The organism is Neisseria gonorrhoeae, from assembly GCF_003315235.1.
Lineage (GTDB): Bacteria > Pseudomonadota > Gammaproteobacteria > Burkholderiales > Neisseriaceae > Neisseria > Neisseria gonorrhoeae.
Genome location: NZ_QNRU01000007.1, coordinates 1 through 57,671, shown reverse-complemented (window position 1 = coordinate 57,671; position 57,671 = coordinate 1). Strand labels below are relative to the sequence as shown.

53 protein-coding genes, 1 tRNA gene, 1 other RNA gene and 1 pseudogene (1 of these 56 running past the window's edge) are annotated in these 57,671 nt (G+C 52.6%); 24 read left to right on the top strand and 32 right to left on the bottom strand.

The features are described from left to right. The 3 genes in view from DFR77_RS04980 to sstT are tightly spaced (at most 8 nt apart) and all read right to left on the bottom strand, a layout consistent with a single transcriptional unit that may run on beyond the window. Positions 1-886, bottom strand: partial view of a transferrin-binding protein-like solute binding protein gene (locus tag DFR77_RS04980; protein WP_003699266.1) — the 5' portion only. It extends 395 nt beyond the left edge of the window; 886 of the gene's 1,281 nt are visible here — the first part of the coding sequence; the start codon lies at positions 884-886; its stop codon lies beyond the left edge, outside the window. Continuing rightward, complete coding sequence (locus DFR77_RS13305) at positions 879-1,028, bottom strand: hypothetical protein (protein WP_003697759.1); 150 nt, start codon at positions 1,026-1,028, stop codon at positions 879-881. The genes DFR77_RS04980 and DFR77_RS13305 overlap by 8 nt, the downstream gene beginning before the upstream one ends. Before the next feature lie 8 nt (positions 1,029-1,036). Beyond that, positions 1,037-2,266, bottom strand: coding sequence for a serine/threonine transporter SstT (gene sstT / locus DFR77_RS04975; RefSeq protein ID WP_033910109.1), 1,230 nt, complete (start codon positions 2,264-2,266; stop codon positions 1,037-1,039). A gap of 371 nt (positions 2,267-2,637) precedes the next feature. Between sstT and DFR77_RS04960 the strand changes: the two genes are divergently transcribed. The 3 genes from DFR77_RS04960 to DFR77_RS04950 all read left to right on the top strand — a co-directional run bounded on the left by DFR77_RS04960 (position 2,638) and on the right by DFR77_RS04950 (position 10,948). Further along, positions 2,638-4,485 (top strand): autotransporter assembly complex protein TamA, encoded by a 1,848-nt coding sequence (locus DFR77_RS04960; RefSeq protein ID WP_003699262.1) that lies wholly within the window; start codon positions 2,638-2,640, stop codon positions 4,483-4,485. A 54-nt stretch (positions 4,486-4,539) separates the two neighbouring features. Next, positions 4,540-8,709, top strand: a complete 4,170-nt coding sequence (locus DFR77_RS04955; RefSeq protein ID WP_003699260.1) for a translocation/assembly module TamB domain-containing protein — start codon at positions 4,540-4,542, stop codon at positions 8,707-8,709. A gap of 781 nt (positions 8,710-9,490) precedes the next feature. Continuing rightward, complete coding sequence (locus DFR77_RS04950) at positions 9,491-10,948, top strand: MFS transporter (RefSeq protein ID WP_003688130.1); 1,458 nt, start codon at positions 9,491-9,493, stop codon at positions 10,946-10,948. A 329-nt stretch (positions 10,949-11,277) separates the two neighbouring features. Here DFR77_RS04950 and rnpB read toward each other — a convergent pair. From rnpB to DFR77_RS04930, 3 genes are all read right to left on the bottom strand, one after another. Then, positions 11,278-11,637: RNase P RNA component class A (gene rnpB / locus DFR77_RS04940), an RNA gene on the bottom strand. A gap of 78 nt (positions 11,638-11,715) precedes the next feature. Then, positions 11,716-12,819, bottom strand: coding sequence for a peptide chain release factor 2 (gene prfB, locus DFR77_RS04935; RefSeq protein ID WP_003688127.1), 1,104 nt, complete (start codon positions 12,817-12,819; stop codon positions 11,716-11,718). A gap of 102 nt (positions 12,820-12,921) precedes the next feature. Then, positions 12,922-13,815 carry a patatin-like phospholipase family protein gene (locus DFR77_RS04930; protein ID WP_010355679.1) on the bottom strand — a complete coding sequence of 298 codons (894 nt, stop codon included), beginning with the start codon at positions 13,813-13,815 and terminating at the stop codon, positions 12,922-12,924. A gap of 348 nt (positions 13,816-14,163) precedes the next feature. On the opposite strand from DFR77_RS04930, the gene DFR77_RS04925 reads away from it, so the two are divergent. From DFR77_RS04925 to DFR77_RS04890, 7 genes are all read left to right on the top strand, one after another. Beyond that, positions 14,164-14,613 carry an HvfX family Cu-binding RiPP maturation protein gene (locus tag DFR77_RS04925; RefSeq protein ID WP_003694477.1) on the top strand — a complete coding sequence of 150 codons (450 nt, stop codon included), beginning with the start codon at positions 14,164-14,166 and terminating at the stop codon, positions 14,611-14,613. Between the two features lie 73 nt (positions 14,614-14,686). Then, positions 14,687-14,995 (top strand): HvfA family oxazolone/thioamide-modified RiPP metallophore, encoded by a 309-nt coding sequence (locus DFR77_RS04920; RefSeq protein WP_003688122.1) that lies wholly within the window; start codon positions 14,687-14,689, stop codon positions 14,993-14,995. A gap of 117 nt (positions 14,996-15,112) precedes the next feature. Then, positions 15,113-15,955 carry an HvfB family MNIO-type RiPP peptide maturase gene (locus tag DFR77_RS04915; protein WP_025456140.1) on the top strand — a complete coding sequence of 281 codons (843 nt, stop codon included), beginning with the start codon at positions 15,113-15,115 and terminating at the stop codon, positions 15,953-15,955. Beyond that, positions 15,945-16,691 (top strand): HvfC family RiPP maturation protein, encoded by a 747-nt coding sequence (locus DFR77_RS04910; protein ID WP_003705168.1) that lies wholly within the window; start codon positions 15,945-15,947, stop codon positions 16,689-16,691. Before DFR77_RS04915 ends, DFR77_RS04910 begins: the two co-directional genes overlap by 11 nt. Before the next feature lie 21 nt (positions 16,692-16,712). After that, positions 16,713-17,300: a sigma-70 family RNA polymerase sigma factor gene (locus tag DFR77_RS04905; RefSeq protein WP_003688115.1), complete on the top strand. Its 588-nt coding sequence runs from the start codon at positions 16,713-16,715 to the stop codon at positions 17,298-17,300. Between the two features lie 5 nt (positions 17,301-17,305). Further along, entirely contained in the window at positions 17,306-17,485 is a 180-nt protein-coding gene (locus DFR77_RS04900) for a zf-HC2 domain-containing protein (RefSeq protein WP_003692066.1), read from the top strand. Positions 17,486-17,716: 231 nt separating this feature from the next. Continuing rightward, positions 17,717-18,157, top strand: coding sequence for a surface-adhesin E family protein (locus tag DFR77_RS04890; protein ID WP_003688111.1), 441 nt, complete (start codon positions 17,717-17,719; stop codon positions 18,155-18,157). A gap of 151 nt (positions 18,158-18,308) precedes the next feature. Here DFR77_RS04890 and DFR77_RS04885 read toward each other — a convergent pair whose 3' ends face one another. Genes DFR77_RS04885 through purD form a run of 3 tightly spaced genes read right to left on the bottom strand, consistent with a single transcriptional unit; the run spans position 18,309 to position 20,746 of the window. Beyond that, a complete protein-coding gene (locus DFR77_RS04885; protein WP_003688109.1) occupies positions 18,309-18,824 on the bottom strand; it encodes a hypothetical protein in 516 nt (171 codons plus the stop codon). Between the two features lie 14 nt (positions 18,825-18,838). Continuing rightward, complete coding sequence (locus tag DFR77_RS04880; protein ID WP_003688107.1) at positions 18,839-19,441, bottom strand: L-threonylcarbamoyladenylate synthase; 603 nt, start codon at positions 19,439-19,441, stop codon at positions 18,839-18,841. A 33-nt stretch (positions 19,442-19,474) separates the two neighbouring features. Continuing rightward, positions 19,475-20,746, bottom strand: a complete 1,272-nt coding sequence (purD, locus tag DFR77_RS04875; protein ID WP_003688105.1) for a phosphoribosylamine--glycine ligase — start codon at positions 20,744-20,746, stop codon at positions 19,475-19,477. Between the two features lie 169 nt (positions 20,747-20,915). On the opposite strand from purD, the gene DFR77_RS04870 reads away from it, so the two are divergent. Continuing rightward, complete coding sequence (locus DFR77_RS04870) at positions 20,916-21,221, top strand: DUF4298 domain-containing protein (RefSeq protein WP_029670075.1); 306 nt, start codon at positions 20,916-20,918, stop codon at positions 21,219-21,221. Positions 21,222-21,272: 51 nt separating this feature from the next. Here DFR77_RS04870 and DFR77_RS04865 read toward each other — a convergent pair whose 3' ends face one another. The 5 genes from DFR77_RS04865 to DFR77_RS04845 all read right to left on the bottom strand — a co-directional run bounded on the left by DFR77_RS04865 (position 21,273) and on the right by DFR77_RS04845 (position 25,508). After that, positions 21,273-21,884 carry an IMPACT family protein gene (locus tag DFR77_RS04865; RefSeq protein ID WP_113852052.1) on the bottom strand — a complete coding sequence of 204 codons (612 nt, stop codon included), beginning with the start codon at positions 21,882-21,884 and terminating at the stop codon, positions 21,273-21,275. 62 nt (positions 21,885-21,946) lie between these two features. Beyond that, positions 21,947-22,882, bottom strand: a complete 936-nt coding sequence (locus DFR77_RS04860; RefSeq protein ID WP_003688098.1) for an electron transfer flavoprotein subunit alpha/FixB family protein — start codon at positions 22,880-22,882, stop codon at positions 21,947-21,949. 10 nt (positions 22,883-22,892) lie between these two features. Further along, positions 22,893-23,642, bottom strand: coding sequence for an electron transfer flavoprotein subunit beta/FixA family protein (locus DFR77_RS04855; RefSeq protein WP_003688096.1), 750 nt, complete (start codon positions 23,640-23,642; stop codon positions 22,893-22,895). 225 nt (positions 23,643-23,867) lie between these two features. After that, positions 23,868-24,836 (bottom strand): lipopolysaccharide heptosyltransferase I, encoded by a 969-nt coding sequence (gene waaC / locus DFR77_RS04850; RefSeq protein ID WP_003688094.1) that lies wholly within the window; start codon positions 24,834-24,836, stop codon positions 23,868-23,870. Between the two features lie 36 nt (positions 24,837-24,872). Continuing rightward, positions 24,873-25,508 carry a nicotinamidase gene (locus DFR77_RS04845; RefSeq protein WP_003694486.1) on the bottom strand — a complete coding sequence of 212 codons (636 nt, stop codon included), beginning with the start codon at positions 25,506-25,508 and terminating at the stop codon, positions 24,873-24,875. A gap of 459 nt (positions 25,509-25,967) precedes the next feature. Here DFR77_RS04845 and tsaA point away from each other — a divergent pair, with 459 nt between their 5' ends. After that, complete coding sequence (tsaA, locus tag DFR77_RS04840; RefSeq protein WP_003688090.1) at positions 25,968-26,648, top strand: tRNA (N6-threonylcarbamoyladenosine(37)-N6)-methyltransferase TrmO; 681 nt, start codon at positions 25,968-25,970, stop codon at positions 26,646-26,648. A 151-nt stretch (positions 26,649-26,799) separates the two neighbouring features. On the opposite strand, the gene gap is transcribed toward tsaA, so the two are convergent. Beyond that, positions 26,800-27,804, bottom strand: coding sequence for a type I glyceraldehyde-3-phosphate dehydrogenase (gene gap, locus DFR77_RS04835; protein WP_003688087.1), 1,005 nt, complete (start codon positions 27,802-27,804; stop codon positions 26,800-26,802). Positions 27,805-28,234: 430 nt separating this feature from the next. Here gap and mutS point away from each other — a divergent pair, with 430 nt between their 5' ends. Next, positions 28,235-30,829 (top strand): DNA mismatch repair protein MutS, encoded by a 2,595-nt coding sequence (gene mutS, locus DFR77_RS04830; RefSeq protein ID WP_003688085.1) that lies wholly within the window; start codon positions 28,235-28,237, stop codon positions 30,827-30,829. A gap of 275 nt (positions 30,830-31,104) precedes the next feature. On the opposite strand, the gene DFR77_RS04820 is transcribed toward mutS, so the two are convergent. The 5 genes from DFR77_RS04820 to arsC all read right to left on the bottom strand — a co-directional run bounded on the left by DFR77_RS04820 (position 31,105) and on the right by arsC (position 34,532). After that, on the bottom strand, positions 31,105-31,596 hold the full coding sequence (locus tag DFR77_RS04820; RefSeq protein WP_003688081.1) for a GNAT family N-acetyltransferase: 492 nt from the start codon (positions 31,594-31,596) through the stop codon (positions 31,105-31,107). A 3-nt stretch (positions 31,597-31,599) separates the two neighbouring features. Further along, positions 31,600-31,995 (bottom strand): hypothetical protein, encoded by a 396-nt coding sequence (locus DFR77_RS04815; RefSeq protein ID WP_003688080.1) that lies wholly within the window; start codon positions 31,993-31,995, stop codon positions 31,600-31,602. Between the two features lie 20 nt (positions 31,996-32,015). Beyond that, positions 32,016-33,410, bottom strand: a complete 1,395-nt coding sequence (gltX, locus tag DFR77_RS04810) for a glutamate--tRNA ligase (protein ID WP_003692075.1) — start codon at positions 33,408-33,410, stop codon at positions 32,016-32,018. Positions 33,411-33,525: 115 nt separating this feature from the next. Further along, the gene (locus DFR77_RS04805) at positions 33,526-34,182 is read right to left on the bottom strand and encodes a YdcF family protein (protein WP_002237424.1); all 657 of its coding nucleotides are present in this window, start codon (positions 34,180-34,182) and stop codon (positions 33,526-33,528) included. Then, positions 34,179-34,532, bottom strand: coding sequence for an arsenate reductase (glutaredoxin) (arsC, locus tag DFR77_RS04800; RefSeq protein WP_003694491.1), 354 nt, complete (start codon positions 34,530-34,532; stop codon positions 34,179-34,181). The genes DFR77_RS04805 and arsC overlap by 4 nt, the downstream gene beginning before the upstream one ends. 123 nt (positions 34,533-34,655) lie before the next feature. Here arsC and DFR77_RS04795 point away from each other — a divergent pair, with 123 nt between their 5' ends. The 4 genes from DFR77_RS04795 (at position 34,656) to DFR77_RS04775 (ending at position 37,237) form a co-directional block, all read left to right on the top strand. Continuing rightward, positions 34,656-35,138, top strand: coding sequence for a TlpA disulfide reductase family protein (locus DFR77_RS04795; RefSeq protein WP_003688077.1), 483 nt, complete (start codon positions 34,656-34,658; stop codon positions 35,136-35,138). 193 nt (positions 35,139-35,331) lie between these two features. After that, positions 35,332-35,982, top strand: a complete 651-nt coding sequence (locus DFR77_RS04785) for a cell division ATP-binding protein FtsE (RefSeq protein ID WP_017146947.1) — start codon at positions 35,332-35,334, stop codon at positions 35,980-35,982. Further along, positions 35,979-36,896 (top strand): permease-like cell division protein FtsX, encoded by a 918-nt coding sequence (ftsX, locus tag DFR77_RS04780; RefSeq protein WP_003688074.1) that lies wholly within the window; start codon positions 35,979-35,981, stop codon positions 36,894-36,896. The genes DFR77_RS04785 and ftsX overlap by 4 nt, the downstream gene beginning before the upstream one ends. 92 nt (positions 36,897-36,988) lie before the next feature. Then, a complete protein-coding gene (locus tag DFR77_RS04775) occupies positions 36,989-37,237 on the top strand; it encodes a BolA family protein (protein ID WP_002247180.1) in 249 nt (82 codons plus the stop codon). A gap of 51 nt (positions 37,238-37,288) precedes the next feature. Here the strand turns inward: DFR77_RS04775 and DFR77_RS04770 are convergent, their stop codons facing one another. The 8 genes from DFR77_RS04770 to DFR77_RS04735 form a co-directional block, all read right to left on the bottom strand. After that, positions 37,289-38,482 carry a phosphoglycerate kinase gene (locus tag DFR77_RS04770; protein WP_003699253.1) on the bottom strand — a complete coding sequence of 398 codons (1,194 nt, stop codon included), beginning with the start codon at positions 38,480-38,482 and terminating at the stop codon, positions 37,289-37,291. Between the two features lie 80 nt (positions 38,483-38,562). Beyond that, positions 38,563-39,816, bottom strand: a complete 1,254-nt coding sequence (gene murA, locus DFR77_RS04765) for a UDP-N-acetylglucosamine 1-carboxyvinyltransferase (RefSeq protein ID WP_003688069.1) — start codon at positions 39,814-39,816, stop codon at positions 38,563-38,565. 221 nt (positions 39,817-40,037) lie between these two features. Beyond that, a tRNA-Lys gene (locus DFR77_RS04760) sits at positions 40,038-40,113 on the bottom strand. Between the two features lie 68 nt (positions 40,114-40,181). Beyond that, on the bottom strand, positions 40,182-41,156 hold the full coding sequence (locus tag DFR77_RS04755; protein WP_003688067.1) for a TerC family protein: 975 nt from the start codon (positions 41,154-41,156) through the stop codon (positions 40,182-40,184). A gap of 32 nt (positions 41,157-41,188) precedes the next feature. Next, positions 41,189-41,638 carry a CopD family copper resistance protein gene (locus DFR77_RS04750; protein WP_003688065.1) on the bottom strand — a complete coding sequence of 150 codons (450 nt, stop codon included), beginning with the start codon at positions 41,636-41,638 and terminating at the stop codon, positions 41,189-41,191. A 40-nt stretch (positions 41,639-41,678) separates the two neighbouring features. Beyond that, positions 41,679-42,950, bottom strand: coding sequence for a lipid IV(A) 3-deoxy-D-manno-octulosonic acid transferase (gene waaA / locus DFR77_RS04745; protein ID WP_010355587.1), 1,272 nt, complete (start codon positions 42,948-42,950; stop codon positions 41,679-41,681). Between the two features lie 62 nt (positions 42,951-43,012). After that, on the bottom strand, positions 43,013-44,461 hold the full coding sequence (gene gnd / locus DFR77_RS04740; RefSeq protein ID WP_003705185.1) for a decarboxylating NADP(+)-dependent phosphogluconate dehydrogenase: 1,449 nt from the start codon (positions 44,459-44,461) through the stop codon (positions 43,013-43,015). A gap of 79 nt (positions 44,462-44,540) precedes the next feature. Next, a complete protein-coding gene (locus DFR77_RS04735) occupies positions 44,541-44,804 on the bottom strand; it encodes a hypothetical protein (RefSeq protein ID WP_017147189.1) in 264 nt (87 codons plus the stop codon). A 687-nt stretch (positions 44,805-45,491) separates the two neighbouring features. On the opposite strand from DFR77_RS04735, the gene DFR77_RS14510 reads away from it, so the two are divergent. The 3 genes and pseudogenes from DFR77_RS14510 (at position 45,492) to DFR77_RS04715 (ending at position 49,541) form a co-directional block, all read left to right on the top strand. Further along, positions 45,492-45,614: a hypothetical protein gene (locus DFR77_RS14510; RefSeq protein ID WP_346223243.1), complete on the top strand. Its 123-nt coding sequence runs from the start codon at positions 45,492-45,494 to the stop codon at positions 45,612-45,614. Continuing rightward, positions 45,593-48,604, top strand: a pseudogene (gene pilC / locus DFR77_RS04730) (PilC family type IV pilus tip adhesin); the annotation flags it as partial. The gene DFR77_RS14510 and the pseudogene pilC, both read left to right, overlap by 22 nt. Before the next feature lie 652 nt (positions 48,605-49,256). Next, complete coding sequence (locus DFR77_RS04715; protein ID WP_003692093.1) at positions 49,257-49,541, top strand: GIY-YIG nuclease family protein; 285 nt, start codon at positions 49,257-49,259, stop codon at positions 49,539-49,541. A 482-nt stretch (positions 49,542-50,023) separates the two neighbouring features. Here DFR77_RS04715 and yccS read toward each other — a convergent pair whose 3' ends face one another. From yccS to pilT, 3 genes are all read right to left on the bottom strand, one after another. Beyond that, the gene (gene yccS, locus DFR77_RS04705) at positions 50,024-52,174 is read right to left on the bottom strand and encodes a YccS family putative transporter (RefSeq protein WP_003692098.1); all 2,151 of its coding nucleotides are present in this window, start codon (positions 52,172-52,174) and stop codon (positions 50,024-50,026) included. Between the two features lie 116 nt (positions 52,175-52,290). Further along, entirely contained in the window at positions 52,291-53,517 is a 1,227-nt protein-coding gene (locus DFR77_RS04700; protein ID WP_003692100.1) for a PilT/PilU family type 4a pilus ATPase, read from the bottom strand. A gap of 163 nt (positions 53,518-53,680) precedes the next feature. Beyond that, the gene (gene pilT, locus DFR77_RS04695) at positions 53,681-54,724 is read right to left on the bottom strand and encodes a type IV pilus twitching motility protein PilT (RefSeq protein WP_003690200.1); all 1,044 of its coding nucleotides are present in this window, start codon (positions 54,722-54,724) and stop codon (positions 53,681-53,683) included. Positions 54,725-54,843: 119 nt separating this feature from the next. Here pilT and DFR77_RS04690 point away from each other — a divergent pair, with 119 nt between their 5' ends. The 4 genes from DFR77_RS04690 (at position 54,844) to dksA (ending at position 57,342) form a co-directional block, all read left to right on the top strand. Continuing rightward, a complete protein-coding gene (locus tag DFR77_RS04690; RefSeq protein ID WP_003699139.1) occupies positions 54,844-55,530 on the top strand; it encodes a YggS family pyridoxal phosphate-dependent enzyme in 687 nt (228 codons plus the stop codon). Continuing rightward, the gene (locus DFR77_RS04685) at positions 55,530-55,937 is read left to right on the top strand and encodes a hypothetical protein (RefSeq protein WP_003690202.1); all 408 of its coding nucleotides are present in this window, start codon (positions 55,530-55,532) and stop codon (positions 55,935-55,937) included. The genes DFR77_RS04690 and DFR77_RS04685 overlap by 1 nt, the downstream gene beginning before the upstream one ends. Positions 55,938-55,967: 30 nt before the next feature. Further along, positions 55,968-56,777, top strand: coding sequence for a pyrroline-5-carboxylate reductase (gene proC, locus DFR77_RS04680; protein WP_228369781.1), 810 nt, complete (start codon positions 55,968-55,970; stop codon positions 56,775-56,777). A gap of 148 nt (positions 56,778-56,925) precedes the next feature. Beyond that, positions 56,926-57,342, top strand: coding sequence for an RNA polymerase-binding protein DksA (gene dksA / locus DFR77_RS04675; protein WP_003692108.1), 417 nt, complete (start codon positions 56,926-56,928; stop codon positions 57,340-57,342). Between the two features lie 128 nt (positions 57,343-57,470). Here dksA and DFR77_RS13695 read toward each other — a convergent pair. Beyond that, positions 57,471-57,671, bottom strand: a 201-nt coding sequence (locus DFR77_RS13695; RefSeq protein ID WP_211305720.1) for a hypothetical protein, incomplete at its 5' end; no start/stop codon positions are given.

Sequence of the window (57,671 nt, the reverse complement as noted above, 5' to 3'; positions counted from 1 at the left end):
CGCCGGGCAATTTTTCCGCCCCGTAAGTCAGATACCGGTAATTCCCTTCGGGCGCGAAGATATTGCCGGAATGCCCCGTCAGGCTGACCGCTTCCCCATCCACAATCAGCGTATCGGCCTGATTGACGGGAATCAGCGGAATCTCGGCCGGAAGCGACCTCCTCGACCGTGCAGAACGAGTAGGCTGAGCTTGATAAATAATGGTATATTTATTCAACCCATTATTTTCAACTTTTATAGCAACCAAACCAGTAAACTTTTCTCCATCTTTTTTATATTTCTTAATTTTCTCTTCATCACTTAACGATTCAAATTCTGATTTTGGCGGTGCTTCTTCATCCAATAAATTATCACCATTACAAGGATCGCCTTTACAGTGGGTCAACGTTATATTTTGCGACGGTCCGTCAATCACAACAGAATTGCCCACGTTCGTCCTTCCAAAATCGCTACCGCCATTCGCAGGGGCAGGGTTTGACGCGGGGGCGGAATCTGAAGAACCGGCGGGTTGGTTGTTCCCTGTTTGATTTGCGGATTCGGCGGCATTTTGCGGCATATCATTTTGCGCCCCCGCGTCTTCATTTTTGGGGTTGTCCGTTGTTGCCGCACCGCCATTGCCTGTATTTTCTGCCGAAACTGCCGCCATATCTTGGCTGCCTTCTCCGGCGGTTGCGTCCTGCGTATCGGCTTGCGGCGCACCGCCCGCTGCCTCCTCATCTTTCTTTTCTTTCGGCAGCACCCCTTCCCCGGCATTTTCAGCAACAACGGGGGCGGCCGGTTTTGACGGCGTGTCCGCCGACTTGACATCGGGCGATCCGCCACCGCCGCCCCCACAGGCTGAAAGGGGAAAAATACAAGCCATTGCAATCACACTGCGTTTAAACATCATCATCTCCTTCATAGGGCGACGCTTTATGTATCGACCTGTGTGTTGAAACATATTCAAGGCAGCCGGTATTGTTTCCGCCATATGCCCATAAAATTGTAAAAATATGCCGTCTGAACGCCAAACGGGCTTCAGACGGCATAGCTTGGTTTATTCCGCACGGTTTCTCTGTCGGCCCAAATCGGCGGCAGCGGTAAACAAAACGTCGGTTGAAGAATTCAACGCCGTTTCCGCCGAATCCTGAATCACGCCGATGATGAAGCCGACGGCGACCACCTGCATGGCGACATCGTTGCTGATGCCGAACAGGCTGCACGCCAGCGGAATCAGCAGCAGCGAACCGCCGGCCACGCCGGACGCGCCGCACGCGCTGACCGTCGCCACCAGGCTCAACAGCAGCGCGGTGGCAAAATCAACCTGTATGCCTTGGGTGTGCGCCGCCGCCATAGCCAAAACGGTAATCGTAATCGCCGCGCCGCCCATATTGACGGTCGCCCCCAACGGGATGGAAATCGAATAAGTGTCTTCGTGCAGCCCCAGCTTTTTCGCCAAAGCCATATTCACGGGGATATTGGCGGCGGAAGAACGGGTAAAGAAGGCATACACGCCGCTTTCGCGCAGGCAGGTAAACACCAGCGGATAAGGGTTGCGGCGGATTTTCCACCACACGATGGCGGGATTGACCGCCAGCGCGATAAACGCCATACAGCCCAACAGCACCGCAAGCAGCTTCGCATAACCCGCCAGCGCGCCGAAACCCGTCTCCGCGATTGTGGACGACACCAGCCCGAAAATACCCAAAGGGGCAAAACGGATAATCCATTTCACGACGGTGGAAACCGCTTCCGCCAAATCGGCAACGACCTGCCGCGTAACGTCCGAACCGTGATTCCGCAACGCCGCGCCCAAAACCAAAGCCCAAGCCAAAATGCCGATATAGTTGGCATTGGCAATCGCGTTAATCGGGTTGGCGACCAGGTTCATCAGCAGCGATTTCAACACTTCCACAATGCCGGAAGGCGGCGCGGCGGACACATCGCCCGCGCCCGCCAAAACAATGTGCGTCGGGAAAACCATACCGGCGATGACGGCGGTCAGGGCTGCGGAAAACGTGCCGATGAGGTAAAGGACGATAATCGGCCTGATATGCACCTTGTTGCCTTTTTGGTGCTGCGCGATTGTGGCCGCCACCAAAATAAATACCAAAACCGGCGCGACCGCTTTGAGCGCGCCGACAAACAGGCTGCCGAACAAGCCTGCCGCCAAGCCCAGTTGCGGTGAAACCGAACCGATTACGATGCCCAACGCCAAACCGGCGGCAATCTGCCTGACCAGGCTGACGCGGCCGATCGCATGAAATAAGGATTTGCCGAACGCCATAATTCTTCCTTATGTTGTGATATGTTAAAAAATGTTGTATTTTAAAAGAAAACCCATTCTCTGTGTTTTTTTTATTTTTCAAGCTGTGTTTTGAGGTGCGTTGATTTGCCCTATGCAGGGACAGGCTTTGTTTTATCATTCGGCGCAACGGTTTAATTTATTGAACGAGAATAAATTTATTTAATCCTGCCTATTTTTCGACACTATTCCGAAACGCAGCCTGTTTTCCATATGCGGATTGGAAACAAAATGCCTTAAAACAAGCAGATACATTTCCGGCGGGCCGCAACCTCCGAAATACCGTCGGCAGTATGCCGTCTGAAGCGTCCCGCCCCGTCCGAACAGTGTTAGAATCGAAATCCGCCACACCGATGCACGACACCCGTACCATGATGATCAAACCGACCGCCCTGCTCCTGCCGGCTTTATTTTTCTTTCCGCACGCATACGCGCCTGCCGCCGACCTTTCCGAAAACAAGGCGGCGGGTTTCGCATTGTTCAAAAGCAAAAGCCCCGACACCGAATCAGTCAAATTAAAACCCAAATTCCCCGTCCGCATCGACACGCAGGACAGTGAAATCAAAGATATGGTCGAAGAACACCTGCCGCTCATCACGCAGCAGCAGGAAGAGGTTTTGGATAAGGAACAGACGGGATTCCTTGCCGAAGAAGCACCGGACAACGTTAAAACAATGCTCCGCAGCAAAGGCTATTTCAGCAGCAAGGTCAGCCTGACGGAAAAAGACGGAGCTTATACGGTGCACATCACACCGGGCCCGCGCACCAAAATCGCCAACGTCGGCGTCGCCATCCTCGGCGACATCCTTTCAGACGGCAACCTCGCCGAATACTACCGCAACGCGCTGGAAAACTGGCAGCAGCCGGTAGGCAGCGATTTCGATCAGGACAGTTGGGAAAACAGCAAAACTTCCGTCCTCGGCGCGGTAACGCGCAAAGGCTACCCGCTTGCCAAGCTCGGCAACACCCGGGCGGCCGTCAACCCCGATACCGCCACCGCCGATTTGAACGTCGTCGTGGACAGCGGCCGCCCCATTGCCTTCGGCGACTTTGAAATCACCGGCACACAGCGTTACCCCGAACAAACCGTCTCCGGCCTGGCGCGCTTCCAACCGGGCACGCCCTACGACCTCGACCTGCTGCTCGACTTCCAACAGGCGCTCGAACAAAACGGGCATTATTCCGGCGCGTCCGTACAAGCCGACTTCGACCGCCTCCAAGGCGACCGCGTCCCCGTCAAAGTCAGCGTAACCGAGGTCAAACGCCACAAACTCGAAACCGGCATCCGCCTCGATTCGGAATACGGTTTGGGCGGCAAAATCGCCTACGACTATTACAACCTCTTCAACAAAGGCTATATCGGCTCGGTCGTCTGGGATATGGACAAATACGAAACCACGCTTGCCGCCGGCATCAGCCAGCCGCGCAACTATCGGGGCAACTACTGGACAAGCAACGTTTCCTACAACCGTTCGACCACCCAAAACCTTGAAAAACGCGCCTTCTCCGGCGGCATCTGGTATGTGCGCGACCGCGCGGGCATCGATGCCAGGCTGGGGGCGGAATTTCTCGCAGAAGGCCGGAAAATCCCCGGCTCGGATGTCGATTTGGGCAACAGCCACGCCACGATGCTGACCGCCTCTTGGAAACGCCAGCTGCTCAACAACGTGCTGCACCCCGAAAACGGCCATTACCTCGACGGCAAAATCGGGACGACTTTGGGCACATTCCTGTCCTCCACCGCGCTAATCCGCACCTCTGCCCGCGCAGGTTATTTCTTCACGCCCGAAAACAAAAAACTCGGCACGTTCATCATACGCGGACAAGCGGGTTACACCGTTGCACGCGACAATGCCGATGTCCCCTCGGGGCTGATGTTCCGCAGCGGCGGCGCGTCTTCCGTGCGCGGTTACGAACTTGACAGCATCGGGCTTGCCGGTCCGAACGGATCGGTCCTGCCCGAACGCGCCCTCTTGGTGGGCAGCTTGGAATACCAACTGCCGTTTACGCGCACCCTGTCCGGCGCGGTATTCCACGATATGGGCGATGCCGCCGCCAATTTCAAACGTATGAAGCTGAAACACGGTTCGGGACTGGGCGTGCGCTGGTTCAGCCCGCTCGCGCCGTTTTCCTTCGACATCGCCTACGGACACAGCGACAAAAAAATCCGCTGGCACATCAGCTTGGGAACGCGTTTCTAAACCGATACGGCCGCTTCAGACGGCATTGCAGCAAACCATTTTGAAACAGACATTATGACCGATACCGCACCGACAGATACCGATCCGACCGAAAACGGCACGCGCAAAATGCCGTCTGAACACCGCCCCGCCCCGCCGGCAAAAAAACGCCGCCCGCTGCTGAAGCTGTCGGCGGCACTGCTGTCTGTCCTGATTTTGGCAGTATGTTTCCTCGGCTGGATCGCCGGTACGGAAGCAGGTTTGCGCTTCGGGCTGTACCAAATCCCGTCCTGGTTCGGCGTAAACATTTCCTCCCAAAACCTCAAAGGCACACTGCTCGACGGCTTCGACGGCGACAACTGGTCGATAGAAACCGAGGGGGCAGACCTTAAAATCAGCCGCTTCCGCTTCGCGTGGAAACCGTCCGAACTGATGCGCCGCAGCCTGCACATCACCGACATCTCCGCCGGCGACATCGCCATCGTAACCAAACCGACTCCGCCTAAAGAAGAACGCCCGCCTCAAGGCCTGCCCGACAGCATAGACCTGCCCGCCGCCGTCTATCTCGACCGCTTCGAGACGGGCAAAATCAGCATGGGCAAAACCTTTGACAAACAAACTGTCTATCTCGAACGCCTCAACGCGGCATACCGTTACGACCGTAAAGGGCACCGCCTCGACCTGAAGGCCGCCGACACGCCGTGGAGCAGTTCGTCGGGGTCAGCCTCGGTCGGCTTGAAAAAACCGTTTGCCCTCGATACCGCCATTTACACCAAAGGCGGATTCGAAGGCGAAACCATACACAGTACGGCGCGGCTGAGCGGCAGCCTGAAGGATGTGCGCGCCGAACTGACGATCGACGGCGGCAATATCCGCCTCTCGGGAAAATCCGTCATCCACCCGTTTGCCGAATCATTGGATAAAACATTGGAAGAAGTACTGGTCAAAGGATTCAACATCAATCCGTCCGCCTTCGTGCCTTCCCTGCCCGATGCCGGGCTGAATTTCGACCTGACCGCCATCCCGTCGTTTTCAGACGGCATCGCGCTGGAAGGCTCGCTCGATTTGGAAAACACCAAAGCCGGCTTTGCCGACCGCAACGGCATCCCCGTCCGTCAGGTTTTGGGCGGCTTTGTCATCCGGCAGGACGGCACGGTGCATATCGGCAATACGTCCGCCGCCCTGCTCGGACGGGGCGGCATCAGGCTGTCGGGCAAAATCGACACCGAAAAAGACATCCTTGATTTAAATATAGGCATCAACTCCGTCGGCGCGGAAGACGTGCTGCAAACCGCGTTCAAAGGCAGGTTGGACGGCAGCATCGGCATCGGCGGCACGACCGCCTCGCCCAAAATCTCTTGGCAACTCGGCACCGGCACGGCACGCACGGACGGCAGCCTCGCCATCGCAAGCGACCCCGCAAACGAACAGCGGAAACTGGTGTTCGACACCGTCAACATCTCCGCCGGGGAAGGCAGCCTGACCGCGCAAGGCTATCTCGAGCTGTTTAAAGACCGCCTGCTCAAGCTGGACATCCGTTCCCGCGCATTCGACCCTTCGCGCATCGATCCGCAATTTCCGGCAGGCAATATCAACGGTTCGATTCATCTTGCCGGTGAACTGGCAAAAGAGAAATTTACGGGCAAAATGCGTTTTTTGCCCGGTACGTTCAACGGCGTGCCGATTGCCGGCAGTGCCGACATTGTTTACGAGTCCCGCCACCTTCCGCGTGCCGCCGTCGATTTGCGGTTGGGGCGGAACATCGTCAAAACAGACGGCGGCTTCGGCAAAAAAGGCGACCGGCTTAACCTCAATATCACCGCACCCGATTTATCCCGTTTCGGTTTCGGACTCGCGGGGTCTTTAAATGTACGCGGACACCTTTCCGGCGATTTGGACGGCGGCATCCGAACCTTTGAAACCGACCTTTCCGGCACGGCGCGCAACTTACACATCGGCAAAGCGGCAGACATCCGTTCGCTCGATTTTACCCTCAAAGGCTCACCCGGCACAAGCCGCCCGATGCGCGCCGATATCAAGGGCGGCCGCCTTTCCCTGTCGGGCGGCGCGGCGGTTGTCGATACCGCCGGCCTGACGCTGGAAGGTACGGGCGCGCAGCACCGCATCCGCACACACGCCGCCATGACGCTGGACGGCAAACCGTTCAAACTCGATTTGGACGCTTCAGGCGGCATCAACAGGGAACTTACCCGATGGAAAGGCAGCATCGGCATCCTCGACATCGGCGGCGCATTCAACCTCAAGCTGCAAAACCGTATGACGCTCGAAGCCGGTGCGGAACGCTTGGCGGCAAGTGCGGCAAATTGGCAGGCAATGGGCGGCAGCCTCAACCTGCAACACTTTTCTTGGGACAGGAAAACCGGCATATCGGCAAAAGGCGGCGCACGCGGCCTGCACATCGCCGAGTTGCACAATTTCTTCAAACCGCCCTTCGAACACAATCTGGTTTTAAACGGCGACTGGGATGTCGCCTACGGGCACAACGCGCGCGGCTACCTCAATATCAGCCGGCAAAGCGGCGATGCCGTATTGCCCGGCGGGCAGGCTTTGGGTTTGAACGCATTTTCCCTGAAAACGCGCTTTCAAAACGACCGCATCGGAATCCTGCTTGACGGCGGCGCGCGTTTCGGACGGATTAACGCCGATTTGGGCATCGGCAACGCCTTCGGCGGCAATATGGCAAATACACCGCTCGGCGGCAGGATTACAGCCTCCCTTCCCGACTTGGGCGCATTGAAGCCCTTTCTGCCCGCCGCCGCGCAAAACATTACCGGCAGCCTGAATGCCTCCGCGCAAATCGGCGGACGGGTAGGCTCTCCGTCCGTCAATGCCGCCGTCAACGGTAGCAGCAACTACGGGAAAATCAACGGCAATATCACCGTCGGGCAAAGCCGCTCCTTCGATACCGCGCCTTTGGGCGGCAGGCTCAACCTGACCGTTGCCGATGCCGAAGTATTCCGCAACTTCCTACCGGTCGGACAAACCGTCAAAGGCAGCCTGAATGCCGCCGTAACCCTCGGCGGCAGCATCGCCGACCCGCACTTGGGCGGCAGTATCAACGGCGACAAGCTCTATTACCGCAACCAAACCCAAGGCATCATCTTGGACAACGGCTCGCTGCGTTCGCATATTGCAGGCAGGAAATGGGTAATCGACAGCCTGAAATTCCGGCACGAAGGGACGGCGGAACTCTCCGGCACGGTCAGCATGGAAAACAGCGTGCCCGATGTCGATATCGGCGCGGTGTTCGACAAATACCGCATCCTGTCCCGCCCCAACCGCCGCCTGACGGTTTCCGGCAACACCCGCCTGCGCTATTCGCCGCAAAAAGGCATATCCGTTACCGGTATGATTAAAACTGATCAGGGGCTGTTCGGTTCGCAAAAATCCTCGATGCCGTCCGTCGGCGACGATGTCGTCGTATTGGGCGAAGTCAAGAAAGAGGCGGCGGCATCGCTCCCCGTCAATATGAACCTGACTTTAGACCTCAATGACGGCATCCGCTTCTCCGGCTACGGCGCGGACGTTACCATAGGCGGCAAACTGACCCTGACCGCGCAACCGGGCGGAAATGTGCGTGGGGTGGGCACGGTCCGCGTCATCAAAGGGCGTTACAAAGCATACGGGCAGGATTTAGACATTACCAAAGGCACAGTCTCCTTTGTCGGCCCGCTCAACGACCCCAACCTCAACATCCGCGCCGAACGCCGCCTTTCCCCCGTCGGTGCGGGCGTGGAAATATTGGGCAGCCTCAACAGCCCGCGCATTACGCTGACGGCAAACGAACCGATGAGTGAAAAAGACAAGCTCTCCTGGCTCATCCTCAACCGCGCCGGCAGCGGCAGCAGCGGCGACAATGCCGCCCTGTCCGCAGCCGCAGGCGCGCTGCTTGCCGGGCAAATCAACGACCGCATCGGGCTGGTGGATGATTTGGGCTTTACCAGCAAGCGCAGCCGCAACGCGCAAACCGGCGAACTCAACCCCGCCGAACAGGTGCTGACCGTCGGCAAACAACTGACCGGCAAACTCTACATCGGCTACGAATACGGCATCTCCAGCGCGGAACAGTCCGTCAAACTGATTTACCGGCTGACCCGCGCCATACAGGCGGTTGCCCGTATCGGCAGCCGTTCGTCGGGCGGCGAGCTGACATACACCATACGTTTCGACCGCCTCTTCGGTTCGGACAAAAAAGACTCCGCCGGAAACGGCAAAGGGAAATAAACGGTTTTCAGACGGCGCGGCACGCTCCGCCGCCATGCCGTCTGAAAGACGCGCCGCCAAACCGGACATTTGAAAACCCGCCTTTCGCCATCCGCCGCTGCCGTCCGCCTGCAAGGGAACAGGATCGATATGTTCAAAAACCTTATACAGGCTTCCGATATGCCTTTATAAAAGGCTGATGCGCCCCACCGCTTCCAAACCGGCAAAAACGCGGAACACAACAATCTGTTTTTAAAATTCTACAATAAAAACAATAGAATATTGCATTTCCCACTGATATAAAAAAACCTTCGCACGGCTGTTGGAAGGGATGGTTAAGAAAAATATAGCGGATTAACAAAAATCAGGACAAGGCGGCGGGCCGCAGGCAGTACAAATGGTACGGAACCGGTTCGCTTGGTGCTTGGGCGCCTTAGGGAACCGTTCCCTTTGAGCCGGGGCGGGGCAACGCCGTACCGGTTTAAAGTTAATCCACCATAATGCGCCCTTCGGCGTGGCGGATATATAAGGAAGTGATTTTCCATCTAAGTAAAAACCGCCCTATCGGATAAGCCATTGACAGAAAAGGATTTACCCGCGCCGTATCGGAACACGTCCTCTAAAATACAATCCATTGAATTGAAACAAATATAAAAACATCCGCCCGCGAAAAACGGCAGCGCGTCGTTTGACAAAGAATGAAAATATCGGTTAAAAACCGATATTTTCATACAAAAAAACACCGCCGCCGTCCGCATCCGTTTCAGACGGTATTGAGAGAAAATCTTTTAGGAGAACCTTTATGTCCCGGCATCCCGCCCGCACCGGAGAAAAAACATTTTTCGGCCACCCCTTCCAGCTTTCCACCCTCTTCCATATCGAATTGTGGGAACGTTTTTCATTTTACGGAATGCAGGGCATCCTGCTGATTTACCTCTACTACACCGCCGACAAAGGCGGCTTGGGCATAGACAAAACCCTCGCAGGCGGCATTGTCGGCGCATACAGCGGCAGCGTGTACCTGTCCACCATTTTGGGCGCGTGGTTTGCCGACCGCGTATGGGGTGCGGAAAAAACCCTCTTCCTCTCGGGCATCGTCGTAATGCTCGGGCACATCGTCCTTGCCGCCGCACCGGGCCTGTACGGCCTTCTAATCGGGCTGATATTCATCGCATTGGGCAGCGGCGGCGTGAAATCTACGGCCAGTTCTATGGTGGGCGCATTATACGAACAGGACGAAATGCGCCCGCTGCGCGATGCGGGATTTTCCATTTTCTACATCGCCATCAATATCGGCGGCTTCTTAGGCCCCTTATTGACCGGACTGCTTCAAGAAAACATCGGTTTCCATTATGGTTTCGGCGCGGCGGCGGTCGGTATGGCATTCGGCTTGTGGCGTTATTCCTTGGGACGTAAAAACCTGCCCCACCCCACCGTCCCCCATCCGCTTTCAAAAGGACAGGGCAAAACTGCGGCCGCCGTCGGCATCACCCTCATCGCCGCACTTGCAACCGCCATCAAAACCGGGCTTGTCAACCTCGACAATTTCTCCGGCATCCTCTTATCTACCGTCATCCTTGCCGTCATCGCCTATTTCGCCCGCCTGCTGACCAACCCCCGCGTCAGTTCCGACAACAAACGGCACATCATCGCCTACATCCCGCTTTTCCTGACCATCTGTATGTTTTGGGCCGTCTGGTTTCAGATTTACACCGTGGCAACCGTCTATTTCGACGAAACCGTCAACCGCACCATCGGTTCGTTTACTGTACCCGTCGCCTGGAAAGATTCTATGCAAAGCCTGTGGGTCATCCTGTTTTCCGGACTCATGGCGGCAATGTGGACAAAAATGGGGCGCAAACAACCCAAAACCCCGCTGAAATTCGCTATGGCGGTATTTGTTACCGGCGCGTCGTTTTTGGGATTCGTTCCCTTTATTTCCTCCGGAACGCCGATGCCTATTGCGGTTTTCGCACTGATCGTCCTCGCCATCACGATAGGCGAACTGATGATTTCCCCGATTGCGCTGTCCATCTCCACCAAAATCGCACCGCCTTTATTCAAAACCCAAATGGTCGCCCTTAATTTCCTTGCCTTTTCATTAGGCTTCACTTTGGGCGGCGTATTGTTTGAAAAAGGCTATCAGGCGGGCGACGAAATCGGCTTCTACCGGCTGCTGTTCTACATCGGCGCAGCCACAGGCTTCCTGCTGCTCCTGCTCGTCCCCAAATTGAACAAAATGCTCGAAGGCACAGACTAAGTCCTGCCCCGATGCGCCGATGCCGTCTGAACCCTTCAGACGGCATTTTTCCGCATAATGAAACCAAACCGTTTCCACCCGACAGGACAGGCTTTCCCCCCCCAACCGGAAGGCAGCCTGCTGATTGTCATTTAAATACCCGCCTGATTCCGTCTGTTTGCAAGGGAAATAGCCGTTTATTTCCGCTTGGGCGGAAACCGGTCCTATTGAGTAAAAGGCATTTTGTCCGACTCATCAGGGCTGCATCAACGGAATATAAAAACACAGCCTAAATAAAAATGCCGTCCGAACCGTATTTCAGGTTTCAGACGGCATTTGCGTGTCGGATGCACACCGGACAGGCGGTAAGCCGGGTTCTGTCTCGGACAGTCATTCCTCTAGGCATACCGTTGCCGGTATGCTCAAGCAACCTACCCGAACGCTCGGCGGGCAGCGTCATTGCGTTCTGTTTGGTCTTGCTCCGAATGGGGTTTGGCCTGCCGCATATTGTTACCAAATGCGCGGTGCGCCCTTACCGCACCTTTTCACCCTTGCCTGTGCTGCCAAAGCAGCCATCGGCGGTTTTGCTTTCTGTTCCACTTTCCGTCGCGTTACCGCGCCCGGCCGTTAACCGGCATTCTACCCTGCGGAGCCCGGACTTTCCTCCCCGTATGCCTTACGCGATACGCGGCGACTGTCTGCCCGTCCCGTGTGCGGCGCGGATTATAACACGAAACGCAAAAATGCCGTCTGAAGCGGCACAGGCTTCAGACGGCATACGTCTCAAACTACACACCCTGTTTCAGGCTGGCTTCGATAAAGCCGTCCAAGTCGCCGTCCAATACGGCTTTGGTGTTGCCGACTTCGTAGCCTGTACGCAAGTCTTTGATGCGTGAGGAATCCAAAACATACGAACGGATTTGGCTGCCCCAACCCACATCGGATTTACCTTCTTCCAATGCCTGTTTCTCTTCGTTGCGTTTGCGCATTTCCAATTCATACAGTTTGGATTTCAACATTTCCATCGCGGCGGCTTTGTTGGCGTGTTGAGAACGGTCGTTTTGACATTGCACCACAATCCCCGTCGGCTCGTGGGTAATACGCACGGCGGAGTCGGTTTTGTTGATGTGCTGACCGCCCGCACCCGATGCGCGATAGGTGTCGATGCGCAAATCGGCGGGGTTGATTTCGATTTCGATGGAATCGTCGATTTCAGGGTAAACGAACACGGAGGCAAACGAGGTATGGCGTTTGTTGTTCGAATCAAACGGCGAGTAGCGCACCAGACGGTGAACGCCGGTTTCGGTACGCAGCAAACCATAAGCGTATTCGCCTTCCACTCGGATGGTGGCGCGGTTGATGCCTGCGATTTCGCCGTCGTCTTCCTCAAGGATTTCGATTTTGAAGCCTTTGCGCTCGGCATAGCGGCTGTACATACGGAACAGCATCCCCGCCCAGTCTTCCGCTTCGGTACCGCCCGCGCCGGCGGTGATGTCGATAAAGCAGTTGTTCGGGTCGGCGGGCTGGTTGAACATCCGTTTGAACTCCAAATCCGCCATCTGTTTTTCCAGCCCCGCCACGTCTTCCTTCACGGCGGCAAAACCTTCTTCGTCGTTTTCTTCGACGGCCATTTCAATCAGCATACGGTTGTCTTCGATACCCGAAGCGATGTTGTCGAGCGTCAGCACGATGCCTTCAAGGATTTTGCTCTCTTTGCCGATTTCTTGGGCACGTTTCGGGTCGTTCCAAAGCTCGGGGTCTTCGGAAAGCCCGATGACTTCTTCCAATCGGTCTTTCTTGCCCTGATAATCCATATAAACGCGGATGTCTTCGCTACGCTTCTCCAAATCATTCAGGGTGTTGTTGAGCTGGTTGATTACTTCGGCTTCCATGATTCTTTCGTTCTTTCAAAATTTTAGGGGCGTATTGTACGGGATTCGGGTATTTTTTTCTATGGATGAAGCCTTCTGGAAATACGTTCAGACGGCATAGCGTCAATAACGGTATGCCGCCAGTTTGCGTTTGATTTCAGGCAATGCGGCACGTGCTGCCTCCTCGCCCAACCGGATGGCGCGCTTTTTCTGATCAAATCCGCCGACTGCACCCAAATCCAAAACCTGCGGTTTGATAACCACATCCGCCTGCCCCAACTCGTTTTGCAACACGGAAACGCTCATCACGTTCAGCGTCTGATCGAGATAAGAGAAGAAACCTTGACCGACATTTTTGCTCGGACGTGCGGAAATATCGACGGCAATCACGAAATTCGCCCCCTGCCGCCGAGCGGCACTGACGGGCACGGGCTGCGACAGACCGCCGTCAACATATTTGTGCCTGCCGATGATGACTGGCTGGAACACATTGGGAATGGCGGCGGAAGCACGAACCGCCTGCCCGGCATTCCCTTGATTGAAAGCGACGGCCTTGCCGGTTTCAAAATCAGTGGCAACGGCGGCAAATTTGATGGGAAACTGCTGAATCTGCCTGCCGCCGACTTTTCGGTTGATGTAATTTTGCAGCTTTTCGCCTTTGATAAAACCACTGGTGGACAAGGTTAAATCGACTAAATCGGTTTTACCTAAAATCTCGGCTTCCAATTCGAGGCGGTCGGGCGACATACCCGATGCCAAAAGGCTGCCGACTATCGAACCTGCCGATGTGCCGGTAACCACCTTCACAGGAATACCGTTTTCTTTCAAAACCTTAACAATTCCTATATGGGCAAATCCTTTAGATGCGCCGCCACCGAGTGCCAAAGCGACCACTGCGGCGGGTTTGGCGGTTTGCACCGGCTTGCGGGCGGCATTGTTTCCCGCCGTACCGCAGGCGGCAAGCAACGCGGCGGCGGCGATTGCCAAAAATGATCTGATTTTTGAAAACGTTACCATATTTTCCATTCCTTTATATATTGCTCCCCGTCAAAAAAAAAGGGGGGGGATTGCTTTTCTTAACCCCCCCTTTGACAGCCAAGCTAAAGGGGGCTTTTTATATCATCATCAAAATTAATATTTTCTTTTTTTCCTTTACGGAAATTGTATTTGAAGGCATACCGTCCAAGGCGGGAATTATCTCACAACACCGCCGTTATCCAAATATCCCGCCTTTTTCCCTTTCTTTCCGTCAAAATACTTTCTTTTTATATTCATTAACTTGTTAAATTATTAGCTGACGGGTGTCAGTTTTTCCGACAAAATCCGTCTAACGGGGTATCAACAGGAACAAAAACAGGAACACTTATGAAAATCGGAACAACTTGGCAGACGGCATCCGCTATGCTGGTTTTGCGTCTGTTTGCCGCATATGAATTTTTGGAATCGGGTTTGCAAAAATGGAACGGGGAGAATTGGTTTTCCGAAATCAACGATCAGTTTCCATTCCCGTTCAACTTGCTGCCGGACGCGTTAAACTGGAATTTCGCCATGTATGCGGAGCTTTTGCTGCCCGTACTGTTGCTTTTGGGTTTGGCAACGCGCCTGTCGGCATTGGGGCTGATGGTCGTTACCGCCGTCGCTTGGGCTGCGGTTCACGCCGGTTCGGGTTACAATGTCTGCGACAACGGTTATAAAATGGCTTTAATTTATATCGTGGTATTAATCCCGCTGCTTTTCCAGGGTGCGGGCGGATGGTCGCTGGATACGCTGCTGAAAAAACGGTTTTGCCCCCGATGCCGTCTGAAACAAGATTGATTCAGTCGTGGAATCCGACTTTAAACATTCCAACCTTATCTCGTTAACTTGATATTCTGAAAAGGAAATAGAAATGAACAAAAACATTGCTGCCGCACTCGCCGGTGCTTTATCCCTGTCTTTGGCCGCCGGCGCCGTTGCCGCCGACAAACCGGCAAGCAACGCAACAGGCGTTCAAAAATCCGCCCAAGGCTCTTGCGGCGCATCCAAATCTGCCGAAGGTTCGTGCGGCGCGGCTGCTTCTAAAGCAGGCGAAGGCAAATGCGGCGAGGGCAAATGCGGTGCAACTGTAAAAAAAGCCCACAAACACACCAAAGCATCTAAAGCCAAAGCCAAATCTGCCGAAGGCAAATGCGGCGAAGGCAAATGCGGTTCTAAATAATCCCGCCCCTTCAAACCAAGCCGCGTTTTTCAGTAAAATGCGGCTTTTTTAACGGCAAACAAAGATTTTTTTTAACAAGCACATCATTCTTTTGTGCCATCCGAACCGGGTAAAAATATGATTCAACACGCAGGCTTGGGCTACCGCCGCGATTTAGCGGAAGACTTTCTCTCGCTTTCCGAAAACAGCCCGATATGCTTTATCGAAGCCGCACCGGAAAACTGGCTGAAAATGGGCGGCAGGGCGCGCAAACAGTTTGACCGTGTGGCGGAACGGCTGCCGCTGGCGTTGCACGGATTATCTATGTCGCTGGGCGGACAAGCCCCGCTGGATACCGATTTGATAGACGGCATCAAAGAAATGATGTGCCGTTATGACTGCACGTTTTTCTCCGATCATTTGAGCTACTGCCACGACGGCGGTCATCTTTACGATTTATTGCCGCTGCCTTTCACTGAAGAAATGGTGCATCATACGGCGCGGCGTATCCGCGAAGTACAAGACCGTTTGGGCTGCCGCATCGCCGTGGAAAACACGTCCTACTACCTGCATTCTCCGCTTGCCGAGATGAACGAGGTCGAGTTCCTCAACGCGGTTGCCCGTGAAGCCGACTGCGGTATTCATTTGGATGTGAACAATATTTACGTCAACGCCGTCAATCACGGCCTGCTGTCGCCTGAGGCCTTTTTAGAGAATGTGGACGCAGGGCGCGTGTGCTACATCCACATCGCCGGACACGATGCCGAAACCCCCGAGCTTTTGATTGATACCCACGGCGCGGCGGTTTTACCGACCGTTTGGGACTTGCTCGAACTCACCTACACCAAGCTTCCCACCATCCCTCCCACCCTGTTGGAACGCGATTTCAATTTCCCACCTTTTGCCGAACTCGAAGCCGAAGTTGCCAAAATTGCCGATTATCAAACGCGTGCCGGAAAGGAATACCGCCGTGCAGCCTGAAACCTCCGCCCAATACCAGCACCGTTTCTCCCAAGCCATACGCGGGGGCGAAGCCGCAGACGGTCTGCCGCAAGACCGATTGAACGTCTATATCCGCCTGATACGCAACAATATCCACAGCTTTATCGACCGCTGCTATACCGAAACGCGGCAATACTTTGACAGCAAAGAATGGAGCCGTCTGAAAGAAGGTTTCGTCCGCGACGCGCGTGCCCAAACGCCCTATTTTCAAGAAATCCCCGGCGAGTTCCTACAATATTGCCAAAGCCCGCCGCTTTCAGACGGCATTTTGGCGCTGATGGATTTTGAATATACCCAATTGCTGGCAGAAGTTGCACAAATTCCGGATATTCCCGACATTCATTATTCAAATGACAGCAAATACACGCCCTCCCCTGCGGCCTTTATCCGGCAATATCGATACGATGTTACCCATGATTTGCAGGAAGCGGAAACAGCCTTGTTAATATGGCGAAACGCCGAAGATGATGTGATGTACCAAACATTGGACGGCTTCGATATGATGCTGCTGGAGATAATGGGTTCCTCCGCGCTTTCGTTTGACACCCTCGCCCAAACCCTTGTCGAATTTATGCCTAAAGCCGATAATTGGAAAAATATTTTGCTTGGGAAATGGTCAGGCTGGATTGAACAAAGGATTATCATCCCCTCCTTGTCCGCCATATCCGAAAATATGGAAGGCAATTCCCCGAGCCAAAACCATCTATCCGCATAAAATTACCTTGTTCCCGATACTATGCCGCTACCCGACCTGACCGATGCCGAATTAATGGAGTCGCGCAAACTGCTTCTGCATTTTGCGCGGCTCCAGTTGCCCGACCACCCTGATTTGGCTGAAGATTTAGTGCAGGAAACATTGCTGTCCGCATACAGCGCAGGCGACAGTTTTCAAGGCAGGGCACTTGTCAACAGCTGGCTTTTTGCCATATTGAAAAACAAAATTATTGACGCATTACGTCAAATCGGGAGGCAGAGGAAAGTCTTTACCGCACTGGATGACGAGCTGCTGGATGAAGCATTTGAAAGCCATTTTTCCCAAAACGGGCATTGGACGCCGGAAGGGCAGCCGCAACATTGGAACACTCCGGAAAAATCATTAAATAACAACGAATTCCAAAAAATTCTGCAAAGCTGCCTATACAACCTGCCTGAAAACACCGCACGGGTATTCACCCTGAAGGAAATACTCGGTTTTTCATCCAACGAAATACAACAAATGTGCGGTATCAGCACGTCCAACTACCACACCATTATGCACCGCGCCCGAGAATCATTGCGCCAATGCCTGCAAATCAAATGGTTCAACCAAGAAAACCCGAAGTAAACGTTATGAAAAAATGCCGCGATATTGCCCTGCTTCTTTCCAAACATCAGGACCGGGAAACCACCCCGGGCGAGAAGATTTCCATATATATGCACCTGCTGTTCTGCCCGCATTGCCGGGAATATAAAAGACAGCTTCAAACCATCAAAATATCACTGGCAAAAACAACCAGAACTTCAAAATAAATGCCGTCTGAAAGGGCTTCAGACGGCATAAGCTGACGGAAACAAATCAAACCGATTTACTGTTATCGGCAGTTCATCCATAATACACTCTTCAAAAGCAGCATATTCCTCCATACGGAATATATAAATACGTAAAACACGAAGGCTGCATCAATTTCCCATATTTGCCTCATTTCACAGACGGCATTACCCCTCCCGCCCAACCCGTTCTTTCTGAATGAGCGGATTTCAATGATTAAGGAAACCCTAATGCGCCCAATCTTCCTATCTTTCGTTTTACTCCCTATTTTGATAACCGCCTGCAGCACACCGGACAAGTCTGCCCGATGGGAAAATATCGGCACAATCTCAAACGGCAATATTCATACATATATTAATAAAGACAGTGTGAGAAAAAACGGAAATCTGATGATTTTCCAAGATAAAAAAGTTGTTACCAATCTGAAACAAGAACGTTTTGCCAACACCCCCGCATACAAGACTGCCATTGCCGAGTGGGAAATCCACTGCAACAACAAAACATACCGCTTAAGTTCGCTACAGTTATTTGATACAAAAAACACGGAAATTTCCACACAAAACTACACAGCCTCTTCCCTCCGCCCGATGAGCATCCTGTCCGGGACATTAACTGAAAAACAATATGAAACCGTATGCGGGAAAAAACTCTGATTTCAACTTATACACAAATTTATCCATAAGCCTTATTATAAAAATGCCGTCTGGAATACTGAAATATCAGCATTTCAGACGACATTTTGCCATTCCCTGAAATTATCCACATTATTTTTTTAAACCGGCTTCCATCCGAAATATAAACCCGCTATACAATCTCACTATTCAAACGTAAATTGTTCCATTGATACACAAAACTGCTTGCCCTCATAATTTTGATAAAGCATTTTTTACATTCCCGGCTCCGTCCCGTAACCAACACAGCCTCTAAAAAATAATCGCTTGTTTTGACACCGATACATTCATACAGATACAGAAATTCAAGAAAATAGCCTTGTGCATTGATCATTTCAAGCAATTCAGAAAAATCAAGAAATTTTCTGACTGTAAACAAACGTTTCCCTAAAAAGACGATGTCTTCAAAAATATCGACCAAATAGTCGTCTTCGGCGTTTCTATTTTCATGGGTTAAAACAACACGGGAAAAATCTGTTTTCAGATGCTTGCCCGCTTGATTGTTCGGATTATTGTCCAGAACGACAAAACCGTCCTCAAAATCAAAGCAGACGTTGCGTCCTTCTACCTTTATCGCCGTGCGATAACAATCATGTAGAGAAATACCATCCAAAAAATTTTTTCTTTGTGTATGCAAAAAAGTTTTCACTCAAGCATCCATATCTAACGCAAACGTTTACCTGTTTCCCCATCGATAATCTGACTCGGCGATTTCTGCCTGCCGATTCTCCCACCGACAATCCACACATCGCGTCCGAACTGCCTTCTGACTTCCCTCTCCGTCCGACACGCGCGTTTACCCGCCCGATTACATGAAGTGGAAACCAAAGGCATACCCAATGCCTGACACAAACGCCTTGCACCTGTATGATCGGGCACTCTGACCGCAAGCTTGCTGCGCCTCTTCCCGCGCAACGCAGGTAATACGCCAGATTTAGCCAACAATAGGAAAGTCTTAGGAGCAGGCCATTCGTTTCTAAGCATGGTTTGAATGTTTTCAAACGGCATTTGAAGTAAAGGCTGCAATTGTTCAAGTTGATTCCCGATGACAATCATACCCTTGTGTTGCGGCCTTTTTTTCAAATGCGCCAACTTACCGAGTGCTTTGGCTAATGTCGGAAGACACCCCAAGCCATAACAAGATTCGGTCGGATAAGCAACCAAACCGCCTTTTTTCAAATAAACGCTTAACTTACGTTGCGCTGATGCTGCGATAATTCTCGAAAATAACATAATATAAAATGCCGTCTGAAGCGCATCAGTCATACTTGGCTTCAGACGGCATCATCCTCTTTCTAATTAACGGTTAATCGCTTTATCGGCAATGTCTTTACGGTATTGCATCCCGTCGAAGCTGATTTTTTCCAACGCGCCATACGCCTTGGCTTTCGCTTGCGCCACATCGTCGCCCAATCCTACAACACACAATATGCGCCCGCCGTTGGTCAACACGTCGCCTTTCTCGTTTACCGTTGTGCCGGCATGGAATACTTTGCCGATTCGGTTGACGTCATCCAAACCGGAAATAACATCGCCTTTCTTGGGTGTTTCGGGGTAATTTTGCGCCGCCAGTACCACACCCACGGCAGTTTGCGGATTCCATTCCGCTTTGACGCTGTCCAGTCTGCCGTCTATTGCCGCTTCAACCAAATCCGCCAAATCGCTGTTTAGACGGCTCATAATCGGCTGGGTTTCGGGATCGCCGAAACGGCAGTTAAACTCAATCGTATAGGGTGCACCGCTTTGATCGATCATCAAACCTGCGTACAAAAAGCCGGTGAACTCGTGCCCCTCCGCTTTCATACCCGCTACGGTCGGCAAAATAATCTCGTTCATCGCACGCTCGTACACAGCAGGCGTTACCACAGGCGCGGGACTGTACGCACCCATACCGCCCGTATTCGGGCCTTTATCTCCGTCTAAAAGACGTTTGTGGTCTCGACTGGTCGCCATAGGTAATACATGATTGCCATCAACCATAACGATAAAGCTCGCTTCTTCGCCTTGCAGAAAATCTTCAATCACAACGCGTTCGCCGGCATTGCCCATTTTATTGCCCAACAACATATCGTCAATCGCAGCATGCGCTTCATCCAAAGTCATTGCCACAATCACGCCTTTACCTGCCACCAAACCATCGGCTTTGATAACGATAGGCGCACCTTTCTGATTGACGTAATCATGTGCGGCATCGGCATTTTCAAAGGTTTGGTATTGCGCGGTCGGAATATTGTATTTCACCATAAATGCTTTGGCGAAATCTTTAGAACTTTCCAACTGCGCCGCATATTGTGTCGGACCAAATATTTTCAGCCCTGCGGCACGAAAATCATCCACAATACCTGCCGCCAAAGGCGCTTCAGGGCCGACGACGGTAAAAACAATATTTTCTTTACGGCAGAATTCAATCAAATCCTGATACGCGGTCAAGGCAATGTTTTGGAGCTTGGATTCAATCGCCGTACCGGCATTACCGGGCGCAACAAATACTGTTTCCACTTTGGGCGATTGCGCCAACTTCCAAGCCAGCGCGTGTTCGCGACCGCCATTACCGATAACCAGCAGTTTCATGCCATCTCCTTGACAAATATGTACTTTTAACGAAAACTCGATACAAAGGAACTTTTGTCCCATCTGAAGAAATTTTAGTAGAATCAAACAAAAGACCACTTCATTCCACTCTGCAACCTATTCAACTTATTCACAAATTAAAAAATAACAAGCAAACACGCAAAAACGTATTGATGAAATCCAAAGCAAATACCGCGAATGGTGTCATTTACTACTGCAACTGGAAGAAAACATCCGCCGTTGGAAATATGCCGTCGCTTTAATTCGCGATATGGACAATTTCTATACCCACGAGTATCAGGTGCGCCATCAGACTATTAAAGACGGGGTAGAACTGAATTTGCAAACAGAAGGCGAATATAGCATTATGAGTGAAGATGCATTATGGAACGCGCCGGGCGAATTCCATCAATTGGCTTGGCTATATTTATGCTCCAGCGTCGATACCTTAGACAGATATACACAAGAAAATTAATCAGCGAAGAGGTTGCCTGAAATACCATTACAAAGCATTTCATACAACCTTTCATTCAAAAGGCTTTTCCGTATTTACTTCAACCTGCCGTGTATTCTTCCAAGCCGCAACACAGGCCTCATAATTTGCCAACGACAAACTTACCGTCAATCGGCAATCCAACTGCAAATCCTGCTCCAATATATCCGCCTGATATTGTTTGGCAATGCATATTGCTTCATTCAAAAACGGATACTCACATTTCAGCCAAACGGTTTTTTCAATATTCTTTTCAACCACTTCCGCGATCGCCAACGCCTGAGCCGTTACCTCTTTGTATGCGTGAATCAAGCCGGGAACGCCCAATAAAGCACCACCGAAATAGCGGACGACCACGACCAAAACATCAGTGATACCCACCGAATCAATCTGTCCCAAAATTGGCCGCCCAGCACTTCCTGGTGGCTCTCCATCATCGTTGCCGCGAAACTGCATCCCGTTCACACCTAAACGATAGGCATAGCACCAATGCCGCGCTTTATAATGCTCTTCCTTTAACAGATTGAGGTATTTTTTCACATCAGCCAATGTCCGAATCGGATAGGCAAATGCAATAAAACGGCTGCCTTTATCTTTAAACTCAGCCTGCGTCGGGGAAGTAATGGTTTTATAAGTCGTAATCATGCTGAAATGTTTTTAGACGACCTCATTAATAACAAAGTCGCCTGAAAGTTTCACGTGAAACATCAATTTTTCAATAATTCTATTAATTGTGGAACAATTTCAAATAAATCGCCAACCAATCCGTAATCGGCTACATTGAAAATCGGCGCATCGGCATCTTTGTTGATTGCAACAATCACCTTACTGTCCTGCATACCGGCAACGTGTTGAATCGCACCTGAAATACCGATTGCAAAATAGAGCTGCGGCGCAACCACCTTACCGGTTTGTCCGACTTGAGCATCGTTTGGTGCATACTCGGCATCAACCGCCGCACGGGATGCACCGATTGCCGCACCTAAAACATCCGCCAACGGTGTCAGCACTTCACTGAATTTTTCCACACTACCCAACGCACGACCACCGGAAACAATCACTTTTGCCTGAGTCAGTTCGGGACGATCGGAATGGGAAAGTTGACGGTTAACAAAACGACTCAGGTTTTGGGCAGGGGTTGTTTTAACATTAATTACCTCAGCATTACCACCTTGCGCCGCCACTGCGTCAAAAGCCGTCACACGGAAGGTCAGCACCAATTTTTCTGAATCGGCTTGCACGGTTTCAAATGCATTACCTGCATAAATCGGACGTACAAAAGTCGTGTTATCTACAATCTCGGTCAAATCAGAAATTTGCGGTACGTCTAATAAGGCGGCTACGCGGGGCAAAAGGTTTTTACCGAATGTGGTTGCCGTTGCTGCAACATAGCGGTAATCCGCCGCCAATTTGACAACCAGCGGAGCCAACTCTTCAGCCAAACCTTCAGCATAATGAGCAGCATCTGCAACCAAAACTTTTTCCACTCCCGCTACTTGCTTCGCGAATTCCACGACGGACGATGCGCCGTTTCCGACAACCAATAAATCGACCTTGCCCAGTTTGGCGGCAGCGGCAACAGCATGCAAAGTGGCAGGATTCAACTGTTTGTTGTCGTGTTCGGCAATAATCAATACGCTCATTTCAGCCTCCTCAAATCACTTTGGCTTCGTTTTTCAATTTTTCAACCAATTCGGCAACGCTTGCTACTTTTACGCCTGCCTGACGCGCCTTAGGTTCGGCAAATTTCACCGTTTTCAGACGAGGCGAAATATCGGTAGCCAAATCGGCAGAATCCAGTTTTTCCAGAGGTTTTTTCTTTGCCGCCATAATATTGGGGAGTTTGACAAAGCGCGGCTCGTTCAAACGCAAATCTGCGCTGATGACTGCAGGCAGTTTCAACGCAATCGTTTCTTCGCCGCCATCAATTTCGCGCACAATCTGTACTTCATCACCTTCAATTTGTACTTTTGAAACAAATGTACCTTGCGCCGCATTCAACAAAGCTGCCAGCATTTGCGCCACTTGATTGGCATCGTCATCAATCGCTTGTTTGCCCAAAAAGAAAATTTGCGGATTTTCTTTGTCCGCAACAGCTTTCAGCAGTTTGGCAACTGCCAGCGGCTCTAATTTCACATCGGTTTCAATATGAATGGCACGGTCGGCACCCATTGCCAAAGCGGTACGCAAGGTTTCTTCGCATTTCTTTTCACCCAAAGAAACCGCTACAATTTCGCTTACTTTCCCGGCTTCTTTCAAACGGACGGCTTCTTCCACAGCGATTTCATCAAACGGGTTCATCGACATTTTGACATTGCCGATGTCCACATCCGAACCATCGGCTTTCACACGGACTTTGACGTTGTAGTCCACTACGCGCTTTACTGCGACCAGTGCTTTCATTGAATTCTCCTAAAAAGAACGCTGCTTTCACCATCCAGCGAAACCAAACCTTCTTCTTTATAAAATCAAATCCGTTTTCCTTAAAAACGAATTTATTTAGCAATCTTTCGGATAATTTTACCGATTATACCATTTTTAAAGTATTTACTCAGGCTGGCGGATATACATTCCTGTATCTAATAAATTGGAAAATATCATGCCGCCATATCAGTTTTAGACGACCCTTTAGCCTTTATCTGCTGAAACACAATCCATCAGCGTTTGATAAACCAAATCTGCGGTCGGAATCTGCCCGATATTGCCCACATTTTTTGCAATAGCCGAAACTTGAACGCCTGTTTTAATCGGATCGGTATCGGTATAAATGCCGACCACAGGTTTTTCCAAGGCATTTGCCAAATGCAGCAAACCGGTATCTACACCAACTATTCCAACCGCGTGTTTCAACAGATACGCCGCCTGTAATAAATTCATTTTAGCGCACACTATGGTAAACGGCAGCCCGTCTGCAATCTGTTCCGCACGCACTTTTTCAGCCTCGTTTCCCCAAGGCAGATAAACATTGCATTGTTGTTTTTGATTCAGTTTCTGCAGCAACTCCCGCCAATTTTCCATAGGCCATAACTTACTGTCCCGACTGGTCGCGTGCAAAGCCGCATAATACGGCTGCGCTAAATTTTTCAGACGGCTTGCTTCAGGAACGGACAAACCAAATACCTGCGTCTCAGGCATTGCATACCCAAACACCTGGGCAAACAGATCACGGTTGCGCCAAACGGCATTTCTACCTTTCGGTACGACATACTTTTTATCATACGCCAAAGCAGCCACCCCCTCACGCGCACTGTGTTTATCCAAACCATAAATAGGGGATTTTGCCATTTTGGCGAAACACGCGCTTTTAATCAGACCCTGACTGTCCAATACAAAATCAAATGCTTCCTGCAGCAAAGCCTGTTTCAAACGACCCATCTCCCGCCAAGTTTCAGCCTGAAAGAGATGTTTGCGCCATTGCCGCCATTTCATTACATGGACCTTTTTTACAAACGGATGCAACCGTGCAATACCCGCAAACCCGGCTTCACATAGCCAATGCAGTTCTACATCAGAGCATTGTCGCGCCAAATCTTCGATTGCGGGCAAAGTGTGAATTAAATCACCCATACTGGACAAACGGACAAGTAAAATTTTCATATGTAGACAGGGTGTTTCACGTGAAACAATTATAAGTTATTGATTATTAATATATTTTTTAATTTTTTCGGCGTTTTTCAAAATTATCGCACCCGAAGAACGCATTTCCTGCCACGCTGCTTCAATGGTATCGGGCGCAATACCCCGACAAGCCGCTTCATTCACGATAACCTGCCAACGACCGCCTTTAAGTAACTGCAAAACCGTTGTTTTAACACAATAATCCGTAGCCAAGCCACCGACAATGACCATATTCGTATTTTGACAACGCAGCCACTCAATCAATCCAGTGCTCAGTTTTTCCTCAATATCGTGAAAACACGCGCCGTAAGGATGCAATTCGGGATCGACACCTTTCCAAACGCAATAATCGTATTCCTTGGCGGAAGGCAGACCGTCCAACAATTCATAGCCGCACGTACCGACCATCGCATGAGCCACCCAAGTCAAATCCGCATCGGACAAACCTGTCGGCTTCAACATATCAACAGGGTTATCCACAAGCCATTTCGCCGCCATATGATGCGCATCTTTCGTCATCACACGCAAATCCGCCAAAGCGGCTTGGGCATTTAACTCCTCGACAATCAAATGCCCCTCGTTCACGGGCAGTTCGTCAGGACACAGTGGCGTAAACGTTTTTTGTGCATCAACATCAATGGAAACAATCATCTCATTACTTCTTCACTTAAGATCGTCATTCTCTATTTTACGAATAACAAAACTCTTACCTTCTTTATTTAAGGAGCACAATCCATCTAGGTGGATATGATATGTCATATCCACCCCCTCCATTTTAGCTATACCTAAGGTACTCCTTGCTAGAAGCTGTAATCCGATTTTATTACCCAAAATTTCAGATCTCACCTCCTGTAAGTGAGATCCAAAAGGAAAGATAACAACCTGACTTGGGTGTAATATACGGGATTCCCTCTTCGTTATAACGAACCGTTATGCTTCTTTTTTATCAATACTCCAATGCCTTTTTAAGAGCGTCTTGGACACGAGGATTCTGTGCTACTTTATTTCAACGCGATTTAAATGCCCTGTATTATAACAAATTACTACCCGAAAGCGGTAAAACCGGCTGTGATAAGATAAGGTTTTTCCAAAAAACTTATCCACAATCTTATGACTTATACCATTACCCCCATCGGCACCGCCCGCTCGCCCTACAAACAGAAATTCGGCATCGCCCGCCAGCCCGGTTTGGTCTCCGCCGCAGAAGCCTGCATCGAGCTGAATCCCGAATTTACCGCAGACAGCGTGCGCGGGTTGGAAGATTTCGATTATGTGTGGATAAGTTTTATCTTCCACGGCGTATTGGATGAAGGTTGGGCGCAAATGGTGCGCCCGCCACGGCTCGGCGGCAAACAAAAAATGGGCGTGTTCGCCACGCGCAGCCCCCACCGCCCCAACCATCTCGGACTCTCTCTCCTTAAACTCGAACGCATCGAAACCGGCAAACCCGTCCGCCTCTATTGCAGCGGCTCAGACCTGCTGGACGGCACGCCGATTGTGGACATCAAGCCTTATATCCCCTTTATCGAATCCAAACCCGATGCCGCATCCGGTTTCGTCAGCGGCAAACCCGTAGAGTTGGAAGTCGTTTGGCAGGAAAACATCGGCGCGGAAAATTTATCTGCAAACACCAAAAACCTTATCAGCCAAAGCATTGCCCAAGATCCGCGCCCCGCCTATCAGAATATTCCCGAACGGATTTATGTGATGAATATTGCGGATTACGAAGTCAGGTTTCAAATCGAGGAAAACCGCGCGACGGTTATTAATCTTTCCCCAACCCCGCTTTAAATCGGGCAAAATCCGGTTTTGCCGCATAGCAGTTGAACAAACGGCTGTTGTTTGTTCGCCATAAGCCGCAATATCAAGTTACAGATAAACAATGCCGTCTGAACGCAATGTGTTCAGACGGCATTTACTTATCCACAGGTTTGTTCAAGCCTTAGATTTTGCCTGCGAAGTATTCCAAAGTACGGACGAGTTGGCAGGTGTAGGACATTTCGTTGTCGTACCAGGCAACGGTTTTCACCAGTTGTTTGCCGCCCACGGTCATCACGCGGGTTTGGGTTGCGTCAAAGAGCGAGCCGTATTCGATGCCGACAACGTCGGAAGAAACGATTTGATCTTCGTTGTAGCCGTAAGATTCGCTGGAGGCGGCTTTCATCGCGGCGTTGATTTCTTCTTTGGTTGCAGGGCGTTCGAGGACGGAAACCAATTCGGTCAGCGAGCCGGTGGCAACAGGGACGCGTTGGGCGGAGCCGTCGAGTTTGCCGTTCAATTCGGGGATAACCAGACCGATGGCTTTGGCGGCGCCGGTGCTGTTGGGCACGATGTTGAGCGCGGCGGCGCGGGCGCGGCGCAAATCGCCTTTGCGGTGCGGCGCGTCAAGGGTGTTTTGGTCGCCGGTGTAGGCGTGGATGGTGGTCATCAGGCCTTCGACTACGCCGAACTCTTTTTGCAGGACTGCCGCCATCGGGGCAAGGCAGTTGGTGGTACAGGAAGCGGCGGAAATGACAGTTTCGCTACCGTCCAAGATGTCTTGGTTTACGCCATATACGACGGTTTTCACATCATTGCCGCCGGGTGCGGAAATCACGACTTTGCGCGCGCCGGCACGGATATGTGCTTCGGCTTTGGTTTTGTTGGTAAAGAAACCGGTACATTCGAGGACGACATCCACACCCAACTCGCCCCAAGGCAATTCTTCGGGATTCGGATTGGCGAAAACTTTGATTTCTCTGCCGTTTACCACGATGGCATCGTCTTTTAATTCGGCAGTACCTTGGAAACGGCCTTGTGTGCTGTCGTATTTGAAAAGGTGCAGCAGCATTTCGGCAGGGGTCAGGTCGTTGACGGCGGCGACTTCGATGCCGTGGGCTTTTTCAATTTGACGCAATGCGAGGCGGCCGATGCGGCCGAAACCGTTAATCGCTACTTTGATGCTCATATTTTGTCTCCCGGTTGTGAAATAAAGTCCGATGCCTGTATTGTATTCTGAAATAAAACTACATTCCACTATTACATAAAATTACTTGCGTTTTGTTTGACGCAGGTGAATTTCGCTATTTCAAAAACGCGCATTCAATATTTGATTTTAAAATTTTAATGATGATTTTGATGATTGCCGACCTGCTTGTGTATAAGTAGCAAATATCCAATATTTTCATTACCTTTTTGTTAAATAAATTTGAGTTTAAGGCTTGCCGTATAAGACAGATAAGCGTGGATGTTTTTTGACTTAATAATATTCTTATGGATAACTTTGCCGTTTTCCTATTTGTCTCCACAACTTTATTGACAAGCTTACGGTCAGTCTCATTCCGTCGAAGACAAAACCTTTTGCTACAATACCGTTTTCCTAATAATAAGGCAGCCCCATGTCCAAATCCGCCGTTTCCCCAATGATGCAGCAATACCTCGGCATAAAAGCGCAACATACCGACAAACTAGTGTTTTACCGTATGGGTGATTTTTACGAGCTGTTTTTGGATGACGCGGTGGAAGCGGCGAAATTGTTGGACATCACCCTGACCACACGCGGGCAGATGGACGGCGTGCCGATTAAAATGGCAGGCGTTCCGTTTCACGCGGCGGAACAGTATCTGGCGCGCCTGGTCAAGTTGGGCAAAAGCGTGGCGATTTGCGAACAGGTCGGCGAAGTCGGCGCGGGCAAAGGGCCGGTGGAGCGCAAAGTCGTGCGCATCGTAACGCCCGGCACGCTAACCGATTCCGCATTACTGGAAGACAAGGAAACCAACCGCATCGTTGCCGTGTCTCCCGACAAAAAATACATCGGTTTAGCGTGGGCATCGCTGCAAAGCGGCGAATTCAAAACCAAGCTGACAACTGCGGATAAATTGAACGACGAACTGGCGCGCCTGCAGGCGGCGGAAATTTTGCTGCCGGACAGTAAAAACGCACCGCAACTTCAGACGGCATCGGGTGTTACACGCCTGAACGCGTGGCAGTTTGCCGCCGACGCGGGGGAAAAACTGCTGACGGAATATTTCGGCTGCCAAGATTTGCGCGGCTTCGGTTTGGACAGCAAAGAACACGCCGTTTCGATTGGCGCGGCAGGTGCGCTGTTGAACTATATCCGCCTGACGCAAAACCTGATGCCGCAACATTTGGACGGCCTGTCGCTCGAAACCGACAGCCAATATATCGGCATGGATGCCGCCACGCGCCGCAATCTCGAAATCACGCAAACCCTCTCCGGCAAAAAAACGCCGACCCTGTTTTCCATACTCGACGGCTGCGCCACCCACATGGGCAGCCGCCTGTTGGCATTGTGGCTGCACCACCCTTTACGCAACCGCGCCCACATCCGAGCGCGCCAAGAAGCCGTAACCGCGCTGGAAAGCCAATACGAACCCCTCCAATGCCATCTGAAGAGCATTGCCGACATCGAACGTATCGCCGCCCGCATCGCCGTCGGCAATGCCCGCCCGCGCGATTTGGCATCTTTACGCGACAGTCTGTTCGAGTTGGCACAAATCGACTTGTCCGCAACCGGCAGCAGCCTGTTGGAAACCCTTAAAGCCGTTTTCCCCGAAACCCTGCCAGTTGCCGAAACCCTCAAAGCCGCCGTGATGCCCGAACCTTCCGTCTGGCTGAAAGACGGCAATGTCATCAACCACGGTTTTCATCCCGAACTGGACGAATTGCGCCGCATTCAAAACCATGGCGACGAATTTTTGCTGGATTTGGAAGCCAAGGAACGCGAACGTACCGGTTTGTCCACACTCAAAGTCGAGTTCAACCGCGTTCACGGCTTTTACATTGAATTGTCCAAAACCCAAGCCGAACAAGCACCTGCCGACTACCAACGCCGGCAAACCCTCAAAAACGCCGAACGCTTCATCACGCCGGAACTGAAAGCCTTTGAAGACAAAGTGCTGACTGCTCAAGACCAAGCCCTCGCCTTAGAAAAACAACTCTTTGACGGCGTATTGAAAAACCTTCGGACGGCATTGCCGCAGCTTCAAAAAGCCGCCAAAGCCGCCGCCGCGCTGGACGTGTTGTCCACATTTTCAGCCTTGGCAAAAGAGCGGAACTTTGTCCGTCCCGAGTTTGCCGACTATCCGGTTGTCCACATCGAAAACGGCCGCCATCCCGTTGTCGAACAGCAGGTACGCCACTTCACAGCCAACCACACCGACCTCGACCACAAACACCGCCTCATGCTGCTCACCGGCCCCAATATGGGCGGCAAATCCACCTATATGCGCCAAGTCGCGCTGATTGTTTTATTGGCACACACCGGCTGTTTCGTGCCTGCCGATGCCGCCACAATCGGGCCTGTCGATCAAATCTTCACCCGCATCGGCGCATCGGACGACCTCGCCTCCAACCGCTCCACCTTCATGGTCGAAATGAGCGAAACCGCCTACATCCTGCATCACGCCACCGAACAAAGCATTGTTTTAATGGACGAAGTCGGACGTGGTACTTCCACTTTCGACGGCCTCGCCCTCGCGCACGCAATCGCCGAACACCTGCTGCAAAAAAACAAATCCTTCAGCCTGTTTGCCACCCACTATTTCGAGCTGACCTACCTGCCCGAAGCCCACGCCGCCGCCGTCAATATGCACCTTTCCGCGCTCGAACAGGGACGGGACATCGTGTTCCTGCACCAAATCCAACCCGGTCCCGCCGGAAAAAGCTACGGCATCGCCGTCGCCAAACTCGCCGGCCTGCCTGTGCGCGCATTGAAAGCCGCCCAAAAGCATTTGAACGGACTGGAAAACCAAGCCGCCGCAAACCGTCCCCAACTGGATATTTTCAGTACCATGCCGTCTGAAAAAGGAGATGAACCGAATGTGGACTGCTTTGTGGATAAAGCAGAGGAAAAACATTTTGAAGGTATATTGGCAGCAGCCCTGGAAAACCTCGATCCCGACAGCCTGACCCCGCGCGAAGCATTGTCAGAACTGTACCGTCTGAAAGATTTGTGCAAATCCGTATCTTAATTTCCGTTGGCGGAGCAGCATCAAACCATATGGAAAAATCTGTGGATAAACTTTATAGCGGATTAACAAAAATCAGGACAAGGCGGCGGGCCGCGGGCAGTACAAATGGTACGGAACCGGTTCGCCCGGTGCTTGGGCGCCTTAGGGAATCGTTCTCTTTGAGCCGGGGCGGGGCAACGCCGTACCGGTTTTTGTTAATCCACTATATCTGACAGGAAATTTCCAAACATAAAAAATGCCGTCCGAACAGCTCAGACGGCATCTGCCCATTCGGCTTAAACCTTATCCACATCCAAACGCATAACCGTAACCCATTCCCCGTTATGGAAATGTCGCCCGACAACCGCCCAGCCGAATGATTCATAAAATATTTGCACATCAGGCGTATAAAGATACAAGAACTTTATCCCCAGCGAACGCGCTGCGCCTATGCAGTGGGCGACCAGCCTCCTGCCAATGCCTTTTCCGCGATATTCAGGTAAAACAAAGACATCGCCCAACCAATATTCATACTGTGGAAAATTTTCCATATCATGCCGCTTGACTGCAGCCGAACCCAACAGGGTTCCGGAATCATCCACAGCCGCAAAAGCCAGCGGCAGTTCGTCATCCTTCAAACATCTGCCGTAATAGGCACGAATCTTATCCACGGAAGACCACGGTTCAAATCCGTGCCACTCCTCAAACAACGCCTGAACCAACCTGCCGATATGCCCGGCTTTCAGCCGTGTAATAAAAACAGTGTTGTCCACAAAGAGGGAATTCATCGGTCAATTCCCCCGACGCTTTCGTTCCCCTGCGCCGTAAACCGCATTCCAAGCATGGTCCAAACGCACTCCGATTTGCCTCATCTCTTCAGCCTGCCGGGCTTTTTGGGCCATTGCTGCAGGAATTTCCGCTTCCAAACGGGCGATGTCTGCCTGAGCCGCCTGCAAACGCCGGCGCGCATCTTCCAAATCCGACTGCATCCCGATGATTTTTCCGTCCAGATTGTTTTGCTTTTGCAGTAAAGCACGGTAACCGGATTGGATGCTGAGCAAATTGTCTTCCGCACCCCCTGCCCATACGCTTGTAGAAAAAACAAACATCAGAAAATACAATATTTTTTTCATGTTCAACTTCCGTCTGAATGCCGTCTGAAGCCGCATTCCGACATCAGACGGCATTGCCCGCACCTGTGGATAACTTAAGCACGGATGCGTTTCAACACTTCCTCTTTGCTGATTAATGCCAACACGGCATCGACGCTCGGGGTTTTTGCCGTACCGCAGACAGCAAGGCGCAGGGGCATACCGAGTTTGCCCATTTTGATGCCTTCTTCGTCGCAGAAAGGTTTGAAGAGGTTGTGAATGGCTTTGGCGTTCCAGTCTTCCAGCCCTTCGAGGCGTTCGGCGAAGCGCAGCATACGGGCGGCGGCTTCGTCGTCCCAGTGTTTGGCAACATCGGCTTCGGCAGGGACTTGTTTTTTGTAGAAATACAGGCATTCGTCTGCCAAGGCGTTCAAATCTTGGGCGCGGTCTTTGACCAGTGCCAACACGTCTTCCAACGCAGGTTTTTCGGTTTCATGAATATCGCGCAGCGCAAGGCGCGGTTTGACGAGTTCGGTAAGTTTGCCGTCGGGTGTGATTTTGATGTGTTCGCCGTTGATCCAATAGAGCTTTTTCAAATCCATACGGCTTGGGGACGGGGAAACGTCTTTCAAATCAAACCATTCGATGAATTGTTCCGTCGTGAAAAACTCATCGTCGCCGTGCGCCCAGCCCAAACGCGCCAAATAGTTGAGCATCGCTTCGGGCAGAATGCCCATTGCGCCGAAATCGGTAATGGCGACGGTATCGCCGCTGCGTTTGGAAATTTTTTTGCCTTGTTCGTTGAGAATCATCGGCAGATGCCCGTATTCGGGCAGGTTCGCGCCGATGGCTTTCAAGATGTTGATTTGTTTCGGGGTATTGTTCACATGGTCGTCCCCGCGGATAATGTGGGTAACGCCCATGTCGTAGTCGTCTACCACGGCGCAGAAGTTGTAGGTCGGCGTACCGTCGGCGCGGGCAATAATCAGGTCGTCTAGGGCTTCGTTGGGGATGGAGATTTCGCCTTTGACCAAGTCTGTCCATTTGGTAACGCCGTCCAAAGGCGTTTTGAAGCGGACGACGGGTTGCACGCCTGCAGGAATTTCGGGCAGGGTTTTGCCTGCTTCCGGCCGCCAGCGGCGGTCGTAAGTCGCCGTGCCTTCTTTTTCGGCTTTCTCGCGCATCGCTTCCAATTCTTCTTTGCTGCAATAGCAGTAGTAGGCATCGCCTTTTGCCAAGAGTTCGGCAATGACTTCTTTATAACGGTCGAAACGGCGGGTTTGGTACACCACGTTGTCGGCGTTGTCGTAATCGAGACCGACCCATTTCATGCCGCCAAGGATGATGTTGACGGATTCGGCGGTGGAACGTGCCAAGTCGGTGTCTTCGATACGCAATAAAAATTCGCCTTTATGATGGCGGGCAAACGCCCACGAAAACAAGGCGGTGCGAACGCCGCCGATGTGCAGGTAACCGGTGGGGCTGGGGGCGAAACGGGTTTTGACGGTCATAATGGCTCCGAAATCTTTGAAAGCGTTTATTTTACTGTTTTTACCGTGCTTAGGCATCAAAAATGCCGTCCGAACCCTGCCTGCGGATAAGTTTCAGACGGCATTTTCTACCGCCTCAATCAGACAGCCATCCCAAAAAGCGGCTGCCCCATTTTTCCAAACGGTAGAGGGATAACGCATACCCCTCTTGCAGCATAAAGATTTTTTTCTTATTTCCCGCATCAAACCGCGTGGTCGGCGTGGCAGACATATAAACGCGGACACCCAAATCCTCCGCCATTTCCGCCGCCCGCGCCAAATGGTAGGGATCGCTGACAATCACCACGCTGGCAATACCGTTGGCACGCAAAACCGGACGGATGTTGTTCAGGTTTTCATAAGTGTTGCGCGAAGTGTTTTCAAACAGGATGTTGCGCGCCGGAACCCCCTGTTTGAGCGCGTACCGCCGCCCGACCTCGGCTTCGGTCATATAGCCTTTTTTGGTTCGCCCTCCCGTAAACACGATTTTGCCTACCCTGCGGCTTTGGTAAAGCGCGATGGCGTGGTTGATGCGTTCCCGAAAAACCGGGGAAGGGCGTTTGTCCCACGCGGCTGCGCCCAACACCAGCGCGGCATCCGCCCGGACATACGGCGGCAAAACCTGCCCGCCCGTCCGATAAACCGCCCAAACGGATGAGGCAAACACCAGCAAAAGCGGAAAAACACTCAAACAGAAACCGCCCAACAGGTAATAGCGCAAGCCGTTGCGGCTGCAAAACAGCCGTTTGTTCACAATACCGCTTCGATATTTTCCAACGGTCTGCCGACAGCCGCCTTACCGTTTGCCAAAACAATCGGACGCTCCAACAGGGCGGGATGATCGGCGATGGCACGCAGCAGCGCGTCATTGTCCAAATCGGGGTTGTCCAAACCCAATTCCTTGTACAAATCATCTTTCACGCGCATCATCCCGCGCGCCGATTCCAAGCCCAATTTGTTGAAAATATCCTTCAATTCGGACAAGTCGGGCGGCGTATCCAAATATTTGACCACTTCGGCAGCAATGCCGCGTTCTTCCAATAGGGACACGGCGGCACGCGATTTGCTGCAACGCGGATTGTGGAAAATTTTGATTTCAGACATGACATTTCCCTACTTCTCGACAATCCCCTTATTATCGGCTTACGCAGGGTTTTACTCAATACCCCGCCTCCAACCGTACCAAACGGTTTACAATACCCGAATCGACATACAAAGGACAAAACGATGAAACGCTTGAATCTCGCCGCAATCGCCCTTGCCGCCACATTTGCCGCACATACCGCCTCGGCAGACGAACTGGCCGGATGGAAAGACAATACCCCGCAAAACCTGCAATCGCTCAAAGCCCCCGTCCGCATCGCCAACCTATGGGCGACTTGGTGCGGTCCGTGTCGAAAAGAGATGCCCGCCATGTCCAAATGGTACAAAGCGCAGAAAAAAGGCAGCGTCGATATGGTCGGCATCGCGCTCGACACATCCGACAATATCGGCAACTTTCTCAAGCAGACCCCGGTCAGCTACCCGATTTGGCGTTACACCGGGGCGAACAGCCGAAACTTTATGAAATCCTACGGAAACAATGTCGGCGTACTGCCCTTTACCGTCGTCGAAGCCCCGAAATGCGGATACAGGCAGACCATTACAGGAGAGGTGAACGAGAAAAGCCTGACCGAAGCCGTCAAACTCGCCCATTCAAAATGCCGTTAAACGCCGGATGCTGTCTGAAGCCGCTTCAGACGGCATTTTCCCGCCCGGCCTTCGGTATCCGCCAAACTTATCCACTATCTAAAAACAGGCGGAATCTTTATAATCGGTACTGTCTTACCTATTGTTCAGACGGCATATCCCTGCGGACGCAACCGCCCGAAACGATATGCCGCCCTTCCTTACAGGACCTCCTATGATCCGTTTCGAACAAGTTTCCAAAACCTATCCCGGCGGTTTTGAAGCCCTGAAAAACGTCAGCTTCCAAATCAACAAAGGCGAGATGATTTTTATCGCGGGACACTCCGGTTCGGGCAAATCCACCGTCCTCAAGCTGATTTCGGGCATCACCAAGCCGAGCATGGGCAAAGTCCTGTGTAACGGACAGGACCTCGGCACATTGTCCGACAACCAAATCGGCTTTATGCGCCAACACATCGGCATCGTGTTCCAAGACCACAAAATCCTCAACGACCGCAATGTCCTGCAAAACGTCATCCTGCCCCTGCGGATTATCGGCTATCCGCCGCGCAAAGCCGAAGAACGCGCCCGCATCGCCATCGAAAAAGTCGGCTTGAAAGGACGAGAATTGGACGATCCCGTAACCCTCTCGGGCGGTGAACAACAACGCCTGTGCATCGCCCGCGCCGTCGTCCACCAGCCCGGCCTGCTGATTGCCGACGAACCCTCCGCCAACCTCGACCGTGCCTACGCGCTCGATATTATGGAATTGTTCAAAACCTTCCACGAAGCGGGAACCACCGTCATCGTCGCCGCACATGACGAAACCCTGATGGCGGACTACGGACACCGCATCCTGCGCCTCTCGAAAGGACGACTCGCATGAGCATCATCCACTACTTCTCGCTGCACGTCGAATCCGCGCGCTCCGCACTCAAACAGCTTCTGCGCCAACCCTTCGGCACACTGCTTACCCTCATAATGCTTGCCGTCGCGATGACCCTGCCGCTGTTTATGTATCTGGGCATCCAAAGCGGGCAAAGCGTGTTGGGCAAACTCAACGAGTCGCCGCAAATCACCGTCTATATGGAAACCGCCGCCGCACAAAGCGACAGCGATACCGTACGCAGCCTGCTGACGCGCGATAAACGGCTCGACAACATCCGCTTCATCGGCAAGGAAGACGGTTTGGCGGAATTACAGTCCAACCTCGACCAAAATCTGATTTCCATGCTTGACGGCAACCCCCTGCCGGATGTCTTTATCGTTACCCCCGACCCGGCAACCACGCCCGCCCAAATGCAGGCAATCTACCGGGACATTACCAAGCTGCCTATGGTCGAATCCGCGTCTATGGATACCGAATGGGTGCAAACGCTGTACCAAATCAACGAGTTCATCCGCAAAATCTTATGGTTTCTTTCCCTGACGCTGGGTATGGCTTTCGTCCTTGTCGCACACAACACCATCCGACTGCAAATCCTCAGCCGCAAAGAAGAAATCGAAATCACCAAACTCCTGGGTGCGCCCGCGTCGTTTATCCGCCGCCCCTTCCTTTATCAGGCTATGTGGCAGAGTATCTTCTCCGCCGCCGTCAGCTTAGGGCTTTGCGGTTGGCTGCTCTCTGCCGTGCGCCCCTTGGTCGATGCCATCTTCAAACCCTACGGCTTGAACATCGGCTGGCGTTTCTTCTACGTCGGCGAACTCGGGCTGGTGTTCGGCTTCGTCATCGCGTTGGGCGTATTCGGCGCGTGGCTTGCCACCACACAACACCTGCTCTGCTTCAAAGCCAAAAAATAAAACACCGTCAAAAATTCCGTCTGAAGCCGTTTTCAGACGGAATTTCGATTTGCCAGTATAATGGCGCATTTCCCCAATAAGGACTCCCCACTATGCTGACACCCGAACAAGTCAAGGCCCTGATTGCAGGCGTGGCAAAATGCGAACACATCGAAGTAGAAGGCGACGGACACCATTTTTTCGCCGTCATCGTTTCATCAGAATTTGAAGGCAAGGCACGCCTCGCGCGCCACCGCCTGATTAAAGACGGACTCAAAGCCCAACTGGAAAGCAACGAACTGCACGCACTTTCCATTTCGGTTGCCGCCACTCCGGCGGAATGGGCTGCCAAAGCACAATAACCGCCACACAAAAATGCCGTCTGAAACCATTTCGTTTCAGACGGCATTTTTTTATATCAAACCGTTTACTCGCCGCGTTTTTTCCAAAGCGGCTACGGCAGGCAGCTCTTTGCCTTCCAAGAACTCAAGGAACGCGCCGCCGCCGGTGGAGATGTAGCCGATTTGTTCGGTAACGCCGAATTTGGCAATCGCCGCCAGCGTGTCGCCGCCGCCCGCAATCGAGAACGCTTTGCTTTGGGCGATGGCTTCGGCAAGGGCTTTCGTGCCGCCTGCGAATTGATCGAACTCGAACACGCCGACCGGCCCGTTCCAAACGACCGTACCGGCGGCTTTAAGCAAATCGGCAAGCGCGGCGGCGGATTTCGGGCCGATGTCCAAAATCATCTCGTCTTCGGCAACGTCGGCGATGTCTTTTACCACCGCTTCGGCATCGGCGGCAAAGGCTTTGGCAACGACGACATCGGTCGGCAGCGGCACAGAACCGCCTTTGGCCGCCATTTTCGCCATAATTTTTTTGGATTCTTCCACCAAATCATGTTCCGCCAGCGATTTACCGATGGCTTTGCCTTCTGCCAACAGGAATGTGTTGGCGATGCCGCCGCCGACGATAAGCTGATCGACTTTGTCCGCCAACGATTCGAGGATGGTCAGCTTGGTGGACACTTTGCTGCCGGCAACAATCGCCACCATCGGGCGCGCGGGCTGTTTCAGGGCTTTGCCCAAAGCGTCGAGTTCGCCCGCCATCAATACGCCGGCGCAGGCGACGGGCGCGGCTTGGGCAACGGCTTCGGTCGAAGCTTGGGCGCGGTGTGCGGTGCCGAACGCATCATTGACGAACACGTCGCACAAGGCGGCGTAGGCTTTGCCCAGTTCTAAATCGTTTTTCTTCTCGCCTTTGTTGATACGCACGTTTTGCAACATCACGACATCGCCCGCGTTCAAAGCCGGTTTGTTTTCGCGCCAGTCGTTCAATACTTTCACGTCTTTGCCCAACAGGCCGCCCAAGTGCGCGGCAACGGGCGCAACGTCGTCTTCGGGGTGGAACTCGCCTTCGGTCGGGCGGCCCAAGTGGGTCATCACAATAACGGACGCGCCGTTGTCCAAGCAGTATTTGACGGACGCGAGCGAGGCGCGGATACGGGTGTCGTCGCTGATTTTGCCGCCTTTGAACGGCACGTTCATATCGGCGCGGATGAGGACGGTTTTGCCCCGCACGTTTTGTTCGGTCAGTTTTAAAAATGCCATAATCAGTCCTTTTCAATCAGTGTTTGCGATACAGAAACAATTGATGCCGCCTGAAGCCTTCAGACGGCATCGCAACCCGATCAGCCGGATACGCGCTCGATGTTCGCACCGACGCTGCCGAGTTTTTTTTCAATATTTTCATAACCGCGATCCAAGTGGTAAATCCGTTCGACCACGGTTTCGCCGCGCGCCGCCAAACCGGCGATAACGAGGCTGGCGGACGCGCGCAAATCCGTCGCCTTGACGACCGCGCCGGAAAGCCGTTCCACACCCTGCACAAATGCCGTATTGCCCTCGGTTGTAATGTTCGCCCCCATCCGGTTCAACTCCGGAACGTGCATAAAGCGGTTTTCAAAAATCGTTTCCACCACGCGGCAGCTTCCTTCCGCCACAGCATTCAATGCCATAAACTGCGCCTGCATATCCGTGGGGAAGCCGGGATGGACGACCGTGCGGATGTCCACCGCCTTCGGACGCTGCCGCATATCGATGGCGATCCAATCGTCGCCCGCTTCAATCACCGCACCTGCCTCGACCAGTTTGTCCAACACCACTTCCATCGTTTTCGGGGCGGCATTCCGCAAAACCACCCTGCCGCCGGTTATCGCCACCGCACACAGGAACGTCCCCGCTTCAATCCGGTCGGGGACGACGCTGTGTTCGCAGCCGTACAGCTCGCCCGCACCTTCCACAATCATGGTCGATGTTCCGATGCCGCTGATTTTCGCGCCCATTTTGACCAGGCATTCCGCCAAATCGACCACTTCAGGCTCGATGGCGCAGTTTTCCAAAACCGTCGTACCTTCCGCCAGCGTCGCCGCCATCAGCAGGTTTTCCGTACCGCCGACGGTAACGACATCCATCGCCACGCGCGCACCTTTGAGTTTGCCTTTGGCTTTGACGTAACCGTGTTCGATGGCGATTTCCGCCCCCATCGCTTCCAAGCCTTTCAAATGCTGATTGACGGGGCGCGAACCGATGGCGCAGCCGCCCGGCAGGCTGACTTGCGCCTCGCCGAAACGCGCCAGCGTCGGGCCAAGCACCAAAATCGAAGCGCGCATCGTCCGAACCAATTCGTAAGGGGCGCAGGTATTGTTGACCGTACCGCCGTTGATTTCAAATTCGCTGATATTGTCGGTCAGAACGCGCGCGCCCATGCCCTGAAGCAGCTTTTGCGTGGTTGCGACATCTGCCAGCATAGGGACGTTTTTCAGGCGCAACGTACCCGATGTCAGCAAACCCGCGCACATCAGCGGCAATGCCGCGTTTTTCGCGCCCGAGACCGTTATTTCCCCGTTGAGCGGGCCGTTTGCGGAGATTTTCAGTTTGTCCACGTTTGTTCCCTCCTGGTGGGTACTTGCTAATATTTCAATACTCGGGACAATGCATAAAGCATCACCCGATGAAGGTTGCAGAGGCGGAATTATAAGGGATTTTCGGGAAAAATACGGAAGCCGCACCAAAGAATTTGACGAAATGCCGCGCTTTCCGAACAAGGATTGTCGGAAAACAAAAAAAAAGCCGAGTTTTGAAAACTCAGCTTTTTTGCTTTACCTGGTGGGTCGTGAGCGATTCGAACGCTCGACCAACGGATTAAAAGTCCGCTGCTCTACCGACTGAGCTAACGACCCGAAAACTTTGAAAGTCTATACATCAAGCCTGATGCTGTCAACCATTTTGTCGGCGTTCAGACGGCGTTTTATTTATCAGGCTGTTTTTTCGTATAAATTAACGAGGTCAGTATCGATGCACCCAACGCGCCGAACACGACCGACAGCGAAACGGAAATCGGGATGTGTACCCAATGCATCACCAGCATTTTCACACCGATAAAACCCAACACGAATGCCAAGCCGTATTTCAGGAAGATAAAGCGTTCCGCCACATCCGCCAGCAGGAAATACATCGCCCGCAAACCCAAAATAGCGAAAATATTGGAAGTCAGCACGATAAACGGATCGGTGGTAACGGCAAAGACGGCGGGGATACTGTCCACGGCAAAAACGACATCGCTCAATTCAATCATAATCAGCACCAAAAACAGCGGCGTGGCGATTTTTTTGCCATTCTCGACGGTAAAAAATTTCTCGCCGTGAAACGCCGTGCCGACCGGAACGACTTTCTTGACGGCATTCAGCAGCCTGCTGTTTGCCAAATCCTCTTCCTCATCTCCTTCGGGCTTCATCATGTGTATGCCGGTATAGAGCAGGAACGCGCCGAACAGATACAGAATCCACTCGAACTGCCGAACCAGTGCCGCGCCGACGAAAATCATGACGGTGCGCAATACCAATGCGCCCAATACGCCGTACAGCAGCACGCGGTGTTGAAACTGCGGTGCGACTTTGAAGTAGCCGAATATCATCAGGAACACGAAAATATTGTCGACTGCCAACGATTTTTCCAAAATGTAGCCGGTAAAGAATTCCAATACTTTTTCTTTTGCGGCTGCCGCGCCGTAGCCGGGATTGCCGGCGAGTTCGAAATACAGCCAGCCTGCGAACAGGCAGGATACGGCAACCCACAAGCCGCTCCATGCCAAGGTTTCTTTGATGCCGACTTTATGGCTGCCGTTTTTCTTCAGCGAAAACATATCCAAGGCAATCATGACCAGCACTGCCGCAAAAAAAACGCCGTAAAACAACGGCGACCCGATGCCGGGATATTCTGTCATGGTTCAATCTCCTGATTTGAAATGTAGTTGTGTTACCAGCTGATATAAAACATCGCTTTTGCCAAAAAGACAATCAGCAGCATATGGGTAAAGACGACGGCGTGTATGTATTTCGACCAGCCGACCGTCAGCGTGGAACGCGCCATTTTGACGACGGCGATGGCGAAGTGCGCCAACACGCTGAACGCCAACAGGATTTTCAACGTCAGCATCGTACCGAAGGAAGTGGCAAACGGTTCGCCCGATATAGGAAGGTAGCGGTTTGCCGCCATCACGATGCCGCTGGCGAACAGCAGTCCGACCGCAAACGGCATCACCCTGACGGCGCGGTAAGACATTGCCTTTTCCACTTCGCGCCGCGCCTCGCGCGACACCCGTCCCGTATGCAGGACGGACAAAACCAGCACTTCAAAAAACACGCCGCCGACAAAGGCGGTGGCGCAATACAGGTGGATGATGTGCGCGACGGCATAAATACTCATACGATGCTCCAACCGGAAAACTCGGATACGGATTGTATCACTATCGCCCCCGATGTCCGCATACCGCTTCCCGCACCGCCTCGGCGATTCTCGCGCCCGCTCCGCGATGTTGTGCGATAAAGCCGTCCACGCGCGCCTGCATCTGCATTCCGCCCCCCTCGCCAGATAAGGTTTTTTCAACGGCTTCACGCCACGCGTCCGCCGATTCGACTTGAACCGCCGCACCCGATGCCAAGGCGTGCCGGCAGGCTTCGGAAAAATTGTAGGTCGAAAAGCCGAATATCGTCGTAACGCCGCAGGAAAGCGGTTCGATGATGTTCTGACAGCCCGAACCGACCAGACTGCCGCCGACAAAAGCGACATCGGCGCACAGGTAATACGCATACAGCTCGCCCATACTGTCGCCTACCCACACCTGCGTATCGGGTTCGACCGGCAAACCGTCGCTGCGCCGCTGAACCTTAAACCCGAAGCGTTTCGCCGTTTCAAATGTCGTCTGAAAATGCTCGGGATGGCGCGGCACGACGGCCAGCAGGGCATCGCCGCGATATTGTTGCCACGCCGCCAGCAGTTTTTCCGCCTCGTCTTCGCCCCGATAAACGCGCGTGCTGCCGCACACGGCAACCGGCCGGCCTCCGATGCGTTTTTCAAACTGCCCCGCCAGCGTTTTCATGTCTTCAGACGGCATCAGGTCGTATTTGGTATTGCCGCACACCTGCACGGATGCCGCGCCCAATTTCGCCAACCGCGCCGCATCCGCCTCCGTCTGCGCCAGACAGCCCGTCAGCGAAGCGGCTGCGGGACGGATCAGGCGGCGGACTTTCAGATAACCGTTCAGCGATTTTTCCGACAGCCGCGCATTCGCCAAAAACAGCGGCACACCCGCTCGCCGGCATTCCTTCATCAGATTGGGCCAGATTTCGGTTTCCATCAAAATGCCGAACATCGGGCGGTGTTCGCGCAAAAACTGCCGTACCCACGTTTTTTTGTCATACGGAAGATAGCGGCATTGCGCATCGGGAAACAGAACTTGCGCGGTTTCCCGTCCCGTCGGGGTCATCTGCGTCATCAGCAGCGGCGCATCGGGAAAACGCCGCCGCAACTCGCGTATCAAGGGCTGGGCGGCACGCGTTTCTCCGACCGAAACGGCGTGTATCCAAACCGCGCCGGTAACGGGATTCGGATGCGGCTTGCCGAAACGCTCGTCCCTATGCGCCCGGTATGCCGGGGCACTTCCGGAGCGTTTGTCCAAATAACGCCGTATCCATATCGGCGCAAGCAGCCACAATACATCATAAAGCCATTGGAACATCTTTCTATTTCCTGCAAAACAAATGCCGTCCGAACGGTTCGGACGGCATTTCGGCAACGGAATCAAATATCGTAGGTTGTCGAAGCGGTATCTCCGCCCTTGCCCGTCCAGTTGGTATGGAAAAATTCGCCGCGCGGTTTGTCGGTGCGCTCGTAAGTGTGCGCGCCGAAGTAGTCGCGCTGTGCCTGCAAGAGGTTGGCAGGCAGGCGTTCGGTCGTATAGCCGTCCAAGAACGTAATCGCCGAAGCCATGCAGGGCATAGGGATGCCGCATTCGACCGCCTTGGCAACCACCTTGCGCCATGCAGGCAGGCAGTTTTCCAAAATATTTTTGAAATACGGATCCGCACCCAAGAACACCAAATCGGGATTGGCCTCATACGCGTCGCGGATATTGCCCAAAAACGCGCTGCGGATGATGCAGCCTTCGCGCCACAGCAGCGCAGTGTTGCCGTAGTCCAAACCCCAGCCGTAACTTTCGCCCGCTTCGCGGATCAACATAAAGCCTTGTGCGTAGGAAATGATTTTGGAGGCAAGCAAAGCCTGTCTCAACGCCTCGACCCATTCTTGTTTGCCGCCTTCGACGGGCGTGGCGGTTCGGGCGAACAGCCTGCCGGTCTGCACGCGCTGTTCTTTGAACGACGAAACACAGCGGGCGAATACGGCTTCGGAAATCAGCGTCAGCGGAATGCCCAAATCCAAGGCATTGATGCCCGTCCATTTGCCCGTGCCTTTTTGCCCTGCCGTATCGAGGATTTTCTCGGCCAGCGGTTCGCCGCCTTCGTCCTTATAGCCCAAAATTGCCGCTGTGATTTCAATCAGATAAGAATCCAGCTCGGTTTTGTTCCACTCGGCAAACACGCGGTGCATTTCGTCGTAGGACAGCCCCAAACCGTCTTTCATAAACTGGTACGCTTCGCAAATCAGCTGCATATCGCCGTATTCGATGCCGTTGTGCACCATTTTGACAAAATGTCCCGCGCCATCCTTGCCGACCCAGTCGCAACACGGTTCGCCCTGCGGCGTTTTGGCGGCAATCGCCTGGAAAATCGGCTTGACCGCTTCCCAAGCGCGCTTATCCCCGCCCGGCATGATGGACGGCCCGCGCCGCGCGCCTTCTTCGCCGCCGGATACCCCCGCGCCGACAAACAAAATCCCTTTTCCGGCAAGGTAATGTGTCCGCCGTGTCGTGTCGGGGTAATTGGCATTGCCGCCGTCGATAATGATGTCGCCTTCTTCCAACAGCGGAAGCAGTTGTTCGACAAAGTCGTCAACCACCGAACCTGCGCGAACCATCATCATGATTTTTCTCGGTTTTGCCAGCTTATCGACCAAGTCTTGCAGGGAATACGCGCCGATAATGCCCGTCTCTTTTGCCGCACCGTTTAAAAATTCGTCCACTTTACCGATTGTCCGGTTGTAGGCGACAACCTTAAATCCGCAATCGTTCATATTCAAAATCAGGTTTTGCCCCATAACCGCCAAACCGATTACGCCAATATCGCCTTTCATTGCAGGAAGCTCCGTTATAGATTTAATTTATCGGCTGCAACTCTACCTGATTTACACTTGTTTAACAATCCTTAACTTTTTAATTTTTTGAAAAGATGCCTTTACGCTTTGCCGTGCCGTTTCCCTGAAGGGTTATAAATAAAATATAAGGTTTAAATAATAAAACGATGATTATATTGATATGGGGAATTTTCTGTGGGTAACTTTTTTTTATTTTTAAAATCATCTGAATTGCCGTTTTAAAAGGGTGTCGGTAAGGAGGATTCCCTTTTGTGCATACCTGTGGATTGTTTTTCGTGGGGAATAAGTTTTGTGGATAGTTTGCTTGTTGTGCGGACGACATCCCGCTTTTCTTTACCGAATGGCTGCCGGTGCCTTTAAGAACGGGAATGCTGTGGATATTTAAGCCGGAAATGTGTTTGGAACTTGTGGGGATGAAAAGGTGTCGGCGCGAATGTCTTTTTTTCTGCATATTGGCAGAGTGTGTATCCGAGTTTGTGCATAAGTGGTGGAGAAAATAAGATTTTTGAGTAAATCTTATGATATTTCAATAAGATGGCTTTTGTCTGGTTGTGTATAAGCATAGCGGATTAACAAAGATCAGGACAAGGCGGCGGGCCGCAGGCAGTACAAATGGTACGGAACCGATCCGCCCGGTGCTTGGGCGCCTTAGGGAACCGTTCCCTTTGAGTCGGGGCGGGGCAACGCCGTACCGGTTTTTGTTAATCCGCTATAAAAGGCGGGCTATAGGGTAGGCTTCATCCCGCCAATCTCACTGAATCCGTCAATTTCCGCAATTCAATTAAATACCGTCAAACCGATGCCGTCATTCCCGCGCAGGCGGGAATCCGGACCGGTCGGGCATCTGCGGCGGTTTGCTAAAAAACGCTTTACCGTGATAAGTGCGCAAAGTTAAAATGGGGAGGTAAGCTTTTCAATCAGCAATCCGGCGGGCGCGGAATCGGGCGGTTTACCGAACCCCGGCGTTCGCGGCGCGCCGTCCCGCGAAGGCAAACTTAAGGAATAAAATATGAATAAAACTTTGAAAAGGCAGGTTTTCCGCCATACCGCGCTTTATACCGCCATCTTGATGTTTTCCCATACCGGCGGGGGGGGGGGCAGGCGCAAGCCCGTGACTACGCTATTGTCATGAACGGGCAAAACCAGCCCGAGGTAAGGTCGAATGTGCCATCTTCAATAAAGGACAAAGACAGGAAGCGCGAATATACTCATCATAGGAACAAAACAGGAGGAGGCTCTGTCTCATTCGACAATAGCGATACCCTTGTTTCCCAACAAAGCGGTATTGTCGTTTTTGGCACAGCCACCTACCTGCCGCCCTACGGCAAGGTTTCCGGCTTTGATACCGCCGAGCTGAACAAGCGCGGCAATGCCGTCAATTGGATTCATACCACCCGGCCCGGGCTGGCAGGCTACAGCTACGCCGATGTCATATGCAGAGACATCACAGGCTGTCCCCAACTTGTCTATGAGACCAAATTTGCCTTCGGTCAACAAGGGTTGCAAAGAAAGGGCAACAAGCTGGATATATACGAAGACAAAAGCCGCGAAAATTCGCCCATTTACAAATTGAAGGATCATCCCTGGTTGGGCGTGTCTTTCAATTTGGGCAGCGAGAATACCGTCAAAAATAGCAAATCATTCAACAAATTGATATCTTCTTTTAGTGAAGACAATAATAATCAAACCATCGTCTCTACGACACGAGACCACCCTATTTCCCTTGGCGACCAGCAGCGCGAACATACCGCCGTGGCCTATTATCTGAACGCCAAACTGCACCTGCTGGATAAAAAACAGATTGAAAATATCGCGCCAGGCAAAACAGTGGATTTGGGCACCTTGAGACCGCGCGTCGAGACGATAAGACGAGGCTTTCTAAGTTATTGGGCTTCGTGGAAGATTGAAGATAAAGGGAACATTACAGTCCGCCTCGGCCTGCCGGAAGTCAAAGCAGGCCGCTGCATCAACGAACCGAACCCCAATCCCAAATCCAAAGCCCTTTCGCCGGCACTGACCGCCCCCGCGTTGTGGTTCGGACCTGGGCAAGATGGTAAGGCGGAGATGTATTCCGCTTCGGTTTCCACCTACCCCGACAGTTCGAGCAGCCGCATCTACCTTCAAAATCTGAAAAGAAAAACCGAACACGGCAAACCCGGCCGCTATTCCCTCAAATCTTTGAATGATGGTGAGATTAAAAGTCGACAGCCGAGTTTCAACGGGCGGCAAACAATCATCCGATTGGATGACGGCGTACATTTGATCAGACTGAGTAGAAGCAAGGATGAGGTCATCGATTTTGTCAATTTAAATGGAAACAACACCGGCAAAAACGACACTTTCGGCATTGTTAAGGAAGCGAACGTCAATCTTGAAGCCGACGAGTGGAAAAAAGTGCTGCTGCCTTGGACGGTTCGGGGTCCCGATAATGACAATAAATTTAAATTAATTAACCAAAAACCAGACAAATACAGCCAAAGATACCGCATCCGCGACAACAACGGCAATCGCGATTTGGGCGACATCGTCAACAGCCCGATAACGGCGGTCGGCGGGTATCTGGCAACCGCCGCGAACGACGGGATGGTGCATATCTTCAAAAAAAACGGCGGCAGTGATGAACGCAGCTACAATCTGAAGCTCAGCTACATCCCCGGAACGATGCCGCGCCAAGATTTTGATAACGACACTTCCGCTCTCAATGACTCCACCCTCGCCAAAGAGCTGCGCGCCTTTGCCGAAAAAGGCTATGTGGGCGACCGCTACGGCGTGGACGGCGGCTTTGTCTTGCGCCAAGTCGAACTGAGCGGGCAAAAACACGTGTTTATGTTCGGCGCAATGGGCCTTGGCGGCAGGGGCGCGTATGCCTTGGATTTAAGCAAAATCAACGAAAATTATCCGGCCGCCGCTCCCCTGTTTGATGTCAAAAATGGCGATAATAACGGCAAAAACGGCAAAAATCGCGTGGAAGTGGAATTAGGCTACACCGTCGGCACGCCGCAAATCGGCAAAATCCGCAACGGCAAATACGCCGCCTTCCTCGCCTCCGGTTATGCGGCTAAAGATATTGACAGCCAAGAAAATAAAACCGCGCTGTATGTATATGATTTGAAAGACACCTTAGGTACGCCGATTACAAAAATCGATGTGCCCGGCGGCAAAGGCGGGCTTTCGTCCCCCACGCTGGTGGATAAAGATTTGGACGGCATTGTCGATATCGCCTATGCCGGCGACCGGGGCGGGAATATGTACCGCTTTGATTTGAGCGGCGACAATCCGTCCAAATGGACTGTACGCACTATTTTCCAAGGCACAAAACCGATTACTTCCGCGCCCGCCGTTTCCCGACTGAAAGACAAACGCGTCGTCATCTTCGGTACGGGCAGCGATTTGACCGAAGATGATGTACTGAATACGGACGAACAATATATTTACGGCATCTTCGACGACGATAAGGCGGCGAATAATGTAAATGCAAGCCGCGGCGTTTTGGGGAGCGGGCTGCTCGAGCAAAACCTTACGCAGGAAAATAAAACATTATTCCTGAACAAGAGATCCGACGGTTCGGGCAGCAAGGGCTGGGCGGTGAAATTGACAGGCGGACAACGCGTTACCGTCAAACCGACCGTGGTATTGCGTACCGCCTTTGTCACCATCCGCAGCTATACGGGCGCGGACAAATGTGGCGCGCAAACCGCCATTTTGGGCATCAATACCGCCGACGGCGGCGCATTGACTCCGAGAAGCGCGCGCCCGATTGTGCCGGATCACAATTCGGTTGCGCAATATTCCGGCCATAAGAAAACCGCCGGCGGCAAGTCCGTCCCCATAGGCTGCATGTGGAAAAACAGCAAAACCGTCTGCCCGAACGGATATGTTTACGACAAACCGGTTAATGTGCGTTACCTGGATGAAACGGAAACAGACGGATTTTCAACGACGGCGGACGGCGATGCGGGCGGCAGCGGTATAGACCCCGCCGGCAGGCGTCCCGGCAAAAACAACCGCTGCTTCTCCAAAAAAGGTGTGCGCACCCTGCTGATGAACGATTTGGACAGCTTGGATATTACCGGCCCGATGTGCGGTATCAAACGCTTAAGCTGGCGCGAAGTCTTCTTCTGACCCGCCTGCGCGGCCGGTTTTTCCGCAAATGCCGTCCGAAAGGCCTTCGGACGGCATTTTTTTGCGTTTTTCGGGAGGGGGCGGCAAATGAAACGCGTCATTCCCGCGCAGGCGGGAATCTAGACATTCAATGCTAAGGCAATTTATCGGGAATGACTGAAACTCAAAAAAAACCGGATTCCCACTTTCGTGGGAATGACGGGATTAGAGTTTCAAAATTTATTCTAAATAGCTGAAACTCAACGCACCGGATTCCCGCCTGCGCGGGAATGACGAAGTGGAAGTTACCCGAAACTTAAAACAAGCGAAACCGAACGAACCGGATTCCCACTTTCGTGGGAATGACGAATTTTAGGTTTCTGATTTTGGTTTTCTGTTTTCGTGGGAATGATGAAATTTTGAGTTTTAGGAATTTATCGGAAAAAACAGAAACCGCTCCGCCGTCATTCCCGCTCAGGCGGGAATCTAGAACGTGGGACAACAGCAATATTCAAAGGTTAGCTGAAGCTTTAGAGATTCTGGATTCCCGCTTTCGCGGGAATGACGAAGAGTTGCGGGAATGATGGAAAGCTATGGGGATAACGAAGGGTTAAAGTAATCACTGGATGGTGTTCGCGGGAATATAAATTTAAATAATTCAAAAGGGTATTATATGCAGCCTGCGGTTTATATTTTAGCAAGCCAACGTAATGGCACGTTATACATTGGCGTTACATCTGATTTGGTGCAACGTATTTACCAACATAGGGAGCATTTGATTGAAGGATTTACATCACGGTACAACGTTACTATGCCGGTTTGGTATGAACTGCATCCTACGATGGAGAGCGCAATTACTCGGGAAAAACAGTTGAAGAAATGGAACAGGGCTTGGAAATTGCAACTGATTGAAGAAAATAATGTTTCTTGGCGGGATTTATGGTTTGATATTATTTAGCCCGTCATTCCCGCTCAGGCGGGAATCCGGCTTGTTCGGTTTCGGTTTTTTTTGAGGTTTCGGGCAACTTCTAAACCGTCATTCCCGCACAGGCGGGAATCTAGAACGTAAAATCTAAAGAAACCGTTTTACCCGATAAGTTTCTGTGCCGACAGACCTAGATTCCCACTTTCGTGGGAATGACGGGATTTGAGATTGCGGCATTTATCGGAAAAAACAGAAACCGCTCCGCCGTCATTCCCGCGCAGGCGGGAATCTAGACATTCAATGCTAAGGCAATTTATCGGGAATGACTGAAACTCAAAAAAACCGGATTCCCACTTTCGTGGGAATGACGGGATTTTAGGTTTCTGATTTTGGTTTTCTGTTTTTGAGGGAATGACGGTTCAGTTGCTACGCATTTACCCTGCGCAAAGCCTTATCCACTATCTTGCAACCTGCCTGACAATCCGCCCCCCCCTTTACAAAATGCCGAAATTTTTTCAGGCTGCGTTTTGGGGCTGCCTGTGCGGAATTTGTCGGTAGGCGCGGTAGTAGGGTTCGAGTTGCCGGGCGATGAGTTGGAGCTGTTGGAGGAGGATGTGGCTTTGTGTTCCGCTGCTGCGGGTGCGGAGGGTGCCGAGTTCGCCGCGCAGTGTATCCAATGCCGTCTGAAAGTCGTCGGGTCCCATGTCGGGCAGGTGTTGGAAGATGTGGGCGGTGTGTTCGGCGGCAAGGTGGAACTGTGCGGTAAAGTCGGGGCTGCATTCTTCGTGCATTTCGCTGCGGTATGCGCCGAGGGCGGAGATGTAGCCGGTCAGGGCGTAGCCGGTTTTGAGCAGGGTAAAGCCGGGTTGCAGGCTGTCGGCGAATTTTGCGGGTTCGCTGCTCATGTCGGAAAGGGTGCTGCTGAGGGCGGCGGTGTGTTCGTGGGCGCGGCGGCGGGTGATGCGGTATTCTATGTCGTCGCCGGTTTCGCCGGTTTTGAGGCGTTCGGCAATTTTTTGGAGGTATGTGCCGCTGCTGCATACGGCAAGGGCGGCGGTGCGTTCGAGCGTGAGGTATTTCCAGTCTGGCCACAGGTAGCTGACCGCCGCCCAGGCAAGGGATGCGCCGATAATGGTGTCGATGATGCGCACGGGCATGGCGGCGTATACGTCCAAACCTGCGAGGGAGAGGCTGGTCAGTGCCTGAATGGTGATGAAGAAGGTGGAGAAACTGTATTTGTAGGTGCGGGTCATGAAAAAGAGGGTGGTACCGGCGATGACGATCCAGAGTTTGGTTTCGACGGAGGGGGTGAAGTAGGGGACGAGCGAGCCGACGATTACGCCGAGTACGGTGCCGGCGATGCGTTGGTACACGCGGCTTTTGGTGGCGGTGTAGTTGGGTTGGCAGACGAAAAGGGCGGTCAGCAGTATCCAGTAGCCGAGGTTGAGGTTGAGGGCTTCGACGATGGTGCAGGCGGCGGCAACGACGAGGGACAGGCGGACGGCATGGCGGAATACGTCTGATTCGAGGTTCAGCTGCGGACGGATTGCCTGCCAGGTGTTTTTGAAGCTGCCGGTTTCGAGGGCGGCGATGCGGGTGTCGCCCATGCGGTCGTTTTCGGCGGGGGAGTCGCTGTGTCGGAGTTGGCGGAACTGCTGGTCGACGCTGCCGAGGTTGTCGAGAAGGCGGCTCAGGTGGCGGATGTCGGGACTGTCGTTGCCGTCTGAAAGGAGGCGCAGCGATTGGCGGCAGCCTTCGATGGCGCGTCCGAGGCGTTTGCTGTAAACGTAGTCTTTGCTTGCGCGCAGGGCTTGTGCGGTGTTGCGGCAGGCTTGTCCCTGCATTTCGAGCAGGCGGTGGATGCGGAAGATGATGTCGGTGTTTTTGAATTTTTCGGACATCTCTTGGTAGTCGACGTGGGCGGAGCTGATGCGTTCGTGGATGTCTTGGGCGGCGAAGTAGTAGCGCAGCATTTTGGCGGTGCGCGGGTGGCGGTGTTTGCCGCGCAAACGGTAAAACAGGGCGGAACGGCATTGGTTGAAGGCGGTGATGACGCCGGTGTTGCTCATGGCGAGGTCGATGTGGCGGTTGCCTATCCAGGCTGCCTCATCGGGGTCGAAGAAGTCGGCTTTGGCTTCGAGGTAGCCGCCGAGTGCTTCGTAGGCGTTGGCGACGCTTTCTTGGACGGGGCGGTGGGGCAGGATGATTTGGAACAGGATGATGGCGGTGCTGTACAGTACGGTGCCGCATAAAATCATGAAGGGGTTGGTCAGCCAGTAGGTTTCGGGGGTGTAGGTAAGCGTGGTGTAGGTGGCGACGGCGAGTGCGCCGAAGGCGAAGGTGCGGTATTTCAGCCCGACCGCGCCTAAAATGGTAAAGCCGAAGGTCATCAGGGTCATGGCGAGGATGAAGGGCAGCCCTGTGCCGAGGGTGCTTTGCGCCGTGAGCGAGGAGAGGGTAAACAGGGCGACGGTGGCGATGATGTTTTTCAGCCGTCCGGTCAGGCGGTTGTCCAAATCGACCAGGCCGCCGGCGATGATGCCGAGTACGAAGGGCATGGCGAGCTTGGGTTCGCCTAGCTGCCAGACGATGGAGGCGGCGGTAAAGACACTGGCGAAAACGGGAAGCGAGGTAATGAGCAGAGGCTTGAGGAGTGGGGTTTTCATGGTTTTACCGGTTTATTGTTATGAAGTGAATAAAGTGTGGCACATGAATGGGGCGGATAAAATCATGCCGTCTGAAAACGGGGATGCGGTTTTCAGACGGCATTGGGTTTTGCGGATCAGGAAATGAGGTTGAGACCGTTGACCCTGTCGTAAAGGAGTTCGGGCGTTTTGCCTTCTTTGTGCAGTTGGATGTGCAATCGCAGGTTGTTGGCGGAAACGGACTGGCGCAGGGCTTCTTCGTAACTGATGATGCCGTGACGGTACAGTTCGAAAAGGTTTTGGTCCATCGTCTGCATTCCGTCGGTTTTGGCGGTTTCCATGATTTTACTGATGTTCATCAGGTCGCCCTTCAGGATGAAGTCCTGGATGGCGGGCGTGTTGATGAGCAAGTCGACAACCGCCGTCCTGCCCGTTTTGTCTTTTTTGAGGGCGAGGCGTTGGCAGATGATGCCGGTCAGATTGAGGGCGATGTCAATCAGTATTTGGTTGTGCTGTTCTTTGGGGTAGAAGTTGAGTATGCGTTCGAGCGACTGCGGCGCGGTGTTGGCGTGGAGCGTAAAAATGCACAGGTGGCCGGTTTGGGCGAGCTGCATCGCGTATTCCATACTTTCCCTGCTGCGGACTTCGCCGATACAGACCACGTCTGGGGATTGGCGCATAGCGTTTTGTACCGCCGTCTGCCAGTTTATGGTGTCGACGCCGATTTCGCGCTGGGTAAAGATGCAGCGGCGCGGTTTGTAGATAAACTCAATCGGGTCTTCGATGGTAACGATATGGCCGGGCAGGGTTTTGTTGCGGTGTTCGAGCATAGTCGCCATCGTGGTGGATTTGCCCGAACCGGTAGGCCCGACGATAATCAGCAGCCCGCGCGGTGCGACGGCGAGGTCTTTGAGTTTTTCGGGCAAGCCCAATTCCCGCATTTGCGGGATGACGTGGTTGATGCGCCGCAAAACCAAACCTGCGCTGCCTTGGCTGTAGTAGGCGTTGGCGCGGTAGCGCGTGCCGCTGCGCGATTGGACGGAGTAGTTGATTTCGCCGTCGCGCCGGAATATTTCCGATTGTTCGGCGTTCATCGTCGATGCGGCGATGGCGGCGGTTTCCTCGCCCGTCAGAGCCTTTTGCGGCTGCGGGGTTAATGCGCTGTTGATTTTCAACGAGGGCGGGAATCCTTTGCTGATAAGGATGTCGGACGCGTTTTGTGCTTCTGCGGTTTCGCACAGGCGGTCGAGCAGCGGGTGGAAGTGTGTGCCGATTTCGGCCGGGGTTTCGGATCGGCTTTGTTTTTTTTGAGAATACACTTGAACCGTTTCGTCCAAGATGTCGTGCAGGTTATCGGTATTCATCGTTAGCTTCTTTTCGGTTTAAGCCTTGCAGTTTGCGGCGGCAGGTTTCAACAGGAAGGCGGACGCTTCCTGTTCGGAAGGGTATGCCGGGCGGGATGCCGCGTCCCGCCCCGCGTGTTTGCGCCTTGTTTTCCCGCCGGCATGGCCGGAAGGCGGTTGTGTGTCAGAAACTCATACTTTCGCTGTTTTGCGCGCGTCTGCGTGCGGCTTCCGGTGCGATCAGCCCTTGGCGCACCAGCGATTGCAGCGATTGGTCCATCGTCTGCATACCGCTCGCCTGCCCGGTTTGCAGGACGGAGTTAATCTGCGTGATTTTGTTTTCGCGGATGAGGTTGCGGACGGCGGGGTTGGCAATCAGGATTTCGTGCGAGGCGACACGGCCGTTGCCGTCGTGCGTTTTCAGCAGGTTTTGGGAGATGACGGCGGTCAGCGATTCGGACAGCATGGAACGCACCATTTCTTTCTCTCCGGCGGGGAATACGTCCACGATACGGTCGACGGTTTTTGCCGCGCCGGTCGTGTGCAGCGTGCCGAAAACCAAGTGTCCGGTTTCGGCGGCGGTCAGTGCCAAGCCGATGGTTTCGGGGTCGCGCATCTCGCCGACAAGGATAACGTCGGGGTCTTCGCGCAATGCGGAACTCAGCGCGTTGGCGAAGCTGAGGGTGTGCTGGTGCAGCTCGCGTTGGTTAATCAGGGATTTTTTGCTTTGGTGGACGAATTCGATCGGGTCTTCGATGGTCAGGATGTGTGCCGGCTGGGTTTCGTTGATGTAGTTGATCATCGCGGCAAGCGTGGTCGATTTGCCCGAACCGGTAGGGCCGGTAACCAATACCATGCCGCGCGGCGATTCTGCGATTTTTTGGAAAATGCTCGGGGCTTTCAATTCTTCCAGCGATAAGACGGTGCTGGGAATGGTGCGGAATACGGCGGCGGGGCCGCGGCCGGTGTTGAAGGCGTTGACGCGGAATCGGGCGACGTTGGGCAGTTCGAACGAGAAGTCGACTTCCAAGTTTTGCTGGTAGATTTTCCGCTGGTGGTCGTTCATCACCGAAGTTACCATATTGCCGACCTCTTCCGCGCTCATTTCGGGAAGGTTGATGCGCCGCATGTCGCCGTGAACCCGAATCATAGGGGATATGCCCGAACTCAGGTGAAGGTCGGATGCTTTGTTTTTAGCGCCGAAGGCGAGTAAGTCGGTAATCTGCATAATGCGGCTCTGTTTAGTATAATGTTTCGATTGGTTGGAATGATTCTAACAACCTTGATTATACCGCCCTGACTGGAGGGGTTTCAACTGTTTAATCATTTTTAATTAGGGGATGATCTATGACGGTGTTGCAAGAACGTTATCGTGAGGTGTCCGACCGTATCGGAAAATTGGTTCTGCAGGCGGGCAGGGAGCCGCATTCCGTCGGCCTGATTGCCGTCAGCAAGACCTTCCCTTCAGACGGCATCCGCGAAGTTTACGCTGCCGGACAGCGTGATTTCGGCGAGAACTATATTCAGGAGTGGTACGGCAAAACGGAGGAATTGGCGGATTTGACCGACATCGTGTGGCACGTCATCGGAGATGTGCAGTCCAACAAAACCAAATTTGTCGCCGAACGCGCGCATTGGGTGCATACCGTATGCCGTCTGAAGACCGCCGTCCGGCTGAGCAGGCAGCGTCGCTCCTTAATGCCGCCCTTGCAGGTGTGTGTCGAGGTGAACATTGCGGGCGAGGCGGCAAAACACGGTGTCGCGCCCGAAGAAGCGGTCGCGCTTGCCGTGGAAGTGGCGAAGCTGCCCAACCTTGTCGTGCGCGGACTGATGTGCGTTGCCAAAGCCAACAGCAGTGAAACGGAGTTGAAAACTCAGTTTCAGACCATGCAAAAGCTGCTTGCCGACCTCAATGCGGCTGGCGTTAAGGCGGACGTGCTGTCTATGGGGATGTCGGACGATATGCCTGCCGCCATTGAGTGCGGTGCGACACACGTCCGTATCGGCAGCGCGATTTTCGGGAAAAGGGGCTGATGGAAATTCGGGTAATAAAATATACGGCAACGGCTGCGTTGTTTGCATTTACGGTTGCAGGCTGCCGGCTGGCGGGGTGGTATGAGTGTTCGTCCTTGTCCGGCTGGTGTAAGCCGAGAAAACCTGCCGCCATCGATTTTTGGGATATTGGCGGCGAGAGTCCGCTGTCTTTAGAGGACTACGAGATACCGCTTTCAGACGGCAATCGTTCCGTCAGGGCAAACGAATATGAATCCGCGCAAAAATCTTACTTTTATAGGAAAATAGGGAAGTTTGAAGCCTGCGGGTTGGATTGGCGTACGCGTGACGGCAAACCTTTGGTTGAGAGGTTCAAACAGGAAGGTTTCGACTGTTTGGAAAAGCAGGGGTTGCGGCGCAACGGCCTGTCCGAGCGCGTCCGATGGTAAAAAATTGGGAATGAATTTAGTAAGGTAATTTTGAATAGGGTAGAAATAATGAATGTTTATTTTCTCGGCGGCGGAAATATGGCGGCTGCCGTTGCGGGCGGATTGGTCAAACAAGGGGGATACCGCATCCATATAGCCAACCGTGGTGCGGAAAAGCGCGAACGTTTGGGAAAAGAGTTGGGGGTCGAAACTTCGGCAACCCTGCCGGAGCTTCATTCCGACGATGTTTTAATCCTTGCCGTCAAACCGCAGGATATGGAAGCCGCGTGCAAAAATATCCGCACCAACGGCGCATTGGTGCTTTCTGTCGCAGCCGGATTGTCGGTCGGTACGCTCAGCCGTTACCTCGGGGGAAGCCGCCGCATTGTCCGGGTTATGCCGAATACACCCGGAAAAATCGGGCTGGGCGTATCCGGTATGTATGCCGAAGCGGAAGTATCGGAAACAGACCGCAGGATTGCCGATCGAATCATGAAATCAGTCGGTTTGACCGTTTGGTTGGAAGATGAAGCGCAAATGCACAGCATTACCGGCATCAGCGGCAGCGGGCCGGCTTATGTGTTTTATCTGCTGGACGCATTGCAAAATGCCGCCATCCGACAAGGGTTTGATATGGCAGAAGCACGCGCGCTCAGTCTGGCAACGTTTAAAGGAGCGGTTGCCCTTGCCGAGCAGACGGGTGAAGATTTCGAGAAGCTTCAAAAAAATGTAACGTCAAAAGGCGGGACAACCCACGAAGCCGTGGAAGCCTTCAGACGGCATCGTGTCGCCGAAGCCATAAGTGAGGGCGTTTGTGCCTGTGTGTGCCGTTCGCAGGAAATGGAACGGCAATATCAATAATGTAAAGAAAATAAAAAAACCAATCCAAAACGTGTTATGATGCGCGTTTTCAAAAACGCCTTAGGCAATAAGCCTTATAAAAATCAAAGGAATAAAGCCACTTTGTAGTGCTTTGTTTTTTTTGCGGTGAACCGAGAGGGCATACATTATGGTAAAGCTGACAGAACAAGATATTTTGAATTGGATTGGGCCGGAAGACGATTATATGAATGACGACCATTTGGCTTTTTTCCGCGAATTGCTGGTAAAAATGCAAGACGAACTCATCGAAAACGCCTCCGTTACAACAGGGCATCTCCAAGAACACGAATCAGCCCCCGATCCTGCCGACCGTGCCACACAGGAAGAAGAGTACGCATTGGAACTCCGTACCCGGGATCGGGAACGAAAACTTCTCAGTAAAATACAGGCGACCATCCGCAATATTGATGAAGGGGACTATGGATTCTGTGCCGATACGGGAGAACCTATCGGCCTGAAGCGGCTGCTGGCACGCCCGACAGCCACTTTATCCGTTGAGGCCCAAGAACGCCGAGAGAGGATGAAGAAACAGTTTGCCGACTGATGGAGGCAAACAAAATGCCGTCTGAAGCCCCGAGTTTCAGGCGGCATATTCACAAAGGCGCATCAGCCGGAGGAGAAGAGGAGGGGGGTTGTTGGAGGCGGCGCAGCGTTTGGCGGAGATAAAAAACCTTATCCGACAGCGACATGACGAATTTCCCCAAAAAAATCCCGCTGAAAGTATTGACTGTTTTCCCCTGCGGGCGTATAGTTCGGTTCTTCGCCGCTGCCGAAGCGGCGGACGAACTGAAAAGTATAGCACGGAATGTCGGAAATATCGAGAGATATCTTAGACAGGCGGAAGGAATACTTTATAATTTCGCAACGCTCTTT

What these genes read in the sequence shown, in the direction of transcription:
- DFR77_RS04930 (WP_010355679.1), bottom strand. Translation starts at nt 13,815, where the DNA reads ATGGTAACGTTTTCAAAAATCAGATCATTTTTGGCAATCGCCGCCGCC.
- DFR77_RS04860 (WP_003688098.1), bottom strand. Translation starts at nt 22,882, where the DNA reads ATGAGCGTATTGATTATTGCCGAACACGACAACAAACAGTTGAATCCT.
- DFR77_RS04900 (WP_003692066.1), top strand. Translation starts at nt 17,306, where the DNA reads ATGAAAAAATGCCGCGATATTGCCCTGCTTCTTTCCAAACATCAGGAC.
- DFR77_RS04755 (WP_003688067.1), bottom strand. Translation starts at nt 41,156, where the DNA reads ATGACAGAATATCCCGGCATCGGGTCGCCGTTGTTTTACGGCGTTTTT.
- dksA (WP_003692108.1), top strand. Translation starts at nt 56,926, where the DNA reads ATGGTAAAGCTGACAGAACAAGATATTTTGAATTGGATTGGGCCGGAA.
- DFR77_RS04845 (WP_003694486.1), bottom strand. Translation starts at nt 25,508, where the DNA reads ATGATTGTTTCCATTGATGTTGATGCACAAAAAACGTTTACGCCACTG.
- DFR77_RS04925 (WP_003694477.1), top strand. Translation starts at nt 14,164, where the DNA reads ATGAAAATCGGAACAACTTGGCAGACGGCATCCGCTATGCTGGTTTTG.
- gnd (WP_003705185.1), bottom strand. Translation starts at nt 44,461, where the DNA reads ATGAAAGGCGATATTGGCGTAATCGGTTTGGCGGTTATGGGGCAAAAC.
- DFR77_RS04750 (WP_003688065.1), bottom strand. Translation starts at nt 41,638, where the DNA reads ATGAGTATTTATGCCGTCGCGCACATCATCCACCTGTATTGCGCCACC.
- DFR77_RS04920 (WP_003688122.1), top strand. Translation starts at nt 14,687, where the DNA reads ATGAACAAAAACATTGCTGCCGCACTCGCCGGTGCTTTATCCCTGTCT.
- gltX (WP_003692075.1), bottom strand. Translation starts at nt 33,410, where the DNA reads ATGACCGTCAAAACCCGTTTCGCCCCCAGCCCCACCGGTTACCTGCAC.
- arsC (WP_003694491.1), bottom strand. Translation starts at nt 34,532, where the DNA reads ATGTCTGAAATCAAAATTTTCCACAATCCGCGTTGCAGCAAATCGCGT.
- DFR77_RS04690 (WP_003699139.1), top strand. Translation starts at nt 54,844, where the DNA reads ATGACGGTGTTGCAAGAACGTTATCGTGAGGTGTCCGACCGTATCGGA.
- DFR77_RS04890 (WP_003688111.1), top strand. Translation starts at nt 17,717, where the DNA reads ATGATTAAGGAAACCCTAATGCGCCCAATCTTCCTATCTTTCGTTTTA.
- DFR77_RS14510 (WP_346223243.1), top strand. Translation starts at nt 45,492, where the DNA reads ATGAATAAAACTTTGAAAAGGCAGGTTTTCCGCCATACCGCGCTTTAT.
- waaC (WP_003688094.1), bottom strand. Translation starts at nt 24,836, where the DNA reads ATGAAAATTTTACTTGTCCGTTTGTCCAGTATGGGTGATTTAATTCAC.
- gap (WP_003688087.1), bottom strand. Translation starts at nt 27,804, where the DNA reads ATGAGCATCAAAGTAGCGATTAACGGTTTCGGCCGCATCGGCCGCCTC.
- DFR77_RS13305 (WP_003697759.1), bottom strand. Translation starts at nt 1,028, where the DNA reads ATGCCGTCTGAAGCCCGTTTGGCGTTCAGACGGCATATTTTTACAATT.
- DFR77_RS04855 (WP_003688096.1), bottom strand. Translation starts at nt 23,642, where the DNA reads ATGAAAGCACTGGTCGCAGTAAAGCGCGTAGTGGACTACAACGTCAAA.
- DFR77_RS04735 (WP_017147189.1), bottom strand. Translation starts at nt 44,804, where the DNA reads ATGTCGTCCGCACAACAAGCAAACTATCCACAAAACTTATTCCCCACG.
- DFR77_RS04775 (WP_002247180.1), top strand. Translation starts at nt 36,989, where the DNA reads ATGCTGACACCCGAACAAGTCAAGGCCCTGATTGCAGGCGTGGCAAAA.
- DFR77_RS04865 (WP_113852052.1), bottom strand. Translation starts at nt 21,884, where the DNA reads ATGATTACGACTTATAAAACCATTACTTCCCCGACGCAGGCTGAGTTT.
- DFR77_RS04820 (WP_003688081.1), bottom strand. Translation starts at nt 31,596, where the DNA reads ATGAATTCCCTCTTTGTGGACAACACTGTTTTTATTACACGGCTGAAA.
- ftsX (WP_003688074.1), top strand. Translation starts at nt 35,979, where the DNA reads ATGAGCATCATCCACTACTTCTCGCTGCACGTCGAATCCGCGCGCTCC.
- tsaA (WP_003688090.1), top strand. Translation starts at nt 25,968, where the DNA reads ATGACTTATACCATTACCCCCATCGGCACCGCCCGCTCGCCCTACAAA.
- mutS (WP_003688085.1), top strand. Translation starts at nt 28,235, where the DNA reads ATGTCCAAATCCGCCGTTTCCCCAATGATGCAGCAATACCTCGGCATA.
- DFR77_RS04905 (WP_003688115.1), top strand. Translation starts at nt 16,713, where the DNA reads ATGCCGCTACCCGACCTGACCGATGCCGAATTAATGGAGTCGCGCAAA.
- DFR77_RS04715 (WP_003692093.1), top strand. Translation starts at nt 49,257, where the DNA reads ATGCAGCCTGCGGTTTATATTTTAGCAAGCCAACGTAATGGCACGTTA.
- DFR77_RS04955 (WP_003699260.1), top strand. Translation starts at nt 4,540, where the DNA reads ATGACCGATACCGCACCGACAGATACCGATCCGACCGAAAACGGCACG.
- waaA (WP_010355587.1), bottom strand. Translation starts at nt 42,950, where the DNA reads ATGTTCCAATGGCTTTATGATGTATTGTGGCTGCTTGCGCCGATATGG.
- DFR77_RS04785 (WP_017146947.1), top strand. Translation starts at nt 35,332, where the DNA reads ATGATCCGTTTCGAACAAGTTTCCAAAACCTATCCCGGCGGTTTTGAA.
- DFR77_RS04770 (WP_003699253.1), bottom strand. Translation starts at nt 38,482, where the DNA reads ATGGCATTTTTAAAACTGACCGAACAAAACGTGCGGGGCAAAACCGTC.
- DFR77_RS04915 (WP_025456140.1), top strand. Translation starts at nt 15,113, where the DNA reads ATGATTCAACACGCAGGCTTGGGCTACCGCCGCGATTTAGCGGAAGAC.
- sstT (WP_033910109.1), bottom strand. Translation starts at nt 2,266, where the DNA reads ATGGCGTTCGGCAAATCCTTATTTCATGCGATCGGCCGCGTCAGCCTG.
- prfB (WP_003688127.1), bottom strand. Translation starts at nt 12,819, where the DNA reads ATGGAAGCCGAAGTAATCAACCAGCTCAACAACACCCTGAATGATTTG.
- DFR77_RS04815 (WP_003688080.1), bottom strand. Translation starts at nt 31,995, where the DNA reads ATGCCGTCTGATGTCGGAATGCGGCTTCAGACGGCATTCAGACGGAAG.
- DFR77_RS04950 (WP_003688130.1), top strand. Translation starts at nt 9,491, where the DNA reads ATGTCCCGGCATCCCGCCCGCACCGGAGAAAAAACATTTTTCGGCCAC.
- DFR77_RS04685 (WP_003690202.1), top strand. Translation starts at nt 55,530, where the DNA reads ATGGAAATTCGGGTAATAAAATATACGGCAACGGCTGCGTTGTTTGCA.
- DFR77_RS04960 (WP_003699262.1), top strand. Translation starts at nt 2,638, where the DNA reads ATGCACGACACCCGTACCATGATGATCAAACCGACCGCCCTGCTCCTG.
- pilT (WP_003690200.1), bottom strand. Translation starts at nt 54,724, where the DNA reads ATGCAGATTACCGACTTACTCGCCTTCGGCGCTAAAAACAAAGCATCC.
- DFR77_RS04880 (WP_003688107.1), bottom strand. Translation starts at nt 19,441, where the DNA reads ATGACTGATGCGCTTCAGACGGCATTTTATATTATGTTATTTTCGAGA.
- purD (WP_003688105.1), bottom strand. Translation starts at nt 20,746, where the DNA reads ATGAAACTGCTGGTTATCGGTAATGGCGGTCGCGAACACGCGCTGGCT.
- DFR77_RS04700 (WP_003692100.1), bottom strand. Translation starts at nt 53,517, where the DNA reads ATGAATACCGATAACCTGCACGACATCTTGGACGAAACGGTTCAAGTG.
- DFR77_RS04795 (WP_003688077.1), top strand. Translation starts at nt 34,656, where the DNA reads ATGAAACGCTTGAATCTCGCCGCAATCGCCCTTGCCGCCACATTTGCC.
- yccS (WP_003692098.1), bottom strand. Translation starts at nt 52,174, where the DNA reads ATGAAAACCCCACTCCTCAAGCCTCTGCTCATTACCTCGCTTCCCGTT.